Origin of the sequence: Halomonas sp. 25-S5, assembly GCF_029889845.1 — a bacterium.
Lineage (GTDB): Bacteria > Pseudomonadota > Gammaproteobacteria > Pseudomonadales > Halomonadaceae > Halomonas.
The window spans coordinates 1-57,494 of sequence record NZ_JARANV010000010.1 but is presented as its reverse complement, the minus strand read 5'-3'; the positions used below and the strand labels follow the sequence as shown (position 1 = coordinate 57,494).

Sequence of the window (57,494 nt, the reverse complement as noted above, 5' to 3'; positions counted from 1 at the left end):
CCGGGATGCACCAGCTGCTGCATCTGGGCCTTGAGGTCACTGTAGACCAGCGCCAGGGCCAGGTTCAGCCGCCCCTTGAGCGCCTTGGTCACGGCCAGGTGCCCCTTGAGCGCCTGCTCCAGGGTGGCCACCAGGACCTCCGCCCGGGGCAGCAGCGCATCGCGCGTCGCCTCGAGGCGCTGCTCCAGTTCGCCCCGCGAGCGCGGCAGCGCCTCGCTGGCCACCACCTGGCCAAACACCCCGGCCACCACGTCATCGATGAGCTGTCGCTTGCTGCCGACCTTGGCGAACAGCAGCGCACAGGTCTCCAGCCCCTTCAGGCGTTCGATGGCCCGCACTTGGTCGGGCAGGCGTTCCATGGCCGCCCTGACCACGCCCCGGCGATGGGCCTCGCGGGCCTTGTCGGGATGGTCGAAGAGCTCGACCCGGAAGGCCTCCTTGGCGGGCACCAGGGCCGGGTAGGCCTCCACCCGGATGCCCGCCTGGGTGGTGACCCGGGACTCGGGCAGGGGCGTCTCGGGCAGGGCCTCGAGCTCGCCTTCGCTGCTGGCCTGCTCGGCCAGGGCCCGGGCGCCCTCCCCGGCGGCGGCCTCGAAGCGGCGCTCCAGTTCACGAGCGTCTCGGCCCTGGCCCAGGGTCCGGCCCTGGTGATCGACCACCCGCAGGTTCATCACCAGGTGCGGCTCCAGCTGGTCGAGGCGCCAGTCGTCGGGATGGAGCCGTACACCGGTCTTGCGGCGCAGGAATTCACCCAGCGCCTCGGTGAGCGGCACGTCGTCCGGCGTCATGGCCTCGAGGGCGGCGTCGACCCAGTCGGGAATCGGCACCACCTGGCGGCGCACCGCCTTGGGCAGCGACTTCATCAGCGCGATGCCCTTCTCGCGCAGCAGGCCCGGGACCAGCCACTCGAGCCGCGCCAGGGGCAGCTGGGGCAGCATGGCCGCCGGCACGGTCAGCGTCACCCCGTCGTCCGCGGCCCCAGGCTGGAAGTGGTAGGAAAGCGGATAGCGCACGCCACCCAGCACCAGCTCGTCGGGGTAGTCGGCCACGGTGACCTCCCCGGCCTCCCGCGCCAGCAGGGCCGCGCGGTCGAACTTCAGGATGTCGCGGTTCTCGCGCTCGGCCTGCCGACGCCAGGCCTCGAAGCCCTTGCCGTTGACGATCTCCGCGGGGATGCGTTCGTCGTAGAAGGCGAACAGGGTCTCCTCGTCGACCAGAATATCGCGCCTGCGGGCCCGGTCCTCGAGATCCTCGACCTCCTCCACCAGCGCCCGGTTGTGGGCGAAGAAGTCGCCCCTGGTCTTGAACTCGCCCTCCACCAGTGCCCGGCGGATGAAAATCTCCCGGGACTCCTGCGGGGCCATGGCACCATAGTGGACCTTGCGTCCGGCGACGATCGGCAGGCCGAAGAGCGTGACCTGCTCGGTGGCGACCACCTGGGCGCGCTTCATCTCCCAGTGCGGCTCGGCATAGGAGCGCTTCACCAGGTGGCCGGCCAGCGGTTCGATCCACTGGGGCTCGATCCTGGCCACGGTCCGGGCGAAGAGCTTGCTGGTCTCGACCAGTTCGAAGGCCATCAGCCACTTGGGGGACTTCTTGGCAAGGCCCGACCCCGGATGGATCAGGAACTTGCGGTTGCGTGCCCCCAGGTACTCGCGATTCTCGGTGGCGAGGCCCAAGTGCGAGAGCAAGCCGGTGAGCAGTGCCTTGTGTAGGGCCACGGCGCTTTCTCGGCGGGCTTCCACGCGGCTCTTGTCGTCCCAGGCCGGGTCATCGGCGGCAAGCCGTGGGGCCGGCGGCGGTACCTCGATCTGCATGTCGCGCAGCAGCTGGCGCAGCTGGCGAAAGGTGTCATGCCACTCGCGCAGGCGCAGATAGTTGAGATAGTGATCCTTGCACCAGCGCCGCAGCCGATTACCGGAGAGCTCCTCGCGGGCGACTTCGAAGCCGTTCCAGAGGTTGAGCAGGGCCACGAAGTCGGAGTCCGGGTCCTGCCAGCGGCGGTGGGCCTGATCGGCGGCCTGGCGCTTGTCGGCCGGCCGGTCGCGGGGATCCTGCACCGCCAGGCCGGCGACCACGATCAGCACCTCGCGCAAGCCCCCCTGCTCGGCGCCGGCCAGCACCATGCGCGCCAGGCGCGGGTCGATGGGCAGCCGCGACAGTTTGCGCCCCAACGGGGTCAGGCGGTTGTCCGCGTCCACCGCGCCCAGCTCGAACAGCAGCCGGAAGCCATCGGTGACGAAACGCGAATCCGGCGGATCGACGAACGGGAAGGTCGCGATGTCATCGGGGTTCAACGACAGCAGCGACAGCATCGAGAGGATCACCGAGGCCAGATTGGTGCGGCGGATCTCGGGGTCGGTAAATTCGGGCCGGGCGAGGAAGTCCTCCTCGTCGTAAAGCCGGATGCAGACCCCCTCGGCCACGCGCCCGCAGCGCCCCTTGCGCTGGTTGGCGCTGGCCTGGCTGACCGGCTCCACCGGCAGGCGCTGGATCTTGGTCTTGTAGCTGTAGCGGCTGAGACGCACCAGCCCCGGGTCGATGACGTAGCGGATGCCCGGCACGGTGAGCGAGGTCTCCGCCACGTTGGTGGAGAGCACGATGCGCCGCCCCGCATGGGGGGCGAAGACACGGTTCTGCTCGGCATTGGAGAGCCGCGCATAGAGCGGCAGGATCTCGGTGCCCTTGAGGTCGGCACGGCGCAGGGTGTCGGCGGTCTCACGAATCTCGCGCTCACCGGGCAGGAATACCAGGATGTCGCGCGGGCCATGGAACCAGCGCTTGTCGCGCTCGACCCGCTCGATCTCCTCCACGGCGTGGAGGATGCCCTCCTGCAGAGTACGATCCTCCTCGTCGTCATCATCGCGCACCAGCGGCCGATAGCGCACCTCCACCGGGTGGGTGCGCCCGGTGACCTCCACCACCGGCGCCGGCTGGCCCCGTCCCTGGGCGTCGGTGCGCCCGAAGTGCTCGGCGAAGCGGGCCACGTCGATGGTTGCCGAGGTGATGATCACCTTGAGGTCGGGGCGCCGCGCGGTGAGGCGCTTGAGGTAGCCGAGCAGGAAGTCGATATTAAGGCTGCGCTCATGGGCCTCGTCGATGATGATGGCCTCGTAGCGCATCAGATCCGGGTCGTGGCGGGTCTCGGCGAGCAGGATGCCGTCGGTCATCAGCTTGACCAGGGTGTCGTCGCTGCTCTGGTCGGTGAAACGCACCTGGTAGCCCACCTGTTCGCCCAGCGGCACCTGGAGCTCCTCGGCGAGGCGATTGGCCACCGAGCGCGCCGCCAGGCGCCGCGGCTGGGTGTGGCCGATCAGTCCACGGCGCCCCAGGCCCAGTTCCAGGCAGAGCTTGGGCAGCTGGGTGGTCTTGCCCGAGCCGGTCTCGCCGGCCACCACCACCACCGGATGCCCGCGCAGGGCCGCGAGGATGTCCTCCCGACGCTCCGCCACCGGCAGCGATGGCGGATACTCGAGGGCCACCGGCCGCGCCCGACGCCGTTCCACCTGCTGCCGCGAACGCTCGAGCGCGCACCGCACCTCGACGAGGCCGCGGTCCACGGGCTTGCCCTCCCTCAGTCGACGGCGCAGCCCGCGCAGGCGCTTGTCCAGGGTCGGGACGTCGCGCCGCAGGGCATCATCGAGGTCGCGGGTCAGGGCGTCGAGCTCGGCGGCATCCTGGGCGTTCGCGGCGGGGGCCTGGCGGGTCTCGGGGGTCACGGTCTCTACGGTCGTCTCCGGGTCACGGTCATCAAAAAACTGCCCGCCCAGGACTCCCGGAGCGGGCAGTGCATTGTAACGCCGAGGTCACGACGACGCCTAATCGGAACCATCAAGCGTGGCTATCAGGTTGCAAGAAGAAAGCTATCGCTTCTCGCGCTCCTCGTCGCGAAGCTGGCGTCGCAGGACTTTCCCCACATTCGTCTTGGGCAACTCGTCGCGGAACTCCACGAACCTCGGCACCTTGTAGCCGGCGAGATCCTTCTTGCACCAGGCCCGCAGGGTCTCGGCATCGAGGGTCTCGTCCCGGGAGACGACGAACAGCTTGATCGCCTCGCCGCTGGTCTCGTCGGGCACTCCCACGGCCGCGGACTCGATCACCCCGGGATGGGCCGCCACCACGTCCTCGATCTCGTTGGGGTACACGTTGAAGCCAGAGACCAGGATCATGTCCTTCTTGCGATCGACGATGCGGATGTAGCCATCCGGCTGGAGCACGGCAATGTCGCCGGTATGAAACCAGCCCTGGCCGTCGATCGCACAGGCGGTCTCCTCGTCCCGGTTCCAGTAGCCCTTCATCACCTGGGGGCCCCTGACGCAGAGCTCCCCGGCGGCATCGAAGGGCGCATCCTGACCATCGGCATCCACCACCTTCACCTCGGTCCCCGCCACCGGCTTGCCGATGGTGCCAAGCTGGGCGGCATCCACGGGATTGAAGCTGACGATGGGCGAGGTCTCGGTCAGGCCATAGCCCTCGGCCACCGGACAGCCGGTGACCTCCTCCCAGCGCTGCGCCGCGGCCCGGGTCAGGGCCATGCCGCCGGAGATGGTCAGGTGCAGCCGGGAGAAGTCGAGACGGCGAAAGTCCTCGCGGTTGCACAGGGCATTGAAGAGGGTGTTCAGCCCGATGAAACCGGTAAAGGAGAGCCCCTTGAGGGTCTTGACGAAGGCATCCAGGTCGCGGGGGTTGGGGATCAGCACCGAGTGATTGCCGGTCTCCATCATGAACAGGCAGTTCACCGTAAAGGTGTAGATATGGTAGACGGGCAGTGGCGCGATGATGGTCTCGGCGCCGTCGGTCAGCGCCGGGCCGATGGCCTGGCGAGCCTGGAGCATGTTGGCCACCAGGTTGCGATGGGTGAGCATGGCGCCCTTGGCTAGCCCGGTGGTGCCGCCGGTGTACTGCAGCGCGGCGATGTCGTCGGGGCCGCACGTCACTTCCTGATGGCGACGCCCGGCGCCCACCTTCAGGGCCTGACGCAACGGCGTGGCACCGGGCAGCGAGTAGGCCGGCACCATTCGCTTGACGTGCTTGACCACGGCATTGATCAACTGGCGCTTCGGGAAGCCATGCAGATCCCCGAGCTGCGTCACCACCACATGCTGGATATCGGTGCGCTCGAGGATGCGTTCGAGCTTGTCGGCCATGTTGGCCAGGATGACGATGGCCCGGACCCCGGCGTCCTTGAACTGGTGGGCCATCTCCCGCTCGGTATACAGCGGGTTGGTGTTGACCACCACCAGCCCCGCCCGCAGGGCACCAAACACCGCCACCGGGAACTGCAGCACGTTGGGCAGCTGGATGGCGATGCGGTCCCCCGGCTGCAGCGTGGTCTCCTGCTGCAGCCAGGCAGCAAAGTCCCCGGAGAGGCGGTCGAGTTCGGCATAGGTCAGCATTCGTCCCATGCAGCTGAACGCCGGCTTGTCGGCGAAGCGCGCCACGGAGGAGTGGAAGACATCCATCACCGAGGCGTAGGCGTCGAGCCCCTCAAGGGGCTGACCGGTCAGGATGGCGGGCTTGTCGTTCTCGCTCATGGGCAGTCTCCACGCTGCGGCTGATGTCATCAGCCGGCTTGTTGTTCTTTGCGCCTACCTTATACCAGCGCCTTTGCGGCTGTAAAACACCCGATTGAAACCTACGTTTTAAAGCGCGCCTGGATCACGCCGCCCTGCCAGACCAGCAGCTCGCCGGGTACCATGCGCACCCACTCCTCGTTGTCGGTGAGCGGCTCGGTGGCAATCACCGAGACCACGTCGTCGGCCGTGGTGTGCTCGGCGAAGTTGACCGTCAGCTCGGCATCCGAGAGGCTTGCCCGGCCGAAGGGCGCCCGCCGCGTGATATGGGCCAGCTTGGTGGAACAGTAAGTGTAGAGATAGTCGCCATCGGCCAGCAGAAGATTGAAAACCCCCAGGCCTCGCAGTCGCTCACAGAGACCGTGCAGGGTCCCCCAGAGGGCATGACGCTGGGCGTCATCATCCGGCGGTTCAGGAAAGGCGCCGCGCAGCTCACCGAGCAGCCAGCAGAAGGCATGCTCGCTGTCGGTGCTGCCCACCGAGCGATAGAAGGAGTGCGGCAAAGCCTGCCAATCGGCGAGCTGGCCATTGTGGGCATAGCACCAAGGGCGCCCCCACATCTCGCGGACGAAGGGATGGGTGTTGGCCAGGCGCACCTGGCCGACATTGGCCTGCCGGATATGACTGATGACGATGTTCGACTTGATCGGATAATCGCAGATCAGCCGGGCGATGGGGGAGTGCACCGAGGGGTGGGGATCACGGAAGTCCCGATAACCGCCCTCCTCGTAGAAGGCGATACCCCAGCCGTCACGGTGTGGCCCGGTCCCCCCGCCACGGTGCAGAAAGCCGGTGAAGCTGAAGCAGATGTCAGTGGGCACATTGGCGCTCATGCCCAGCAATTCACACATGGGGTTCCTCCCGGCGTACGGGGCGTCGCACGCGGCGACGCCGGATCAGGCCGATCACCAACACCAGCCACAGCACCACCACCAGCGCCACGGCCGCCCACAGAAGCGGATCATGGCGATGCGCCTCCCACTGCCGCTGCAGGCCCGGCACTCCCGCCTGCCAGAGATCACGCGCCTGTCCGGGCAGGCGATTGACCCAGGCGACGAAGCGGTCGGCCGAGGTCTCGGGGGGCGGCAGAGGGGAATCGCTGCGCTCCCCGTTCTCGACGCGTTCGGTCCCGAGGGTCGGCCCGGTTACGTCCGCCAGGTCGATGCCGATGCGGCCTTCGGGGTTGAGTATCAGGCGCGGCAGGGCCAGCTCGCGGGTCTCGCCATCCAGCTCGAGGGTGGCCGTGAGCAGCAGTGGCTGGCTCAGTTCCTCGTCGAGCTCGGGCAGGTCGAGATGCCAGCGCGAGGCCCCGACCGCCCGGGCCTCGAGACGTTCTCCCTGCAGCTCGCCATGGATCTCGGTGTTGTCGCGATTCAGCCGGGGATGCTCGGCGGCCAGCACCACCCGACCCTGCCGGGGCCGATGCACCGCCCCGATGGCCGGCAGCACGTTCACCGCCTGCACCCGCTGGCGGTGAAACCTCTCCCCCTCGGCACGGATCACCAGACGCGCATTGCCGGTCAGCGCCGGCGCCGGCAGGCGGCCAAGGAAGCGCCCCGCCTCGGCCTGCAAGGTGATCCGGGACTGTGCCTTGCCCTCCGCGTCCTGCAGCAAGACCGAGAGGGTGAGTTCCTCGCCTTCCTCGCCGAGGGGGTCACCATCGCGCTCCACCCAGGCCTGGACCGGGACTTCGAAGCCCAGATAGAGGGTGGTCGGCAGATCGGCGAGCCGCAGGTGAAGTGGGGAGGCGACGTTGATGCGACTGCCCTCGCCCACCGGCCCCTCGAGACGCCACTCGCCGACCTGGGGATCGGGCACCCGGATCAGGTCGAAGCGAGGCTCCACCTGCCAGCGAATGTCGTCCGGCGCCTCGTCGGCCCGGTAGCGCGTGCCGTCCGGCGCGACCAAGGTCAGGGGGGCATCGTCGGGCGCGTGGAAGACCAGTGCCGAGAAGTTTTCCACGTCATCGTCGATGACGAAGCGCCTCTCCTCCAGCGGCACCTGGTCGGCGGGGAAGATACGCTCGATGATGTCGAGGAAGGCGCCCAGCAGGCTCTCGGGGTTCTCCGCGAGCGCCGCCAGCCCCCCGGTGGACTGGGCCAGCCGCTCCACCAGGGCCAGGTCGGCCTCGTCGGAGAAGGCGATGGCATGGATGGCCACGCCCTGATCGGCCAGTTCGGCGGCCAGTTCGTCCACCAGGCGCTCGCGCGAGGCTTCGTCGACCTCGGGCTTGGCCCCCCGGGCCGGTGACAGATCGATCACGCCATCGGTGAGCAGCACCAGGTGGCGCCAGCCGTTGGCCTCGGCCCTTGCCGCCTCGCGAAGGGCCACCTCGATATCGGTGTACTGCTGGTAGTCCTGCAGGGCCGGAGGCAGGGCCAGGGCCCGTTCGCGCCAGGCCGCATCCACCTCGCCCAGCGGCAGGGGGTTGTCGACCGTCTCACCGAAGGTCCAGACGCCCGCCGTGGCGCCGTTGGGCAGCAGCGCCACCAGCATGTCCAGGGCACTGAGCGCCAGGCGATCGGGATCGTTTTCCTTCATGCTGCCGGAGACATCGACCACCACCCGGACGTCCGGCCGCTCCTCCTCGCCGACCTGTGCCGGCGCCTGGCTCGCCCACAGCCACAGGGCACCGCCGATTGCCAGCATCCAGGTCAGCCGGCCAACGGGCCTTTCCATGCCATACCCGCCCATCGGGGCTCCTTAGCCGATCATCGGCTCCTGGCGCTGGCCCCGGCCACCGCGGCGGGGGCCGGCGGGCGCCTCGTCATGCATGTCCACGTAGTCATCGTCATCGAGGGTGTCGCGATGACGGCCACGCCACCACAACAGCAGCCCCACCAGGACCCCCAGCCCGGCCCCCACCGCGACCAGCAGGGTAGCCGGCATGAGGGCCGCGCCGTTGCGCTCGAGGAAGGCCACGGCCGCCACCACCACCGCCGGGGCGAAGCCGGAGTAGAACTCGCCTTCCTCCAGCAGCGGCAGGCGGAAATGGGCCGGCGTCCACATCACACCGGCCACCAGCCAGGTGATCACCAGCCGCGGCAACCGCGGCAGGAAGGCCAGTCCCAAGTAGCCAGTCAGCAGCACCACCAGCGACAACACGACATAGACCAGCCATAGTAGGGATATCGAATCCGAAATCAGCATCACCACCTCGCGACCTGTGCGTCCACGACGCACGTTCTTGAAAATACACTGAGTATGGTACATCTCGCGCAATGAAAGCACAGCCGCCACGTGACCAGGCCCCCGAGACGCCTGCCGATGACCCCGTCACCCGCTTGCGCCACGCCGACGACCCGGCATGGCACTGGCTGGAGAACCGCGATGATCCAACGGTCAGCGACTTCCTGGAGGCCGCCAACCAGGAGTCGCGCCGCTGGTTCGCCCCCCTCGACGACCTGGTCGAGCGCCTCTACCACGGCCACCTGGCCCGCCGCGAACTCGCCGTGCACGGGCTGAGGACGCCGCTGGATCACTACACGGTGTGGAGCGAGACGGCGGTAGACGCCGACTATCCGGTCTGGTGGCGCCATCCCAATGGCGACCCCGATGCCACGCAGTGCTTCCTCGACCTGCAGGCCAGGGCCAGCGAGCACGACTTCCTCGAGGTGGGCGACATGGCCCTCTCCCCGGACGAGGCCTGGCTGGCCTGGACCGAGGACACCCGCGGCGATGAGACCTACAGGCTCTATCTCAAGCACCTGCCCGGCGGTGAACCCAGGGTGCTGCTCGAGGAGATCGGCCCCGAGATCGGCTGGGCCGAGGATAACGCCACCCTGCTCTTCACCCGCTATGACGCCACCCAGCGCCCTGAGAGCATCTGGCGCCTGCCGCTGGAGGATGACAGGGCCGGCGAGCCGGTGCTGGTGCTGCGCGAGGAGGACCCGGAGTTCTGGCTGGGACTCGGCATGACCCGCTCCCGCGAGTGGCTGGTCCTGGAGAGCGCCTCCAAGGACACCAGCGAGAGCCACCTGATCCCCGCCCGAGCGCCGGCTACCGCGCCGCACTGCTTCCGCCCCCGGCAAAGCGGAGTGGAGTACGCCCTGGACCACCGCCCGGGCCACTTCTATGTGCTGCACAACCGCGAGGCCACCCATTTCCGGCTGGACGTGATGGCCGAGCAGCGGCTGGGCGAGGCCGACCCCGCGAGCGACTGGCAGCCGCTGATCGCCCAGCGCGACGATGACACCCTGGAGGGGGTCGACGCCTTCGACTGGGGGCTGGTGATCACCGAACGCGACCACCACGAGGCCCAGGTGCACCTGCGCGTCCTCGAGCTGGATGCCGACCACACCATCACCCGCGACGAACGGCTGCCACTGCCGGAGTTGCCCTGCAGCCTGGTACTGGGCGACACACCCCACTTCGATACCCGCCGCCTGCGACTGCGCGAGGAGTCCTTCACTCTGCCGGTGACCTGGCTCGAGCATGACCTCGACAGCGGCCAGCGGCGCCTCCTCAAGCAGCAGCCCATCCACGGCGACCTGAGGCCCGAGCAGCTGGTCTGCGAACGGCTCTGGGCGACCTCGCACGACGGTGAACGGGTCCCCGTTTCGGTGATGATGCGTGCGGACCTGGCCGGCCACCCGCTGCCCACTCTGCTGTATGGCTACGGTGCCTATGGCGAGGTGCTCGATCCCTGGTTCTCGGTCGCCCGGCTGGAACTGCTGGCACGCGGCGCGGCGTTCGCCGTAGCGCATGTGCGCGGCGGCGGCGATCGCGGCGAGCCCTGGTACCTGGCCGGCAAGCTCGAGCACAAGGCAAACAGCTTCCACGACTTCCTCGCCGCCCGCGACGCCCTGGTCGAGAAGGGCTTCAGCGATGGCGAACGCATTGCGGCCTATGGCGCCAGTGCCGGGGGGCTGCTGGTCAGCGCCAGCCTCAACCTGGCTCCGGAGGCCTTCTGTGCCGCCGTCCTCGACGTGCCCTTCGTCGACGTGCTGCGCACCATGGAGAACCCCGACCTGCCTCTCACCACCGCGGAATACACCGAATGGGGCGACCCCCGCGAACCCGAGGCACGACGGCGCATCGGCAACTACTCACCGCTGGACAACCTCTCGGCACAGCCCTGGCCGGCAGTATTCCTGCAGGGCAGTTGGCACGACACCCGGGTGCCGTACTGGGAGCCTGCCAAGCTCTATGCCCGCCTCAAGGAACTGGGCCGCGACCAGGCCGGTAAAGGCCATCCTGCGGCTGACCGCCCCGCGGATCGCCGCCCGACGGAAGGCCGCCCCATCCTCCTGCGTACCGACATGGCCGCCGGCCATGGCGGGGCCTCGGGACGCTTCAAGGCCTGGCACGATAACGCTCGCCAGGATGCCTTCATCCTCTGGGCGCTCGGGCTCGAGGGCAGAGACGCCTGATCTGCTGCTCCTGATCTGCTGATACAAGGGGACCCGGCCGATGCCGGGTCCCTTACGTACTGAATGGATGGAGACGCGTCAGCTACCACCGCCGGCACCACCGCCAGCACCACCACCGGCGCCACCACCAGCACCACCACCGGCGCCACCACCAGCACCACCACCGGCGCCACCACCGGCGCCACCGCCGGAATCACCACCAGCGCCGCCACCGGAATCACCGCCAGCACCGCCGCCGGAATCACCGGAACCACCGCCATCATCGCCGCCGCCATCATCGCCGCCGCCATCATCGCCGCCGCCATCATCGCCGCCGCCATCATCGCCGCCGCCATCATCGCCGCCGCCGTCATCGCCACCGGTCCCGCCACCGGCCACGGGCGCAGAGCCACCATCACCCACGGTGCCGGGGCCACCACTCTCGTCATTACCGGCCCCGGGGGGATAAAGCAGCAACAACTCCTCGGGGCTCTGCCGTGTCGGCAGCCACGCCAACAGTTGCTCCATCTCCTGATCGTCAAGCACCCTGCCCTCGTACAGGAGGTCGTTGAACATCGCGGCCAGTTCGTCGTTGCTGAGCGGATCCGTTCCCCATGGAGACGACTGTGCCGACGCGACGGTTGAGGCCAGGGCCCCCATCGCCACCACCAGCGTAAGCTTCCTGAAGCCTTTCATGATTCTTCCCCTCTGCGTTATCCCATGCTCCCGGGCGTTACCCGTCACATTCGCCGTGACCGTGACCAACATTCTGTTACACACAGCAAAGCATCGTAGCCGCCCATGAACTGCGCCATAGGACGGAGACATGAAACAGCTGTCACAGAAGGGTGAATCGGAATACCTACCTGGGTACGAGGGGTCTCATACGTCGCGAGATCGGCTGACGAGCCGCGTCATATCAGGCATCGATGGGCAGGATGGCGATGATGTGCTCCTCGAGCTCCTCATCGGGAACCTCGCGCTGCGAGACCGCGAAGCTGCGCACACTGATGCCCTTGCGGTGCATGCGCGCCGGGCCGCCGGCGATCAGCGGATGCCAGGCGGCGAGCTTGCGCCCTTCCGCCACCCGTCGGTAGGCACAGGACCTCGGCAGCCAGCGGAAATCGTCGATGCGCTCGGGGGTCAGTTGCGTGCAATCGGGTACTCTCGCGAAGCGATGGGCGTAGTCACTGCAGCGACAGCTGTGGATATCCAGCAGCTCGCAGGCGACGTTGAGCACCGCCAGGTCGCCGGATTCCTCGTCCTGGAACTTGAGCAGGCAGCACTGGCCACAGCCGTCACAGAGCGCTTCCCACTCCTCGTCGGTGAGTTCCTCCAGGTCGAAGCGCTCCCAGAACCGGTCTCTCATGGTCTCTCCTGCGCGGCGTCAGGCGCGATGAACGGGTTGCACGCAGCGTCGGGCGTGATCCAGTGCGTTTCGCGCGGGGCCGGGCGCGATCCGATGCGTTTCGCGCGGGGTCGGGCGCGTTAAACTAGTACCTCGCCTCGGTGGGGGTGCGATAGAGGTCCATCAGGTAGTCCTCCTTGGCCGGCGGCATCTGCAGGTAGTAGCCCTTCTCGAGGATGGCGGCCATGACGTCCGTGGCCCTGGCCAGTCCCAAGGATTTCTCGGGGGTGAGGATCAGCGTCATGGCCGGCAGCGGCTTGCCGAACCGCTCGAGCAGGGCCTGGGGCACCTCCACGAGGCCTTGGCGCTTGTCCACGTAAAGATACATCTGCTCCTGGAGCGAACTCTTGAAGACCTCGCACAGCAGCTTGTCACCGCGCATGCGGTCATCGCTCATCGGATAGCTCCTCGAGGGCCACCGTCAGGCCTGCATTCAGTCGGTCGCCGCGCCAGCTCCCGGGTAGCGGCAACGGCTGGCCCGTGAGGTCGGCGCCCACCAGGGCCTCCAGGTCACGGCGCTTCAGCAGCACCTCCGGCGCCACGCCGAGCGCCTGTGCCTCGGCATTCACCACTTTCTTCAGCGCCTTGAGGCGCTGCTTGAACGCGGGGGCCATCGGCGAGAGCGGTGCCGGCGGCAGCTCGCTCTCGTCGACGTGCAGCGCCTCACGGACCAGCCTGAGCAAGTCGTCACCCTCACGCTTGACCAGCGGCGGCTTGAGGTCTTCGACCCGGGCCAGCTCGAAGCGGTTCTCCGGTAGCTGCTCGGCGATGGCGTAGAGCAGCCGGTCGGGCACCAACCAGCCCCGTGGCACATCGCGGCGCCGGGCCTCTCCCTCGCGCCAGCGGGTCAGGCGTCGATAGGCCTCCACCTGACGCGGCGAGAGCCGCCACAGCTGGCGATGGCGCCGGTACCACTGGCCATCGGCGGCGTCGCTGCGGGCCGACAGGGCAACCAGGTCGGCACAGTCCGCCTCGACCCAGGCCCGTCGCCCCTGATGCTCCAGCGCCTCGCGCTGGTGCTGCCACACCTCCAGCAGGTAGACCACATCAAGGGCGGCATACAGCCGTTGGGTCTCGCTAAGCGGGCGCTTGAGCCAGTCGGAGCGGGTCTCGTCCTTGGGCAGGGTCTCGCCGACCCAGGTCTCCACCAGCTTCTGGTAGCCCATGGAGGGCACCTCGCCGAGCAACGACTGGGCGATCTGGGTATCCACCAGCGGCGCGACCGGCACGCCGGCCCAGTGAGCGAAGACCTCGAGGTCCTCGCTGGAGGCATGCAGCAGCTTGAGCGGTCCCGACGAGAGCAGGCGCCGGAAGGCCTCGGTACAGGCCACCTCCAGGGGGTCCACCAGAAAGGCGGGGCCGCCCGCGGCGAACTGGATCAGCGCCGGCACCGGGTGGAAGGTACTCTCGCGGAAGAACTCGGTATCCAGGGCAATGACGTCGGCCGAGGCCACCTCGGCGCAGGCGGCATCCAGGGCCTGGGGGGTATCGATCCAGCGAATCTCGGGGGTCAGTGGCATGCAGGATTCCGGCAGGGAAAGGGGCGTCACTCGCCCCGGAAGGGCAGGCGACCATTGAAGGCGCGGCTCAGGGTGCCACCGTCGACGTACTCGAGCTCACCGCCCATGGGCACACCGTAGGCCAGCCGCGTGAGCCTCACGCCGAGGGGCGAGAGCTGGGCGGCAATATAGTGGGCGGTCGCCTCGCCCTCCACGGTGGGGTTGGTGGCGAGCACCACCTCCTCCACAGCACCCTCGGCGACACGTGCCTCGAGCTGGTCGAGGCCGATATCCTCGGGGCCGATGCCGTCCAGCGGCGAGAGATGGCCATGCAGCACGAAGTAGCGGCCGCGGTAACCGCCGGCCTCCTCGATGGCCAGCTGGTCGGCGGGGGATTCCACCACGCAGAGCACATCATCGTCGCGCCGCGCACTCGTGCAGATGCTGCAGACGTCTTCCTCGGTGAGGGTCCGGCAGCGTCGGCAGTAGCCGACCTGTTCCAGCGCCACGCCCAGCGCCTCCACCAGGCGCCGGCCGCCGTCGCAGTCACGCTCGAGCAGGTGCATGGCCATGCGCTGGGCCGTCTTGGGCCCGACACCCGGCAGCACGCGCAGCGACTCCATCAGTCTCTCGACCAGCGGGGAAAAGCTCATCGGCGGTCCGTCTCGGCGTCGATCAGAAGGGCATCTTGAAGCCCGGTGGCAGGTTGAGGCCGGCCGTGGCCTCCTCCATCTTGGTCTTGGAGCTGGCCTCGACCTTGCGCACGGCGTCGTTCACGGCCGCGGCCAGCAGGTCCTCGAGCAGCTCCTTCTCCTCCTCCATGACGCTGGGGTCGATGTCGACCTTGATCACGTCATGGCGCCCGTTCATGGTCACCTTGACCATGCCGGCTCCGGCCTCGCCCAAGACCTCTGCCTTGGCGACCTCCTCCTGGACGCGCTGCATCTTCTCCTGCATCTCCTGGGCCTGCTTCATCAGGTCGCCCATTCCACCCTTCATCATGGCGGATTCCTCTCGTGGTTGGTGTGTTCGGTGGCCGCGGCGTGGCTCAACCGCGAGCCTCGGCATCGGCGGGCTTGACCGTGGATTCGATCAGGCGCGCACCGAAGGCCTGCTGCAGTTTCTGTACATGGGGGTCACGGCTCAAGGCTTCAATCGCCCCGGCATGGCGCTGGGCGGCCAGGCGGTCGGCCTGCTGCTTCGGCGTCTCGACCTCCGTAGGCAACGCCCCGGGCTCGAGTGACAGGCGACGCTCGACCCCCATGGCCGCCAGCGCCTCGCGAATGCGCGTCACGTGGACCTCGGCCCTCATGGCCTCCTGGGAGGGGTCAAGACGCAGCGTCAGCTGCTCGCCGTCGTCGGCCTCGACCATGCAGTGGGCAGCCAGGTTGCGGGTCAGCCCGCCCAGCCCCAGCGAATCGAAGCAGGTCAGCCAGTCGGCGTGGCTGAAGTGTCCGTTCGCGGGAGCCGGCGCGGAAACCGGTAGTTCGGGCGCCTGCGCCCCCGCGGTCGGCGATGCTGCTATCGCCTGCTGCCCCGGCGGCTCCGCGCCCTCCTCCTCCCGCTCGACCCAGGGGGGAGGCGCATCGTCCGGCGCCGGTGGGGGAGTGTCGGGAGGCGGGCTGGCCGCCGGACTCTTGTCGGCGGTCTCGGGCGCAGCCTGGGCAGGCCGAGGTGACGAGCTCTCCTCGGGAGCCGATCCGCCCGGTGGGGGCGGCTCCTCTCCGGCCGGTCCAGCGCCGCCGGGCTCGCCCTGGCCGCGCATGGGCAGCGGCGTCTGGGCGGGACGCGGCACACCCTGGGGGCGGAAGGCCAGCATGCGCAGCAGGGTCATCTCCAGGGCGGTGCGCAGGTCCGGAGCATGCTCCATGTCGCCACGGCCCTGGATGCCAATCTGGTAGTAGAGCTGGATGTCCTCGGCGGTGAAGCGCGCGGCCAGCGCAAGCAGCGCCTCGCGGTCGCCGTGGCCGTTGTCCACGGCGTCCGGCACCATCTGGGCGATGGCAAGGCGATGCAGCACGCCGGTGATGTCGTCCAGTACCGCGGCGAAGTCCGGCCCCTGCTCGGCCAAGGCAACCACCTCGGCGAGCAGCCGGGGGGCATCCACCGCGGCCAGGGCCTCGACCAGCGCCAGGACATGGCGATGGTCGAGGGTGCCGAGCATCGCCGCCACGTCGGCATGATGCACCTCACCCTGGCCGAAGGCGATCGCCTGGTCGGTGAGGCTCATGGCATCGCGCATGGAGCCCTCGGCGGCCTTGCCCAGCAGCCACAGGGCACTCTCCTCGAAGGGCACCCCCTCGGCCTCGAGCACCTTGGCCAGGTGGCCGACGATGCGCTCGGGCGGCATGTGCTTGAGGGTGAACTGCAGGCAGCGCGACAGCACCGTGGGCGGCAGCTTCTGCGGGTCGGTGGTCGCCAGCAGGAACTTCACATGGGGGGGCGGCTCCTCCAGGGTCTTCAGCAGGGCATTGAAGCTGCTGGTGGAGAGCATGTGCACCTCGTCGATGAGGTACACCTTGTAGCGCCCCTGGGTCGGCGCGTACTGGACGTTGTCGAGCAGCTCCCGGGTATCCTCCACCTTGGTGCGCGAGGCGGCGTCGACCTCGATCAGGTCGACGAAGCGCCCCTCGTCGATGGAGCGGCAGCTGTCACACTCGCCGCAGGGCGTCGAGGTCACCCCGGCATCGCCCTGGCCGTTCGCCGTGCAGTTCAGGCACTTGGCCAGGATCCGTGCCAGGGTGGTCTTGCCCACCCCGCGGGTCCCGGTGAACAAGTAGGCGTGGTGCAACCGCCCCTGGTCCAGGGCATTGACCAGCGCGCGCTGGACATGCTCCTGGCCGACCAGTTCATGGAAGGTACGCGGTCGCCACTTGCGGGCCAGAACCTGGTAGCTCATGCAGCGCGGGATCCTTGCGGTAAAGCGAACAGCAGCTGTGGGGTGACGGACACCGGGGCCTGCAACGACCAGGCCCGATGCCCGACTTGAACCCATCATTCTAGCGACCGGGGCGCTTCGCGGGAAGCGGCGCCCAGCTCAGGCCTCGCGAACCAGTCCCCCGCCGCCCCAGCGGTGCTCGAACTGCTCGGCGGTGAGCGGCGGACTCAGGTAGTCGCCCTGGTAGGCGGGACAACCCAGGGCCTTCAGGAAGGCCAGCTGTTCGGCAGTCTCCACCCCCTCGGCGATCACGTCCAGCCCCAGGCGCTCGGCGATCGACAGGATAGCGGCGACGATCGTCTCGTCATCGAGGTCACCCGGGACGTCGGCAACGAAGGACTGGTCGATCTTCAGGCACTGCACCGGCAGGCGCTTGAGGTAGGAGAGAGAGGAGTAGCCGGTACCGAAGTCGTCCACGGCCAGCTCGACGCCCAGCAGGCGCAAGCCATGAAGCCGCTCGAGCCCCTCGTCGGCATGGCCGATCACGAAGCCCTCGGTGATCTCGAGCTCCAGTCGCGAGGGCGACAACCCGCTCTGGTGCAGCGCGGCCCGCACGTCACCCACGATGTCCCCCTGCACCACCTGCAGCCCCGAGAGGTTGACCGAGACCCGCAGCGGCAGGCCCCTCAGCTCCCATTGCCGCGCCTGGTGACAGGCCTCCCGCAGCACCCAGCGGCCAATCGCATGGATCAGGCCGGCCTCCTCGGCCAGGGCGATGAAGCGCCCGGGACCGATCAGCTGGCCCTCGGGGGTCGTCCAGCGCACCAGGGCCTCGGCCCCGAACACCTGGTCGCCCGCCACCCTGGCCTGGGGCTGGTAATGCAGCACCAGCTCGTCACGCTCGAGGGCGCGGCGCAGCCCGGTATCCATGGCGAAACGCTCGCGGCTCGCCTCGCCCAGCTCGGGGGTGAAGAACTGCCAGGTGTTGCGCTTGAGTGCCTTGGCACCGTACATGGCGGTGTCGGCGTGCTGGATCAACTCCTCGGCGATGCGCCCGTCGCGGGGATAGAGGCTGATGCCGATGGAGGCACCGATGAAGATCTCGTGCTCGCCGATATCGAAGGGCCGCACCAGGGCATCGATCAGCTTCTGTGCCACCCGGCCGGCATCGGCAGGTTCGTGCAGATGTTCCATCACCAGCAGGAACTCGTCTCCCCCCAGCCGCCCCAGGGAGTCTCCGTCGCGCACCACCCGGCCCAGGCGCTGGCCCACCGCCTGGAGCAGGCGATCTCCCAACGGATGGCCCAGGCTGTCGTTGATGTCCTTGAAGTGGTCCAAATCGAGAAACAGCACCGCCAGCTGCCCCTGGGCCTCGTCGGCACGCTCCAGGGCCCCGTCCAGACGCTGATTGAGATGCGCCCGGTTGGGCAGGCCGGTCAGCGGATCATAGTTGGCCGAGATGCGCAGCCGCCCGGCCTGGTCGGTAATACGCGACAGCAGCGGACTGATGGTGCGTGCCGTGGCGAAGGCGCCCAGGGCCATCAGCACCAGCACCAGGATGGCGGGCCAGAGCAGCTCCTGGTAGACCGAACCGTAGAACGCCCGGGCGGGAATCTGCACCATCAGCCCCCAGCCGGGAGAGGCCAGGGGCACATGCACCAGTACCCGCTCACCCCGCCAGCCGCCCTCGCGGAACAGCCCGGCTCGTCCCCCCTCCAGGGCCTCGCGGACCCGGCCGGGAACCAGGGTCGCCGCTTCTGCCAGCGTCAACGCCCCCGCCGCATCCACCGCCAGCAAGGTCTCGCCGGTCGGACCCAGCAACCACTGCCGGGAGTTGCCAGCGAAGGACGTGGCATCGGCGAGCAGCGCCGCCATACCCGTCGTATTGAAATAGAGCACGTCGGTGCCGATGCGCTCGCTGTCCCGGGAGATGATCGGAGCCGCCACCTCCAGAAGCAGTTCATCGTCATGACGTACCAGCTGCATGCTGCCGAGCCGGGTGGCCTCCGCCAGCTCAGGACCCGGCGACGGCCAGGGCGTGCGGCCGATCGTCACCAGCGGCTGGCCCATCGGGCCCAGCCGCACCAGCCCTACCACGTCGGGGGACTGCAACATGGCATCCACCAGGCGCGGCGTGGTGAAGGCGACCAGCGACTGACGATCCACAGCCTGCTCGGCATAGCGTGCCAAGCGGCGGCGGATCTCGGTGCGGCTGGTGAACTGCCTGGCCAGGTCCCGATAGCGCGCCAGCAGGTGCTCCAGGGATTCCGCCTGGGCCGAGGCGCTGACTAGGGTGTTGGTCTCCAGCGCCTGGCGTTGGGCCTGGAACAGCGGCCAGGCCGTGGCGAGGCCCACCAGGGCCCCGGTGACCAGGATGCCGAGCATGGCCAGCAGCACGATGCGCTGCTGCGACCGTCTCATCACCGTGGATCACCCAGGAGCGGGCCGACTGCGATACCGGCACCGCGCCTCACCCGAACAGCATCGTCATACCACAGATCGTCGTGCATTATGCTTCCCGGTCCCAGGCGCTCTTCAATATTCTAGTAAAATCTCGCCCCGCGCGAACGCCAAACTTGTCGCCGGCCAGAGTGCACGGTCATCACGCTGGCAGGGTATCTCAGCGAGGAAAGGCACAGCGGTGGTCGTCAACCGGGATAGTCCCGCAGCAGGTCGCGACCACAGGCGCGGATGAAGTCCAGGGCCCGAGCATGCTTCCAGTCCTCGCGATAGACCAGCCCGAAACTGAAGTCGATCTCGGGGGTGAAAGGCAGCATCACCACCCCATCTCGCTGGGAGAGCTGGTCGGTTGCGGTGATCGGGTTCATCACGCTGATACCGACGCCATTGGCCACCAACGCGGTGATAGCCCCGATATTGGCCTCGGTCTTGCCGGCGATATGGATGCCGTGAGTGGTGGCCAGGTTGAGCAGCGGGTCGGCGCCGACATTGGGCTGGTTGCTGATCACCAGATACTGGTCCTTGAGATCGCCGATGGTCACCGCTACGCGGGTCCCCAGGGGATGGCCCTTGGGGACCAGACAACGGGCCTGGGTGGTCAGCCACTCCTCTACCCGCAGCACGCGCGAGGTGACCGGCAGCGTCACGAAGCCGATGTCGGCATGGCCAGACTCCACCTCCCGGAGCACGTCATGACTCGACATCATGTCGAAACTGATGCTGAACCCGCGGTTATCCTCGAGCAGGGCGGCCACCAGACGCGGCACGAAACCGAAGGCCAGGCCGGGGATCGCGGCAATCCGCAGCCGCGAGGTGCCGAATTCCTTGAGGGCCAGCACGCTGTGGCGAAGCTCATCGATATTGCCCATCAGGCGCAGGATCTCCTCATAGAGCTCCCGCGCTTCGGGGGTGGCCACCAGGCGGTTCTTCTCGCGCAGGAACAGCTCGAGCCCCAGATTCTGTTCCAGCTGGGACAGGGAGCGGCTGACCCCCGACTGAGTGATGCCCAGCGTCCTGGCCGCCTGCGAGGCGCTCCCGGCCTCGAACAAGGTCTTGAAGATCGCCAGCGCCTTGAGCGAGTGAATGTTGATGTCAGCCATGACTTAAACTCATCGTATTCGATAAAAACATCATATATTGAAATATCTTGTCGATGCTACCTAGACTGAGGTTATCCGACTTACACAACGACAACGGATCGACAAGATGACGGTTTCTCCCCTGTTCTACCAGGCCGGGCCCCCGCTGCCGGAAATCAGCCACGGGCGTGGCGTCTTCCTGTGGGACCATCATGGCAAGGAGTACCTCGATGGCTGCTCGGGCGCCATCTCCTGCAACCTCGGCCATGGCCGTGAGGACATCCGGGACGCCATGCTGGCCCAGCTTGACCGGGTCGCCTTCACCTACCGCACCCAGTTCGAGAATGCCCCGGCCGTGGCACTGGCCCATGCGCTGGTCAACATGACAGACGGCATGCTGGAGAAGGTCTTCTTCGTCTCCAGCGGCTCGGAGGCGGTGGAATCGGCCCTCAAGCTGGCCCGCCAGTACTTCGTTGCCCGAGGCGAATCCCGGCGCCGCCACTTCGTATCGCTGCGTCCCTCCTATCACGGCAGCACCCTGGGCGCGCTGGGTGTCACCGGCTACCAGCCCCTCGAGGCCCCGTTCACCGCCATCACTTCCAGCTCCATCAAGGTGCCGGGGCCGGATTTCTATCGCCAGAAGGACGGTGATCGTGACGCCCACATCCGCCGCGTCCTCGACGACACGCGCGCGGCGATCGAGGCAGCCGGCGGCGATACCCTCATCGCCATCGTGCTCGAGCCGGTGGGTGGGGCCAGCACCGGGGCGCGACTGGTCGACAAGGCCTACCTGGAAGGGATTCGTCGCTTGTGCGACGAGTTCGGCTGCCTGCTGATCTTCGATGAGGTTCTGAGTGGCGTCGGCCGAACGGGAACCTGGTTCGCCTACCAGCAGTGGGGCGTGACCCCGGACCTGCTCACCACTGCCAAGGGGCTGGGGGCCGGCTACTATCCGGTGGGGGCGCTGCTCGCCCGCGAGGATATCGTCGACACGGTCATGGCCAGCGGCGGCTTCCAGCACGGCCACACCTATGCCGGCAACCCGCTGGCCTGCGCGACCGCCCTGGCGGCCCTCCGCGCCATCCAGCGCGAGCACCTCCTGGACAACGTCGCTGCGCGGGGCCGGCAGCTGCAGCAGGGTCTGAATGTCCTGCAGGGGCGCCACCCCTGGATCGGCGACGTGCGCGGCCTTGGCCTTCTGTGGGGCGTCGAACTGGTCATGGACCCCGTGGCGAAGCTGCCCTTCCCCGCCGAGGCCAACCTCTTCGCCCGCATCACGGCCCTGGCCAAGGAGGAAGGCCTGCTGATCTACCCACGCCGGTCCCTCAACGGCCTGGCCGGCGACCACTTCCTGGTCAGTCCGCCCTTCACCATCAGCGAAAGCGAGACCGAGCTGCTGCTCGAACGACTCGGGATCGCGTTGGACCGCCTCGACAAGGAGGTCGTGTCGCCACTGCTCGTGAAGCTCGCCACTTCCACCGCCAACGGCATCACAGGCTGATACTCCATGACCCTGCTCAACCAGAAACTCACGGCAATCGAGACGGCCATCGCCACCATCCCGGATGGCGCCTCGATCATGGTCGGCGGCTTCGGCTCACCGGGCACCCCGTTCGCCCTGCTCGACGAGCTGCTGGCCCAGGGCCAGAGGCGCCTGACGCTGATCAAGAACGACGCCAATGAACCCGACATCGGCATCGGACGGCTGATCCGCGCCGGCCGCGTCGAGCGGCTGATCACCTCGCATATTGGTCTCAACCGGATTGCCATCGAGGAGATGAACCAGGGGCGGCTGGCCGTGGAGATGCACCCCCAGGGGCTGCTCGCCGAGAAGATCCGCTGTGCCGGTGCCGGCCACTACGGCTTTCTCACCGACATCGGCCTGGGCACCGAGATCGCAGGAAAGCGCCGCGAGATCGAGTGTGACGGCCAGACCTGGGCGATTGAACCGGCCATCCGCGCCGACGTCGCCCTGGTTCATGCCGACCTGGCCGATGCCTACGGCAATCTCGTCTACCGCGGCACCGCCATCAACTTCAATCCGCTGATGGCCATGGCGGCCGACAGGACCATCGCCCAGGCCTTCAAGGTCCAGGCCCCCGGCAGCCTGGTGCCGGAAGCCATCCACACCCCCTGCGCCTTCATCAACCAGGTCGTGCAAGTGGCTACCGCCAGCAGTGAACAGGGGAGGAGTGTCCATGCCGTCTGATCAGGACAGGATTCTCGCCCGCGCCGCCCGTGAGGTGGTCTCCGGCCAGATCGTCAACCTCGGCATCGGCCTGCCCACCCGGCTGTTTCATTACCTGCCCACGGAGATGGAGGTCCTGATCCACTCGGAGAACGGCGTGCTGGGCTGCCAGCCCCTGGCCCCGGGCAGCGAAGCCGACCTCGAGATGATCGACTCGGGAGGGGCCTATATCGGCACCCGGCCAGGGGCCAGCGTGTTCGACAGCGCCCTCTCCTTCGCCATGATCCGGCGCAGCCGGGTGGACATCACCTTCATGGGCGCCTTCGAGGTCGACCAGTTGGGCAACCTGGCCAACTGGAAGATTCCCGGCAAGTTCTCCCCGGGCATCGGCGGGGCCATGGAGCTGGCTCAGAAGGTCGATCGGCTGGTGGTGCTCTGCTCGCACAACGACAAGCACGGCAATCCCAAGATCCTCCGGCAATGCCGGCTACCGCTGACGGCGCCGCGCTGCGTGTCGCGGATCATCACCGACAAGGCCGTGATGGAAGTGACCGATGCCGGGCTCGAGGTGATCGATATCGCCGAGGGGCTGGAGGTGGCGGCATTGCGCGCCGCCACCGAGGCCGAACTGATCATCGACGAACAGCGACTGGGGAGATTCTGATGCTGGATGCCACCGAGAAGCGCATCGTCGCCGCCTGCGAGGCGCTCATGGACGACACCCTGGCGCTGACCCGGGACCTGGTCCGCGGCTACAGCGTGCTGGGTCAGGAACAGGACGCCCTGACCACCATGGAAGGCTGGTTCGAGCGCCTGGACCTGTCGACGGAGCGCGTCCCCCTGGATGCCCCGGACTTCGCCGACCATCCCCACCGGGCGCCGACCGAGTGGTCGAGCGCGGGCCGCTACAACCTGGTCTCGCGCCTCAACCCCGGGGCCGACCACCCCCACCTGGTGCTCAACGGGCACCTGGACGTGGTGCCCGCCGAGCCCACCGCCATGTGGACGCGGCCCCCGTGGGAGCCCTGGGAGCAAGACGGCTGGCTCTATGGCCGCGGCGCCGGCGACATGAAGGCCGGCATCGCCGCCATGGTCATGGCGGTGCAGGCCGTGCGCGAGGCCGGCGTGGCGATCGACTTCCCGCTGACGCTGCAGACGGTGATCGAGGAGGAGTGCACCGGCAACGGCGCCCTGGCCTGTCTCCACCAGGGCTACCACGGCGACTTTGTGCTGATTCCCGAGCCCTTCGGTGCCCGAATCTACAGTGGGCAGGTCGGCGTGCTGTGGTTCCGCCTGCGTATCGAGGGCGTACCGGCCCACGTGCTGGACACCCGCGCCGGCAGCAACGCCATCGAAACGCTGCAGGGCTACCTGCCGGCCTTCAAGGCACTGGAGGAGGAGATCAATGCCCTGCCCCGCCCGGCGCCGTATGACGCCCTGGATCATCCCTTCAACCTGAGCATCGGCCGGATCGAAGGCGGGAACTGGGCCTCCAGCGTGCCGGCCCATGCCGTCCTCGAGGGGCGGGTCGGCTTCCCGCCGGGCATGACCGCGGACGAGATCATGGCGCGCGTTCGCCAGGTCGTCATCGGCCGCCATGCCGAACTCGACGACGGCAGCCCGGCACCCCAGGTGGCGTTCCACGGCTTTCGCTCCGAGGGCCACCTGGTCGACCTGGAGACGCCGGAGATCCGCCTGCTGGCGCGCTGTCACGAGGATCTGGTCGGCGAGCCGCCCGCCCACTACCTCTCGACCTGCACCACCGATCTACGTGCCTTCCAGGTGTCGGGTGGCATCAACGGTACCTGCTATGGCCCGGTCGCCCAGCGCATCCATGGGGTCGACGAGTGCGTCGAGATCGATTCCATCCGCCGGGTGCTGACCACCTACGCGCTGTTCATTCATCGCTGGGCTCGCCTGGCGGACACCGGGAGGAACGACGCATGAGCGATGCCTATCTGGTCGACTATGCCCGCACTGCCTTCACCCGCGCTCACCCCCGCAAGCCAGAGGTCGACGCCTGGTCGGGACAGCGCGGCGATGCCCTGCTGGGCCTGGTCATCGATGCCCTGCTGACCCGCAGCAACCTCGAAGGTGACGCCATCGAGGATCTGAGCGTCGGCTGTGCGCTACCCGTCAAGGAGCAGTGGAGCTTCGGCGGGCGCTATCCCCAGTGGCTCTCCCGGCTGGGCCTGGGCTGTGCCTCGCGCCAGATCGACCAGCAGTGCGGTTCAAGCCTGGCGGCCCTGCGCGGCACGGTCCGCGAGGTCCAGGCCGGCACCATCCAGGCCGGGCTGGCAGGCGGCTTCGAGAACATGTCGAGAGTGCCGATGGGCCCAAGCCTGTTCCAGGAAGGCATCCTGACGGTGCCGGAGACCCTGCAGAAGGCCGAGGGACTCGACCTCGGCGTGGCCATGAACATGGGCCTGACCGCCGAACGGCTGGCCCGGGAGAGCGGCATCTCCCGGGAGGCCATGGATGCCTTCGCCCTGCGCTCCCATCAGCGGGCCGCCCAGGCCGAGCAGGCCGGATGGTTCGACGGCGAGCGGCTGGCGCTGACTAACCCGGCCGGCGAAGTCGTTGAACGCGACGCCAACATCCGCCCCGACACCACCCTCGAACGCCTGGCCGGTCTCGACCCGGCGTTCGTCGAGGGCGGCCAGGTCACCGCCGGCAACAGCTCACCGTTGACCTCCGGGGCTGGCGCGGCCCTGGTGATGAGCGAATCCGCCATGGGTCGGCACGGCCTCACACCCCTGGCCAGGGTCGTCGAGGTGGTGGACTGCGGCGTGATGCCGGAGCGTATGGGTGCCGGGGCAGCCAAGGCCATCGAGCGAGCGCTGACCGCTACCGGCCTACGAGTCGACGATATCGATGCCTGGGAGATCAACGAGGCCTTCAGCGTCGTGCCGCTCTACGCCATGGATTCGCTGGGCCTCGACCCCGAGCGCGTCAACGTCTTCGGCGGGGCGCTCGCGCTGGGCCATCCCCTGGGCGCCACCGGCATCCGGCTGGCCGGCACCCTGGCGCGCACCCTGCAGCACCGACAGGGACGCTTCGGCTGTGCCGCCGCCTGCATCGGCGGCGGCCAGGGCATCGCCCTGCTGCTCGAGCGGATGTGACAGCCACAGACAAAGCTTGCTAGTTTCAAACTGTAACGTTCATTAACGACCGGGAGGTGGCACCACCAACGACGAGAGTTCGAAGCTCCACAACACAACTTCAACAACGAGCAGGCATTGATATGAAAATCGACAAATCATCATTCTACCGTCCCTTCGTCGGCGCCCTGGCGCTGCTGGGCGCCCTTTCCGTGGTCAGCTTGCCGGCCCAGGCCCGGGATCTTGCCGAGATCCAGGACGACGTCTTCCAGGTCGCCAATTCCGGCGCCTATCCTCCCTTCAGCTTCGTGGATACGCAAGGCAACCTCGTCGGATTCGACGTGGACATCGCCGAGGCCCTGGCCGACAAGATGGGCGTCGAAGTCAACATCCAGACCTCGCCCTGGAACGGCATCGTCGCCGCCCTGGCCGGCGGTCGCTTCGATGCCTGTATCTGCAGCATGAGTGCCACCGAAGAGCGCCGAAAGGCCGTCGACTTTACCAACTCCTACTATCGCTCGGGACTCTCCATCTGGGTGCGGGAAGAGACCGATGACGTCTCGAGCATCGCTGACTTCGAAGGCAAGCGAGTGGGCTCGACACTCGGCGAGACCGGCAATCAGTGGGCTACCGAGAAAGCCGAGGGAAGGTGGCGCAACCAGACCTTCCAGGGGCTGCCCGACATGCTCAATGCCCTCACCACCGGGCGCATCGATGTCATGGTGGCCGATGACATCCCCGTCTACGTGGCACTCAACGAGAAGGACCTGCCCATCAAGCAGGTCGATGTGGGCGAGCTGCCCCGCTTCCCGGCCGCCATCGCCGTCCAGAAAGGCTCTCCGCAGCTCAAGGAGGCGCTCAACACGGCGCTGGCCGAGATCCGGACGGATGGCACCTACCAGGAGATCGTCGATAGATGGATCGGCCCGGGGGTCGAATTCAACTGATGGAATCGACACAGCAGGGCTTGCGCCCTGCTGTCCCCGCACCTTCCTGACAACACGACAACAAGATAGAAGGGATCATGGACATCAATCTGATGATCGAGATCGCGCCGCTGTTGGTGAAGGCGGCCTGGGTCACCGTCGACATTTCCGCGCGCGCCCTGTTTTTCGGTTTCTTTATCGCCTCGGCACTGGTGGCACTGCGCACCTCGCGAATCCCGCCCGTTCGCTGGCTGGCCCGCGCCTATATCAGCGTGGTGCGCGGCACGCCCTATTTCGTGCAGCTGCTGCTGATCTTCTACGGCGGGCCCGCCATCGGCCTGCGCCTGGACCCCTTCACCTGCGGTGTAGTGGTCGGCGCCTTCAACATCGGGGCCTACATGAGCGAAGCCATGCGCGGCGCCATCGAGTCAGTGGACAGTGGCCAGAACGAGGCATCGAGATCGCTGGGCTTCGGTCGCCTGGCAACCCTGCAGCACATCATCCTGCCCCAGGCGGCCCCCCTGATGATCCGCTCGGTCGGGGTGCTGGCCATCATCCTGGTCAAGAACTCCTCGCTGGTATCGATCATCTCGGTGGTCGAGCTGACCTATCAGGCCCAGCGGCTGATCGGCTCCACCTACAAGCCCCTGGAAGTCTTCACGCTCAGCGCCCTGATGTACATCGTCATCATCTATGCGGTCATGGGCATCGTGGAGTTCCTCTACCGCCGGGCCACGCGCTACACCTTCCTGTAACACTTGCCGGGCGCCTTGCCGGGCCACAACAACCAGGATAGCCCCATGGAATTCGACTTCAGTCCCGTCATTGACTACTGGCCCACCCTGCTCCAGGGCGTCGGCGTCACCCTGCTGATCGGCCTGGCAGTCGCTGTCATGTCGATAATCGGCGGCCAGATCGTGGCAGTCATCACGCTGTATACCCGCAAGATGGTGAACTGGCCGCTACGCTTCTTCATCTGGCTGTTCATGACCACACCGCTGCTGCTGCAACTGTATTTCCTTTATTTCGGGATTGGTGAGTGGATACTCATACCGGCGATCGTGGTGGGGGTTCTGGGCCTGGGCTTTCACTACATGGCCTATAACGCCGATATCTTCATCGCTACCATCAAGTCAGTCTCGAGCGGCCAGTACGAGGCATCTCGCTCGCTGGGTTTCGGCCACATCAGGACGCTCCTCTACATCATTCTTCCCCAAGCCTTCTATCGTGCCCTGCCCCAGCTGAGCAACAACATGATCATCATGGTCAAGGATATCTCGGTGCTGTCGGCCATCGGCATCGGCGAGATGGTATATGCCTCGCAGTACGCCATCAGCGTGACCTTCCGCCCCTTCGAGTTCTACATCACCATCGCCGTCATCTACTACCTGATCAATCTGATGATGGAAGCCGGCCAGACGTGGATCGAGCGTCGTGCCGCCTATCGCAGCTAACGAGGACGTCACATGACACAGACAACAGAGACCCCGATGGTCGAACTCAAGGGGATCAAGAAACGCTTCGGTGACCTGGAAGTGCTCAAGGGCATCGACCTCAGCGTAGATCGCGGCAAGATCATCTCCATCATCGGCCCATCAGGCTCGGGCAAGAGCACCCTGCTGCGCTCTGTCAACAACCTGGAAGTGATCGACGAGGGCAGCATCATGCTGGATGGCGTTCAGGTCAATCGGCCCGACCTGAAGGGCCTTGCCTACGAGAAGCACATCAACCATATCCGCCAGAACATGGGCATGGTGTTCCAGCACTTCAATCTGTTTCCCCACCTTTCGACACTGGAAAACGTGACGTTGGCGCCCAGGAAGCTCAAGGGAATGAGCGCCAATGAGGCTCGGGAGCTGGGTATGGAGCTGCTTGAGCGCGTGGGCCTGGCGGACAAGGCACAGGCCTACCCGAGTGCGCTCTCCGGGGGCCAGAAACAGCGGGTGGCCATCGCCCGGGCGCTGGCCATGCGGCCCAAAGTCATGCTCTTCGACGAGGCCACCTCGGCGCTCGACCCCGAACTGGTCGAGGAGGTAAACCTCGTCATGAAGGGGCTGGCCGAGGAGCATATGACCATGCTGATCGTCACCCACGAGATGACCTTCGCTCGCGACGTTTCCGACTGGGCGATGTTCATGGATGGTGGCGTGGTGGTCGAGGCCAACACCCCCGATCACCTGTTCAGCCATCCCGACCAGGAACGCACCCAACACTTCCTGCGCAAGCACCTGGGGGCACAGGCTTGAGTGGAACGATGCTGACCATCAAGCGCCTGGTGCATGCCGTCGGTGACCATACGGCGTGGGCGCATGAGGCAACTTCTGCGCCCTTGCTGTGTGTGGGTCTACTTCAAGCCCCCAGCGCCTGGCGTTCAATTTCCTGCCTCACGCCTTCATCCAGGCCCAGCGCGCCGCCCAGCTGGTCGAGCCAGGCCCGCTCCATGGGATTCTGGTCGTCGGCCACTGCCACGCTGATCAGGTACATCTCGCGGGCGGCCTGGGGCGAGTCCGCATGCCGGGCCAGCCCCTCGGCGTCCAGCGGCGCCTCGAGCTGGCGCTGCACCCAGTCGTGCAGCTCGGCATCCGCGCCCAGGTCATCGATCTGCTCACTGATCAGGGCACGCTCGCGGTCGTCGATGTGGCCATCGGCCCGCGCCGCCATGATCACCGCCTGCAGCAGCTCCAGGCTGCGCTGATCCTGCGCCTTGCCCCCCAACTGCTCAATGGCATGGCCCTCCCGGGCAGTATCGGCCTGAGCATCGCTGCGCGAGTTCTGCCAGGCCTTCCAGGCCAGCGCACCGACGCCGGCAATGGCACCATACTTGAGGGCCTTGCCACCCAGCTTGCGACCACGCTTCGAGCCGACCAGCAGCCCCAGGGCGCCGCCGCCGAGCAGGCTCTTCACATCGACACCGTCCCCTTTTCTCTTTCCAGTCTCTCGGGCGCCGCCACCGCCGAGCTGCGAGGAGAGGCTATCGATCATCCCCTGGACATCCAGGCCGCTACCCGATTGGCCGTTGCCCTGCCGACCACCGCCGGCCTGCTTCATGATCTGTTCGAGGATACGGCTCGCGTTCATGCTGGTTCGCTCCCGGTAACATGCTGGAAAGTGCCCGTGGGCGGCACCGCTCTTGATATGGGGAACGAGAACAGCACCCCTCGTCGTCGCTGAGCAGTATGCCGCGCGACAGGCGTCACAGAACGGACTTCAGGGGAAGGCGAGGGTCGTGCATGACCAAACCCGATGCCTGCCTGGAACCGATCATTCTAGCGGCCGGGGCGCCCTGCGCAAGCCAGCCAGTAGCATGTCGACCCGCTCCGGGCACTCCCAGGATATCACCAGCTGGCCGCCGTCGAGCACCGCCCGGGTGCGCCGGGCCTTGGTGGTCTCGGAGTGAACGCTACGCATGGCGTGTCTGCTCAGCCCAGCAGCAGCGAGTCGTCGTCGACCTGCCCGCCCCGGGCGCGCTCGAAGAGCTTGAGCAGGTCCGGCACGTCGAGGCCGGCGCGCTGCTCGCCCCTGACGTCGAAAGCCACCTCGCCCTGGTCCATCATGATGGTGCGGTGCCCAACATCTAGCGCCTGACGCATGCTGTGGGTCACCATCAGGGCGGTGAGGCGCTGCTCGCGGATGATGTCGGCGGAGAGCTCCAGCACGAAACTGGCGATGCGCGGATCCAGCGCCGCAGTGTGCTCATCGAGGAGCAGGATCTCCATGGGCTGCAGCGCCGCCATCAGCAGGCTGACCGCCTGGCGCTGGCCGCCGGAGAGCAGGCCGATGCTGTCGTCGAGGCGATCCTCCAGCCCCAGCCCCAGCCTGGCCAGGTTGTCGCGCAGGCGGCGGCGCAGCGCGCCGTCCAGCGCCCGCCCCAGGCGCCGACGTCGCCCGCGGGCGAAAGCCAGGGCCATGTTCTCCTCGAGGGTGAGGGTGCCGCAGGTACCGGCCAGCGGGTCCTGGTAGACCCGCGCCACCAGGTCGGAGCGCCGGAAGGCGGGCAGGCGGGTGACATCGCGGCCGCCGATCAACACCCGTCCGGGCTGGGCGATGATCTCGCCGGCCAGCACGTTGAGCAGGGTCGACTTGCCGGCGCCGTTGCCGCCGATCACGGTGACGAACTCGCCCTCGTCGATGGTCAGGTCGATCCCCTTGAGGACATGGTTCTCCAGCGGCGTGCCGGGGTTGAAGGTGACGTGGATGTCGTGGAGCTCGATCATGCGGCGCGCCTCCTGCGTTTGAACCGCGGCAGCACCAGGGCGAAACCGACCAGCAGCGCGGTGACCAGGTTGAGGTCCTGGGCCTGCAGGCCGATGAAGTCGGCATTGAGGGCCACCGCCACCATCAGGCGATAGAGAATGGAACCGAAGATGCAGGCCAGGGTGGCCACCAGGATGGTGCGCCCGGGAATCAGCGACTGGCCGCCGATCACCGCCGCCAGCCCCACCACGATGGTACCCACGCCCATGGTCACGTCGGCGCTGCCCTGGCTCTGGGCGAACAGCGCACCGCCCAGCGCCACCAGGGCGTTGGAGAGGGCCATGCCGGCCAGCACCATCACCGAGGTGTTGATGCCGTTGCCTGAGGCCATGCGCGGGTTCTCGCCGGTGGCGCGCATCGCCAGGCCCACCTCGCTGGTGAGGAAACGGTTGAGCAGCACGGTCACCACGGCGAGCCACGCCAGGATCGCCAGCGGATAGACGATGTAGCGGCTCAGCGGCAGCGTCTCCAGCGGGGTGAAGATGGTGCTCTCGGTGAGCAGGGCGATGTTGGGCCGCCCCATCACCCGCAGGTTGATGGAGTAGAGCGCGATCATCGACAGGATCGACGCCAGCAGGTTGAGGATCTTGAGCTTCACCGCCATCCAGGCGGTGACGATGCCGGCCATGCCACCGGCGATCACGGCCAGGGCCGTGCCCACCCAGGGGTTGCCGCCGCCCACGATCCATACCGCCGCCACGGCGGCACCCAGCGGGAAGCTGCCATCGACGGTGAGGTCGGGGAAGTCGAGGACGCGGAAGGAGAGATAGACGCCGAGGGCGACAAAACCGAAGATGAGGCCAAGCTCGATGGCCCCGAGAAACGCGATAAGACTCATGAATGCTTTCCATAACGGGGAGAGTCGCCCCTCCCCGGTGACATGCCTCAGTCGAAGATCTCGACCGCCTGCTCTTCGAACTCGGCCGGGATCCCGTAGCCGATCTGATCGGCGGCGCCGCGGTTGAGGATCAGCTCCAGCTTCTCCACGGTGCCCACCGGCAGATCGCCGGCCTTCTCGCCGCCCAGGATGCGGGCCATCATCGCGCCGGTCTGGCGGCCCATGTCGTAGTAGCTGAAGCCCAGGGAGGCCAGGGCGCCGCGCTCCACCGAGGAGTTGTCGCCGGTGAACACCGGGATGTCGGCGTCGTAACTCACCTTGAGCACGCTCTCCAGGGCGGAGACCACAGTGTTGTCCACCGGCACATAGATGGCGTCCACGCGACCGGCCAGGCTGCGCGCCGCGCCCATCACCTCGGAGGTGCGCGAGGCGGTCACCTCGACCAGCTCGAAGCCGAGCTCGGGGGCCATCGCCTGGAGCTTCTCGGCCTGGGAGACGGAGTTCGCCTCGCCGGGGTTATAGAGGATGCCGAGACGCTCGGCCTCGGGGAACATATCGCGGATCAGCTGCAGCTGCGCCTGCAGCGGCGGCGCGTCGACCACGCCAGTGATATGGCCGCCGGGCGCGTCCATGTCGTTCACCAGCTTGGCCAGCAGCGGGTCGGTGACCGCGGTAAAGACGATGGGGATGTCGTCCTGCAGCGCCGAGGCCGCGGCCTGGGCCGAAGGGGTGCTGATCGCCAGCACCAGGTCGGGGCGGTCGCCGGCGAACTTGCGGGCGATCTGGGCGGCGATGGTGGGATTACCCTGGGCGTTCTGGAAGTCGATCTCGAGATTCTCCCCCTCGACATAACCGCGCTCGGCCAGCTCGTCCAAGGCCCCCTGGCGACTGGCGTCCAGCGCCGGGTGCTCGACGATCTGGGTGATGCCAAGGTTGACGGTCTCGGCCTGAGCCACCCCGGCCATCAGCATGGAGCACAGTACCGCGGAGAGGATTGGACGCCGCATCATGGTGTTCCCTCTTTTTTGTGGAGTTGAAAAACCGTGCCTACACATTTGCACCTTAGCGTGCTTCCCCACCGTGGCCAATAGGAGCATACAACGAACGTCAGTCTCCTGGGCCTTTGCCGCCCTCGTTACAGGATGGCAGGAAACGCATCGCCCGACGCGCCATGAGCAAACGCAGCGGATGATAGCGAGCTGCAATAACCCCTGGCGGATTTTACTATCACAAGCAGGCACAAGCAGGAGGGGTTGCCGCACCGAATCATGCTGTCGACCAAGCCGGTGGCGATAAACGCAGCCGGTAGCGAGAAGCGCCCTTGAATCGATGACACGTCCAGAAATGGAGGCGGCCCCGACAGCCACATCCCGGCACACGCGTCCACCACTACCGTTGCTCCCTTCCGGGCCTGGCGGGGTTTGCGGTCTAGCGTTGCGGGAGGACCGACGGGGCCACCACAGCAGGATGCCGAAGCATCGCTCGCTCGATGTCGATTCGTGCCGTCATCGAGCGGGGCGCACTATATCAATGCCCGGCCCCGGCCACAAGGGCAGAAGCGTTCAGTCCGGTCGGGCGACGCCACAAGAATGAGGAAATCGCTTTGCTCGTGTATGGTAAAAGAACCATTGACGTCCAATGCTCATCACGGAGGCGCACCATGAAGAAGGATCCGAACAAGGGCTATATCGCCCTGCTGGGCTGGAGCCTGAACGCCATCGAAGCCGCCGAGAACTTCGACCGACGCTATGTCGTGGTCGCCCCTGACTGGGCGGAGGAATACTGCCAGAAGCACGACATCCCCTATGTGCCCTGGAACTTCGAGCGCCTGAACGACCGCTCGATGGAGATCGCCCACACCCTGCAGGAGATGGGTGTCGACGTGGCGATACCGCTGTTCGAGGAGACCGTGGAGTGGGCCGGCGCCGTCAACTCGGTGCTGCTCGACCATCCGCGCCTCTATGGCCAGTCGCTGCTGCTGCGCGACAAGGCGCTGATGAAGCGTCGCGCGCAGCTCGGCGGCATCCGCGTGGGCATCTTCGAGGAGGCCCACGACAAGGAGGACGTCGTGCGCTTCCTCAAGCGGGTCAACCAGACCCTGCTCAAGCTCGATGGCGACCCCAACGACCCCATCCACCTCAAGGCGTTCGACAAGGCCGGCTGCCTGGGCCACCGGGTGATCCGCACCCCGGACGAGGTCGATACCATCCCCGACGAGGAGTTCCCGGTGCTGATGGAGTCGCACCTCGACGGCTGGGAATTCGCCGTGGAGGCCTGGATCCATAACGGCAAGATCGTCTTCCTCAATATCTCCGAATACGTGACCCTGGGTTACTCGGTGTTCGTGCCGGCCTCGCCGGAGCTCGAGAAGTACCGCCCCCAGATCACCGCCCAGATCGAGAAGCTGATCAAGGCCTTCGACATCGAGTTCGGGCTGATCCATCCCGAGTACTTCGTCACCAACGACGGCGAGATGTATTTCGGCGAGGTGGCCTACCGTCCGCCGGGCTTCAAGGTCTTCGAACTGCTCGAGCGGGTCTACGGTTTCAATGCCTACCAGGCCTCCATGCTGGTCTTCGACCCCAAGTCCACCGAGGAGGAGGTCAAGGCCTTCTTCCCCAAGGAGGTGGTGGATGCCGACGGCTATGCCGGCTGCTTCGGGGTCTATCCGCGCCGCCGTGTGGTCAACAAGCTGGAGATTCCCGAAGAGGTCGAGGACGACCCCTACTTCGAGTCCCACGAGCTGACGCCGCCCACGGAAGAAACCGTCACCAAGCGAACCGCCTTCGGTACCCACTGGGGCCTGGTCTACTTCAAGGGCGACGATGCGGCCCGCATGAAGGAACTGCTCAAGCACATGGAAGAGCTTGATTTCTATGTCTGACACAGGCGTCATGGAAAACGTGACAGCCTGACGACAAGGAGTCGGCGTGACCACGCCTCGACATATGCAAGACGCCAGTACGCCGCCACAGGCCAGCGACAAGCTCGCTGGCCTGCTCAAGAAACTCGATGAAGCCATCATCCTGCTGGCCGAGTCACGCGCGTTCGCCAAGCCGGGCAAGCTGCCCAGGGTGCTCGATACCGCCCGGCGGGTCATGTTGCAGGAAGGGGGTTGCGAAGCCATCGAGCGGCGTGCCCGTAGCCTAGAGGAGGCGGGGGTCTTTCTCGGCTCCGACTGGGAGACCCCTCAGTACCTGGTGCCGTCCCTCACCACCCAAGCGCTGAAGAGCGCCGACCCCAATGTCGTGGTGATCGAGGCGATCAGCGAGCTACGCATCCTCGCCGTGGCCAAGGGGGAGTATCTTCATCCCCTCCTCTCCGAGGAGCAGGCCCACCATTACCTGACCCAGGTAATGGCGCTCAATCTCTGGCTGCTGTTCGGCGCACCCACCGAGGCCGAACGGGAGACCCAGGGGCGTCTGGCACAGCTTCCCCGCCACCTCTTCCACCACCTGGCCGAGCGCATCGGCTATGAACACGTGATCGACCGGCTGATCGCCGAGATCTGGCGGATCCTGCAGCAGCGGCCGATCCAGGTGGACACCATCAAGCAGATGATTACCCAGATCGCCATCTGCCAGGCCAACCCCGATATCGACCTGGGCTCCAGCGGCCAGGGCGCCGACCGCCTGGTCAGCTCGCTGTTCGGCCCCACGCATGCGTGCCGCGAGGATCCCGGCATCGACACCTACCGCGAGCGCCTGTCGAGCATGGACAGCGGCGCCCTGCAGTACGAGGCCACCGGCTTCGCCCGGGCCATGCACGATACCAGCCTGGTCTCGCCCTACCACGCCGTGCTGCTTCGCTACCTGCTCGACCATAGTGACCACCTCCTTACCGAGGCCTTGGGGCTGTCGTCCACCGGAAGGGACTGCCTGCTCTGCTATCGCGAGCTGGTCCATGCGCTGATCCGCGGCGCGGTCTACCCGACCACGCCCCAGGCGGTCTACGGGCTGGCCCTGATACTCGAGCGCGGTATCCTCTACCAGCCTCCGGTGGCCCCGGCCATGTGGCGACAGCTGGGGCTGAGGCTGTCGGACTGGTCCGAGGCGAGGCTCAACCTGGCCTTCGGCGACAGCGCCTCGCCACGTGCCCGCCTGCTGGAAGGGGTGCTGTGCATGCTCGGGCTGCCACTGGGCGTCGGGCAGGGCAACAACCCGACCTGCCAGTCCGCCCGGGCGCTCTCCATGTGGGCCTACAACGACCCGGACTACCTGCTGCAGATGGTCACCTGGGCCGCGCGTGACGATGAGATCATCATGCACTTCGAAGGCATGCCCCTCTCCTCCATGGCCAGCCTCTCCGGGGTGGCCAAGGAGCTGCCGATGGACCTGGACCCAGTCTCGCTGCTGGTCGTACCGCACCTGGACCGCATCTATGCCGAGATGGGACGACGCTGCCTCGGGCGCGAGGGCGACCCGCACCGCTGGGTCAACCCGGAGTTCCACGGCTGGTGGTCGGGCCGCGGCTTTCGCATCAACGTCGACGTGGCCACCGGTAAGCTGCACGAACTTGACGACTTCCTGCGCCACTTCTATGCCAGCTATCACCCCTACTACAACGGCAACCAGCCGTTGATTCACCCCCAGCCGGCCGGCATTGCCGTGACCGACAGCGCGGCCCGCTTCATCGGCTGGCACGCCATCACCCTGCTGCGCGTCACGCTCGATCCCAGCGATACCATGCGGGTCTACTTCTACAACCCCAACAACGACAGCGGCCAGGACTGGGGCGATGGCATCGAGGTCAGCACCGCCGGCAACGGCGAGCGCTTCGGCGAATCCTCGCTGCCCTTCGAGCAGTTCGCCTCGCGCCTATACATCTTCCACTACGACCCGCTGGAACGTGGCGAGCTGGCCAAGATCACCCAGGAGGAAATCGACCGGGTGATCGGCTACATCCACCGCAGCTGGGGGGCCGACCGGATTCCCCCGGGCGAGCTGCAGGCCGACGAGGGGCCGTGAGGCCCCACTGACCCGCCCATGCCGCGTCTCGACCAGTTGCTCCTCTCCCAGGGCCTGGCCCGTTCCCGTACCCGCGCCCAGCGATTGATCCGCCATGGCCGGGTACGGCGGGCCGACGACGGCACGCCACTCAGCAAACCCGGCGAGAAGCTGCCCGACGATACCCGGCTGATCGTCGAGGCGGATCCCGAGGAGCGCTATGTCTCCCGGGCGGGGCTTAAGCTGGAGGCGCTGATCGAGGCGCTCGGCCTGACGCTCTCGGGCCGCCTGGTGCTCGACGTGGGCCAGTCCACCGGTGGCTTTACCGACTGTGCCCTGCGCTCTGGTGCGCGCCACGTGATCGGCGTGGAGGTCGGCCATGGCCAGCTCGACCCGTCGCTGCGCGATGATCCCCGCGTGACCTGCCTCGAGGGGCTCAACGCGCGCGCCATGGCCGGCGAGCCGCGGCTGAGGGCGGCCTTCGATGCACTGGCAGTTGCAGGCCCCGACCTGGCCGTGATGGATGTCTCCTTCATCTCCCAGACGCTGATCTTGCACGAGCTCGCCGCCCTCCTGCCGGCAGGCGGCGAGCTGCTGAGCCTGGTCAAGCCGCAGTTCGAGCTGGGGCCGGGCGGCGTCAACGCGCGTGGCCTGGTAAGTGACCCGGGGCGCTACGCCGAGGTAGAGGCACGCGTGCGTGACAGCTGCGAGGGGCTCGGTCTCGAGGTGGTTCACTGGCAGCAAAGCCCGCTTCTCGGCGGTGACGGCAACCGGGAATTCCTGCTCCACGCCGTGAGGCGCTGACGGCCCCTTCGCGCAGCCCCGTTCGTACCCACGGCTTAACGACCGGCGTCGTCCCCACCGCCATCGAAATTCCCCGGATCGCCGCGGGTCCCGGGTGGCGGATGCTCGGGGGGAATCACCGGGCCGGCGGCAACGCGCTGAACCCGGTTCGCCTCGCCGCCGGCACGGTGCAGCCAGACATCGAGCTGATTGAAGGCGATGTCAAGGCCGTATTCGGCGAACAACTCGCCGACCCGGCAGTTGATCTCGTCGGTGGCGAAGAGCCGGTCGCCGAGGCTGTTGACGAAGATGCGCAGCTCAAAGTCCAGGGTGCTCTCGCCGTAGCTCATGAAGAAGACCTGGGGCTCGGGATCCGCCAGGACCCGCGGGTTCTCGTCGGCGGCCTCCCTCAGCAGGCGATGCACCAGGCGATGATCCGAGCCATAGGCGACCCCATAGCTGAGCACGACCCGCGTGACCGTGTCGGAGAGCGACCAGTTGATCAACTGGTCGGTGATGAAGGTCTTGTTGGGGATGATGATCTCCTTGCGGTCGAAATCGATCACCGTGGTGGCACGGATGCGGATCTTGCTCACCGTGCCGGTGAGGTTGCCCAGGGTAATGGTGTCGCCGATGCGCACCGGCCGCTCGAAGAGGATGATCAGCCCGGAGACGAAGTTGGCGAAGATCTCCTGGAGCCCGAACCCCAGGCCCACGCCCAGCGCCGCCACCAGCCATTGCAGCTTGCTCCAGGAGACCCCCAGGGTCCCCAGAGCTGACACCACTCCCACACCGACGATGGTGTAGGCGAGCAGCGAGCTGATGGCATAGGCGCTGCCCTGCTTGAGCTCAAGGCGGGAGAGCACGCTCACCTCGAGCAGGCCCGGCAGGTTGCTCGACATCATCAGGGTCAGCACCACCACCAGCAATGCGGTGATGATGTCGGCCACCGAGACCGTGCTGGCCACCACCTCGCCCTCCGCCGGCTCGATGAAGGAGACCTGCTCCAGATAACTGAAGACGGAGAGCAGATCGGACCACACCAGGTAGAGCACCAGGAGGAAGCCGATCAGCAGGATCAGCTTGGAGAGACGCAGCGACTGCTGATTGACCTGCTGCATGTCCAGGGGCGGCTCCTCGACCACCTCCAGACCGCCCTCGGCGCCCTCCTGGGCCTGGGCACGCCGCCGCGCCAGGGCCCGGCGATAGGCCAGGCGGCGGGCCGCCACGGCCAGGCCACGGATCACCGTGGACTCCACCAGGATCCACAGCCCCAGCAGGTAGAGGGTGATCACGAAGCGCCCCAGCAGGCTGAGTGCGGTGTATTCGAAGCCGTAGACGATCAACCCGACCAGCACCAGCGGCACCAGCGCGATGACAAGCCCCAGCCCGAGCCGGAGCAGCTTCACACCGAAGAAGGGCACATGGGCCAGGATCAGCTTGGTCAGCACCAGGCTCATGGCCAGCAGGCCGCTGAGCAGCAGGCCCAGGGCCAGCGGCCGCTGGTTGAGCTCGATGCCTGCATCGCGGGCCAGGGGGCCGATCAGCAGCACCGGCACCAGCGCCACCCCCAGCCACAGCAGCCACCAGCGCAGGGCCGCCGCATAGCCGGGAGGCCAGTAGAAGTGTCGAGTCGCCACCCCGCCCTGGAACAGCAGGTTGCGCGCCCAGCCAATCACGGCCCAGGCTAGGGCCAGGTGGAGCAGGGCGAGCCCAAGGCCTCTGGCCACTCCCTCGGTGCCCATCAGCAGCGCCAGGCCGACAGCCAGCACGCATAGCGGGCCGGGCAGAGCAAGCAGGGCATTGAGGGCCACCGCCTGGGGGGTATGCTCCTGGGAGTCACGCTTGAGATGACCGACCTCCTGATGCAGGCGTGCCAGGCGCGCGCGGATTCGCCGTCGACCAACGACCAGCCCCAGCGCCACCAGCAGTACCGGCAGGCCGAGCAGGGCTCGGGCATCCGGTAGCCGCCAGTTCATCGGCAGTGCCGCGCGCCACTCCCCCTCGCGCCATTCCTTGGCGAGGTTCTCCGGCAGGTTGCCCAGCCAGACCAGCCCCAGGGGACGGCTGTTGGGGATCCAGAACAGCTGCTCGTCGATGGTGGCACGCAGCTCCTGACTGGTGGCCAGCAGCTGCTGTTGATTGAGCTGGAGATCGATGGCCGCGCCGAGCATCTCGCCATAGGCCTGTTCCAGCTGGTCGACCAGCTCGCGACGCGCCTGGTAGAGCGCGAGCAGGGAATCGACCAGCGCCGGGGAGGCCTCGGCGTCGGCCTCCTCGATCCGCTGGCGCGCCAGCTGCTCGCCCTCACGCAGCTGGTCACGCCGCCGGCCGAGCTCGAACTGCTTGAGGCGAAGATCGGCGATCTCGTCCTGCAGGCCGCGCCGTTCCTCCACCCGGGGCAACGTCTGGCGCTGCTCGCGCAGGATGCGCGCCAGCAGTATGCTTCCGCGAATGGCGTCGATCTGTTCGTTGAGGCTGCGCTGCAACTGGCGTACCCGGTCGAACTGGCGACGCACCTCGACGCCTTCCCGGACCAGGCGACTGGCCCGGTCGGTGGCGCGCAGCAGCTCCAGACTCATGGTGCGGTTGATCTCCCGGGCCTTGCGTACCACGGGATGTCCGATGACGCCCGGTCCCTCGTCGCTGACCGCCTCGGCGATGGCCTGCTCGGACTCCTCACGACGGCGCCGGTCGATGATGCTCTGGAGCATGGCCAGCCGAGCCTCCTGGCTGGCCACCTGACGCTCGAGAAGGTCGCGATGCTCCTGGTCCAGCTCTCGCAAGCGGGTGTTGGTGGCCAATTCACGCTGATGGAGCTGCAGGGTCTGCTCGGCCAGCTCGCGTTCGATCCGCAGCTGCCAGCGCCTCGGATCATCCTCGGCGACCTGGCTGGCATTCAACTCCTCCAGCCGACGCCGACTCTCCTCGGCCCGCTGCATCGCCTCGCCAATGGCCTGCTGGGCCCGCTCCGGCAGGGTCTGAGCACTCAGCAGCCGGGTCGAGACCTCGGCAAGACGATCCTGGAAGGTCGACAGGGCTTCCTCGGCCTCCTGGCGGCGCGCCTCCAGCGCCTCGAGGGAGAGAGCGTCCAGCTCGTCGAAGGTCTGCTCCTGGTCCGCCTGTTCCATCTGGCGAAGCTCCCGCTGCAGACGCTCGATCTCCTGGGGCGCCTCCTGGACGCGCGTCTCGAGACGGGTCAGCTCTTCCCCAACCGCCGCCAGCCGCTGAATGGCCTCGAGGGCCGCATTCAGTGCCTCGATGTCACGCTGCGCGCCCTCACCGGCGGTCTCGCCTTCGGCCGGCTGGCGCTCCTCCAGGCGGGCCTCGATCTCCTCACGCGAAGGCAGCTCCCGGGGCGTCTCTTCCTGCGGTGCGTCGACCTGGGCCAACGTGGGGGTGGCGATCGCCTGCCACCCCAACCAGCACAGCAGCACGAGCATCGAGACGCGCCGGAAGACAACTTTTCGGTGGCAGTGATGTCGAACGGCGTTCAATGGGCGGCCTCGGTTATAATGAACCCGATCCTGATTCTCGACCCGCCGGGCCGGCATGGCAATGGTGCCCTGTCGCCCGGGGGCACAGTTGACTTGCCGCACTGGCGTGATAGAAACAGCCTTTTGACCTTGTACCAGGTGCCTGACCATGATGTCTGCCCGATTTCCCCTGCTCGCTGCCATCCTGATGATGGCGGGCCTGAACGCAACCGCCCTGGCCGCCGAGCCGATGAGCGAGGCCGAGCGAAAGGCCATCGAGGCCCGTATCGCCACCCTGCAGGAGGAGATGGGGGAATTGCGTCGGCAACTGGCCGATGGCAAGAACACCCAGGCCGCCGCCCTCATCGAGAAGGATGCCGACCAGGAGCTCGAGGAATCGGTGGACGAGCGACGCCAGCTCGAACGCGAATCGGCACGCAACCCCTTCGCCATTACCACCCACCGGCGTAACTACTGGTTCCCGTTGAGCTACAACGCCAGCCCGAACAATGAGGTCTTCCGCGACATCAGCGACCCCAGCTCGCCTGACCGGGCGGAGATGAAATTCCAGTTCAGTGCCAAATTCAACCTGGTGGAGGACCTGTTCGGCGACTACGGCGGCGACCTGAACTTCGCCTACACCCAGCGCAGCTGGTGGCAGGCCTTCAACGCAGATGCCTCCTCGCCCTTTCGCGAGACCAACTACGAGCCGGAAGTCTTCATCGACTTCGAGAACCGCATGTCACTGCTGGGCTGGACCAACATCAACAACCGCCTGGCATTCAACCATCAGTCCAACGGCCGCTCCGCCCCGCTGTCACGCAGCTGGAACCGGCTGATCCTCGAGTCCACCTTCGTCAAGGATGACTGGGCCCTGACCCTGGCGCCCCACTGGCGCGTCCCGGAGTCGGAGGCGCAAGACGACAATCCCGATATCCACAAGTACCTCGGCTACGGCGACGTTACCCTGGCCCACCGGCTCAATGGCGACAACGAACTCAGCCTGATGCTGCGTGGCAACCCCAGCGACGGCAACATGGGCACCCAGATGGACTACTCCTGGCCCCTGTTCAGCAGCATCCGCGGCCATGTACAGTATTATTACGGCTACGGGGAAAGCCTGATCGACTACGACCAGCGCAGCCACCGCTTGAGCCTGGGGTTCAGCCTCAACCCGCTGTTTTCCGCCAGCAGCCTTGAGCGCCAACCCTGACCCGGATCAAGGTCAGATGCATTGAAGTCGCCCCGCCGGCTGCTATGCTAGGCCTGTCATTCACCGTCAGAGGAAGACCCCGATGGCCAATAGAACTCCCCGTACCAGCGAATCCACCCAGCAGCTCAAGGAAGATCTGCACCACCTCACCCAGACCATCGAGGAGCTGGTCAACGCCACCGCCGATGACTCCCGCGGCAACATCAAGGAGCTGCGCGAGCGCGCCGAGAAGCGCATAAAGGATACCCGCGAGCGTCTCGAGAGCCGCGGAGAGCGCCTCTACGGCGAAGCCCGCGACAATGTCACCCAGCAGGCCGAGACCTGTGACCGCTATGTCCACGACAATCCCTGGACCAGCATCGGCATCGGCGCTGGCGTCGGGGTGGTCGTCGGCATGCTCATCGGGCGGCGCTGATGTCGGCGAGCCAAGGACCGGCTCAACGCTTGTTCGCTGCCGGCAAGCGACTGCTCGGCAGCCTGCTCGCCATCGGCGAGACACGCCTGCGCCTCGCCGTGCTCGAGCTCGAGGAGGAACGCGCCCGGCTGATGGGCCTGCTGATGCTGGCCGGTCTGAGCCTGATCCTGCTGATGCTGGGCATTGGCGTGCTCACCACGCTTGTTATCGTTGCCTTCTGGGAGACCCACCGCCTGGCGGCCATAGGGGTAAGCGCTCTGGTGCTGCTGGGCAGCGGGGGCTTGCTCGCCCTTAGGGTGATACAGCTGGCACGTCGCCGCACCTTGCTGGCCGGCACCCTGCGCCACTTGGCCAGTGACCGCGAGCTGGTGGAGGCCTCTCGTGAATCGCGCTGACCGCCGGGCCCGCAAGGCCGAGCTCGAACACGCCATCGAGCAGCAACGCATTGACCTGCTGGTAGCGGCCAGCCGCTGGCAGTCGGCAAGCCGTTCCATCGACCGGGGCTGGCACACATTGGTGCGCTTCAGGGCGCCGCTGCTGGCCGTGGGCGCGATGCTGCTCTACCGCGGCGTGCGACGCCCCGGCGGCGTTGTGCGCCTGGCGGGCCGCCTGACCACCGGGGCACTGCTGGTCAAGAGGGCCCGCCGACTGCTGCACTGACCCGCTGGTCCCTGGTCCACCGTTCGACGACACGGCTCCGCTGCTCACCTGCCGTGTCCCTCACCGCCCGCAGGAGCCCTGCCATGTCCCTCGCCATCACCCTGCATGTCCTGGCTGCCGTGATCTGGGTCGGCGGCATGTTCTTCGCCTGGATGATCCTGCGGCCGGTGGCCGGGGAACTGCTGGAACCTCCCCAGCGCCTGACCCTCTGGTACCGCGCTTTCCAGCGCTTCTTTCCATGGGTCTGGGCCGCCGTGGTGGTGCTGCTGGCGACGGGGCTATGGATGCTCTTCGGGGTCTTCGGTGGCATGGGCAGCGCCGGCGTCCATGTCCACCTGATGCTGGTGTCGGGGCTGGCGATGATGGCGATCTTCCTGCACATCTGGTTCGCCCCCTATCCGCGCCTGGGTCGGGCCGTGGCCGGCGAGAACTGGTCCGCGGGCGGCCAGCAACTGGGGCAGATCCGCCGGCTGATCGGCATCAACCTAATCCTGGGCCTGGCCACCGTGGCCATCGCTTCCGGTGGGCGCCTCCTCTGATCGCGGGCGGCCTGATGGCAAACTCACCGCCTCGGCCGCGCCCCGCATTCGCTGGTGACGAGGGAGGCTATAGCGAATTACCGCAGGCCACCCCCGAGGCCCAAGCCCACTGGAAGTTGTGGCCACCGAGCTCGCCGGTGACGTCAAGCACCTCGCCAATGAAGCGCAGCTGGGGCAGTTCCTTGACCGAAAAGTCCTGCGACGAAATCGCTGAGGTATCCACGCCCCCCATCGTCACCTCGGCGGTCCGCCAGCCCTCCGTGCCGGCGGGCTTGACCCGCCAGGCGTGGAGGACCTCGGCCCAGGCCTGAAAGCGAGCGTTACCATACTCGGCGAGCACCCGGTCGTCGTCATGCCACTCGACCAGCGCCTGAGCCAGGCGCTTCGGCAGATGCTCCCCCAGCCAGGTGGAAAGCCGCCGCTTGGGCGTCTCGCGCCGGGCGCGGCACAGCGCCTCGAAGGCATCGAACCCCGGCAACAGGTCGATGGACAGGGTGTCCCCGGGCTGCCAGACACTGGAGATCTGCAGCATGGCAGGCCCCGAGAGCCCGCGATGGGTGAAGAGCAGCGGCTCGCGGTAGGTTTTCCCGCGGCAAGTCGCCGCCACCTCGCAGCTGACCCCGGCCAGTGCCTCGGCCCGCGCCTTCCACTGCGAGGTCAGGGTGAAGGGCACCAGGGCGGCCCGGGTCTCGGTGACCGCCAGTCCGAACTGGCGGGCGATGTCATAGCCGAAGCCACTGGCCCCCATGGTGGGGATCGACAGCCCCCCGGTCGCCACCACCAGGGCCCCGCAGTCGATGGGCCCCAGCGAGGTCGCCAGCCGCATGCCCTCCCCGCGCCGTTCGACGCCCTCGACGGCGGTCTTCAGGCGCACATCGACACCGGCCCAGTCGCATTCGGTGAGCAGCACCCGGAGAATCTCCTTCGAGGAGTCGGCGCAGAACAGCTGCCCCGGGGTCTTTTCCACGTACGCCACGCCGTGGCGATCCACCAGTTCGACGAAATGCTCGGGGCGGTAGCGCTTGAGCGCCGAAATGCAGAAAGAGGGATTCTCGGAATAGAAGTTCGCCGGCCCCGAGGCCAGGTGGGTGAAGTTGCAGCGCCCCCCGCCGGACATCAGGATCTTCTTGCCCGCCTTGTTGGCATGGTCGACCACCAGCACCCGCCGTCCGGCGTAGCCGGCGGTCAGCGCACACATCAGCCCGGCGGCACCGGCGCCGATCACTACCACATCGTATGTCACGACCTTGCTCTCCCGCGGGGAATCGATCCAGGCCGCGCATTCTAGCAGTCCGTCGCCGCGTCGCCGACCGGTGTCGCGGCGGCGCCAGGCCGCCTTCCAGACTTCCCAAAACTGTACATGTCTTGTACATTCAAAAGGCCCTCGAACGCTTGTGCAATATTGTCACACTCTTCCCCTCCCAGGCGTTTAGGCTTCAGGGAAGCGACCCGACGGACCGGACGCCCGCTCACCGCTCACCGACAAGAACGACCCCTCCATGATTCCATCGCGACCTCGCCTGCTCCTGCTGCTCGGCCTGGCAGCCTTGATGCTTTCGCCGATGCTGGCTGCCCAGCAGCCCACCGCGGTGATCGCCGCCCGTGCCAGCCTGGCGGCCTGGTCCGATCCCCTCGAGGCCCTGGGCACCCTGCACGCCGACGAGAGCGTGACGCTCTCGGCCACCGTCACCGACACCATCCGCGAGCTGAACTTCCGCGATGGCGAGACCGTCGAGGCCGGCCAGCTGCTGGTGCGACTGACCGATGACGAGGCCCAGGCCGACCTGCGGGCCGCCCAGGCGCTGCGTGACGAGCGCCGCAATGCGGTGAACCGCCTGGCACAGCTGCAGAGTCGCAACCTGGCGCCGCGGGCCGACGTGGAGGATGCCCGGGCGCGGTTGCGCCAGGCCGAGGCGCAGATCCAGGCCCTGGAGGCCCGGCTGGCCGACTATCGCATCGAGGCCCCCTTCGACGGCGTGGTGGGCTTTCGCAATGTCAGCGTCGGTGCCCTCGTCTCCCCGGGCACGGAGCTGGTCACCCTGGACAAGCTGGACATCATGAAGCTCGACTTCACCCTGCCCGAGCTCGCCCTGGGCCAGGTGGCGCCCGGCCTGCCATTGACCGCCACCAGCGGAGCCTATCCCGACACCACCTTCGCGGGCGAGATCGCCACCATCGGCGCGCGCGTCGACCCGGTCAGCCGCAGCGTCACGGTGCGCGCCGCGCTCGACAATCCCGATCACCGCCTGCGGCCCGGCATGCTGATGCGGGTCGTGGTCGAGCGCGCCCCGCGGGAGACCCTGGTGATGCCCGAGTCGGCGTTGATCCCCCAGGGCGAACGTCAGTTCGTGCTGGTGCTGGACGAGACGGACCAGTACCGGGTCGAACGGCGCCAGGTGGTGATCGGTGCCCGCCGTGAGGGCCAGGTGGAGGTGCTCGAGGGACTCGCGGCCGGTGAGCTGGTAGTCGCCCATGGCACCGAGCGGGTCCGCGACGGCCAGCCCACCCGCCTGCTGGGGGTCCTCGATGACGACACCAGCATCCCTGAGCTGCTGCGCCGCGGGCGTGACGATGCAGAGGCCAACGGCTGATGCGCCTCTCCGACGTTTCCGTCCAGCGACCGGTGTTGGCGGTGGTGCTGGCCGCGCTGATCGTGGCCTTCGGGCTGCTCGCCCTGCAGCGCCTGCCGCTGCAGGAATACCCCTCCATCGACCCGCCGGTGGTCGGTATCGACACCCGCTACCCCGGTGCCTCGGCCAGCGTGGTCGAGACACGCATCACCCAGGTGCTGGAAGATCGCATCTCCGGCGTCTCCGGCATCGAGGTGATCTCCTCCTCCAGCGAGGACGGCCGCTCCAGCATCCGCGTGGAGTTCGGCCTGGACATGGACATCGACGCAGCCGCCAACGACATCCGCGACCGCATCTCGGGCTCGCTGGACAACCTGCCCGAGGAAGCGGACCCGCCGGAGGTGCAGAAGGCTGATTCCAGCTCCGATGTGGTGATCTGGCTGTCGCTGTCCGGTGCGGGCTTCTCCATGGCCGAACTCACCGACTATGCCAACCGCTACCTGGTGGACCGCTTCTCGGTGCTCCCCGGGGTCTCCCAGGTCCGCGTCGGCGGGGGACGCGAGTACGCCATGCGGGTGTGGCTGAATGCCGATGCCCTGGCGGCCCGCGACCTGACCGCCGGCGACGTGGAGGATACCCTGCGCGCCGAGAACGTCGAGCTGCCCGGCGGGGCCATCGAGTCGCGCGAGCGCCAGTTCATCGTGCGCCTGCCGCGCAACTTCGCCACCCCCGCGGATTTCCGCCGCCTGGTCCTCGACCAGGGCCGCGACGGCTACCTGGTGCGCCTGGGCGATGTGGCCCGGGTGGAGATCGGTGCCGTGGAGGAGCGCACCATCTTCCGCGGCAACGGGACGCCCATGGTGGGGCTGGGCATGATGAAGCAGTCCACCGCCAATGTGCTGGAGATCTCCGAGGGGGTCCAGGCCGAGATGGCGCGCGTGCAGGACAGCCTGCCCGAGGGCATGTCGCTCTCGCTGAACTTCGACTCCTCGGTGTTCGTGCAGGGCGCCATCACCCAGGTGGTGCAGACCCTGTTCATCGCCATGGGCCTGGTGGTGGTGGCGATCTTCCTGTTCCTCGGCAACCTGCGCACCACCCTGATCCCCGGGGTCACGGTACCCATCGCCCTGATCGGCACCTTCGCCGCCCTGGCAGTGATGGGCTTCACCCTCAACCTGCTGACCCTGCTGGCGCTGGTGCTGGCCATCGGGCTGATCGTCGACGATGCTATCGTGGTGCTGGAGAATATCCACCGGCGCATGCACGACCACGGCGAGACGCCGCTGGTGGCGGCCTTCCGCGGCACCCGCCAGATCGCCTTCGCGGTGATCGCCACCACCCTGGTGCTGATCGCGGTGTTCGTGCCGCTGAGCTTCCTGCAGGGCGACATCGGCCGGCTCTTCTCGGAGTTCGCCCTGACGCTCGCCGCGGCCGTGGCCATCTCCAGCCTGCTGGCGCTGACCCTGACGCCGATGATGGCCTCCAAGATCCTCAAGGCCGACATGCACGAGGGTCGCCTGGCCCACGCCGTGCAGTGGGTGCTGGAACACTCGCGCTGCGTCTACCGCCGGCTGCTCGAGCGGGTCCTCAGGCTGCGCCTGCTGGTACTGGCGCTGTTTCTCGGCATCATCGGCGGCATGGTATGGCTGAATGGCGAGCTGCCCAACGAGTACACCCCCCGGGAGGATCGCGGCAACTTCTGGGTGCTGGTCAACGGACCGCCCGGCGCCACCTACGACTACATGCTCGACTACATGGACGAGATCGAGGCCCGGCTGCTGCCCATGGTCGACACCGGGGAGATCGAGCGCGTGGTGGTCCGCGCGCCGCGCGGCTGGGGCAACATCGAGAACTTCAACGGCGGCTTCGTGATCGTCAACCTGGCCGACTGGGGCAGCCGGCGATCGGCCTGGGCGATCATGGACGAGGTCCGCCAGACGCTCGGCGACCTGCCCGGCGTGCGTGCCTTCCCGGTCATGCGCCAGGGCTTCGGGGCAAGCGTCGAGAAGCCCGTGCAGTTCGTGCTGGGCGGCGGCACCTATGAGCAACTGGCCGAGTGGCGCGATACCCTGATGGCGCACATCCGCGCGGACAATCCGCGCCTGACCGGCCTGGACAGCGACTACGAGGAGAACCAGCCCCAGCTGCGCGTGGACATCGACTACCCCCGCGCCGCCGCTCTGGGGGTCACCGTCACGGAGATCGGCCGAACCCTGGAGACACTGCTGGGCGGGCGCAGCGTGACCCGTTACGTGGACGACGGCGAAGAGTACGACGTGATCCTCGAGGGGGAACCCGGTGCCCGACCCAGCCCTTCCGCCCTGGAGAACATCCGGGTCCGCTCGCAGCGCACCGGCGAGCTGATTCCCCTGGGCAACCTGGTGACACTGCGCGACTTCGCCGGACCCAGCACCCTCAACCGTTTCAACCGCCTGCGCGCCATCACCCTGCAGGCCGACCTGGAAAGCGGCTATCCGCTCGGCGAGGCACTGGCGTACCTGGAGGCCACGGTGGACGAGATCCTGCCGCCCGAGGCCCAGACCGACCTCAAGGGCGCCTCCCGGGACTACCAGGAGGCCAGCGGCGCCACCGGCTTCCTGCTGGGGCTGGGCATCCTGGTGGTCTTCCTGGTACTGGCCGGGCAGTTCGAGAGCTTCGTGCACCCCTTCGTGATCATGCTCACCGTGCCCCTGGCGATCTGCGGTGCCCTGCTGGGGCTCTACCTCACCGGACAGTCGCTGAACATCTACAGCCAGGTGGGGCTGGTGATGCTGGTCGGGCTCGCCGCCAAGAACGGCATCCTGATCGTGGAGTTCGCCAACCAGCTACGCGACCAGGGCATGGACTTCCACGAGGCGCTGGTGGAGGCCGCCGTGACGCGGCTGCGCCCCATCGTGATGACCGCGGTGACCACCATGGCCGGCGCCGTGCCGCTGATCGTCTCCAGCGGCGCCGGCGCCGAGACCCGGCTGGTGATCGGCACCGTGATCCTCTGCGGCCTGGCCGCCGCCACCCTCTTCACCCTCGTCGTCGTCCCGGTGGCCTACGACCTGCTGGCGCGGCGCACCGGCTCACCGGGCGACGTGGCCCGCCGCCTGGAGCGGGAGATGGGTGAGACGCCCGCCGGCTACTGACCAGGCGAGCACTCAGACGACGAAAGCCACCCCGGGGGTGGCCTTCGTCGTTGATGCCGGAATGACGGTTCAGCAGTCGCCGATGCGCCGCCCCTCCATGCTCGTGGTCATGTTGATCTCGCCCGCGGGCGAGTCGACCAGGATATCGACGTTGCCCTCGACGCGCTCGCCGAGGAAGTCCATGCGGCCGACGATGTTGGCCTCACCGCCCTCGGCACGGCAGACCATGCGGTAATCCAGGCCGTCGACCGTGACCTGGTGCGCGAGCAGCTCGCAGCCCTCTTCCTCCTCGATGAAGCTGAACTCCTCATCGTCGATATCGCCCTGGGCGATGCACTCCTGGTGGGTCTCGGTCTGGTCGGGGATCGGCAGGTCACCCCGCACCGAGGTGGTGCTGGTGAACTCCCACTGGCCCGGCTCGATGTTGGGGGATTCGGCAACGGCCGCCAGCGGCAGCGCCAGCAGCAGGCCGGCAAGAAGGGGACGGAATGACATGCGGGAACTCTCCCTGATGATGGGTGGTATGCCACGCCCTCGGCATGGCGCCCAGCATAGCCCAATCGACGCCCGTCCCCCAATCCGGCCCCGCTCGGGACAGACGATGGCGTGGGACCGATACTTAATGCCGGAGCGGAACCTGCCGGCGGCCGAGTAGCCTCACAGCATCTGCGGCAGGAACTGGCTGCGCCGGTCGATGATCTCGCCGGCGACCATGAAGACGCCGTCACCGGTGTAGTGCAGCGTCTCGGGATAGGCGGGCGTCGCCCGGGCACGAGCCGCCACCACCTCCCAGATGAAGAAGTCATGGCGGTCGACCAGGCTGTCGTCGACGAGCCGGCACTCGAAATGGGCATGGCACTCCTCGATCAGCGGCGCCTCCACGGCCCTCGCCGGCGACGCCGTCAGGCCGAAATGATCGAACTTGTCGATCTCGGCGCCGCTGCTGTTGCCGCAGCCGATCACCTCGTCGGTCAAGGCCGTGGTCGGCAGGTTGATGACGCAGGTCCCGCTGCGGCGCACCAGGTCGAAGCTGTGATTGCCGGAGGAGATGACGCAGCCGACCAGGGAAGGCGAGAAGGCCATCACGGTATGCCAGCCCAGGGTCATGATGTTGCGCTCACCCTGCCAGGCCGAGGAGACTAGCACGATGGGGCCCGGCTCGAGGTAGCGGCGCACCCGGTCCAGCGGCACATCGACCATATCGACATCGTCACGCATCGGTTTCTCTCCCTGGTTTGGAAACGAGAACACCCGCCCCGGCGCCCTTCTCCGTCGGCCCTCCCCCGCTACAGTCTGGCCACCAAGGCACGACCCTGCCAGTGGTCAACTCGATGCCCACGTCCTGCAGCAGGCCATCAATGCCATCGAGCAGGCCAAGCAGGCCCACCCCGGGGTCGGTCTCTATGCGAGCCGGTATTGACACCCCATGGCCTGGCTGGCTATCGTTTTCAAAGCGCCGATTTGAGACTCAGCTTGCGGGCGCTCTACAAATGCCGCTAAAGCGACGCCAGAGGCCCGCTTTAGCACATGCAAAGCGGGTTTTTTGTTGTCTGGCCTTCGGGTCTCCGCCGAGTAAGTATCCCCCGGCAAAGCCGGGGGCTTTATTTTGTTAGCCCCTCAAAGGGGCAAGAACCTGAGCCGCCTGAAGGCGGCTATCTTCACATGCCGAACTTAAGCTGATCATAATACTCATCTACCTTTCTTGGTTACGGATGTAATCCCGGACCACATCCTCATCAAGCCCGACAGTGGAAACGAAATAACCTCTTTCCCAGAAGCTATCGCCAGTAAAGTTATTCGCTCTTCCCGTAAAATTCCTGGATATTGAAATCGAACTTTTCTCCTTGATGTAACCGAGTGTGACACAGAATGCATTGATGGGATGCTGATACACTCTCTCATTGGTAAATTCCTATCACTTGGCCGAGATTGGAGGTTCCCAGTGACCGCACCACACGGTCAAACCTCGGGTAGTCCCCCGGAAAAGCCGGGGGATTACCTTATTTATTTATAAGACGCTATAAGACGCGTCCAATTACGAGCTGATCGTCAGAGCACGCTCGACGCGAACACGACCAAAATGGCGAGCGGCGTGATGTACTTGGTAGTTGCCACCAGAAAGCTGCCCACTGTACCACTGCCGAAGCTGTTATCACGGCCAACCTTTTTGGTGATGACCCACCCAACAAAAATGGCCGAAATTAAGCCACTCAGCGGAAGCATGATATTAGACGAAACAAACTCCAATACTCCCATGATTGTCTTATCTTCAAATGCGGTGATGAAAGTCATCGGATGGAAGTCAGAAAGAAGATTTAACGAGAAGGCAGAAAACACCCCCACAGCCCAGCACGCGCCTCCAGCAATGAGCGTGGCTCTGCGTCTAGCCAGCTCATATTTTTCTTCAAGATATTGAACCACAGGCTCCAGCACAGATATAGAGGAGGTCAGCGCGGCCATGGTTAACAGCAAGAAGAAGAGGATTCCGAAGTAACTGCCAAACGGCATGTTAGAAAACGCCAGGGGCAATGCCTGAAAAATCAATCCTGTCCCAGACTCAGGCGGCATGTTGTTGGAAAAAATAACCGGAAATATTGCCAGGCCAGCAAGTAGCGCCACGATAGTATCAAGCAGCGCCACCAAGCAAGAGACCCTTACTATAGAAACATCTTTATCCAGGTAGGCACCGTAAGCAATCATGGTACCCATGCCTAGCCCCAAGGTGAAGAAGGCATGACCTAACGCTACGATCACTCCTTCGGAAGTCAGCTCTTCGAAATCAGGATTGAAAAGGTAGGAAATGGCTTCACGAAAGCCATCGGTAGTTGCTGAATATACTGCCAAGATAACCAGAATAGCAAAAAGAGTCGGCATACAAAAAGTGACGACTTTTTCAATACCCCCTTTTATTCCCCTTGACACAATCATCATGGTTGCTCCCATGAAAACAAAGTGCCAAAAAAGGAGTAGTGAAGGGCTGCTTACGAGATCTGAAAACGCACCTTCGACGCCAGCCTGATCAAGGCCAGAAAAGCTTTGACTCATTGTCAGGACCACGTAGTGCAGCACCCAGCCACCGACAACGGAGTAAAAGGAAAGTATCGTAAAGGATGCCAGAACACAGACAAACCCAAGAACCTTCCAGTTCTTTGAGATACCATAATTCTTACAGATATTGGAAATGCTTTTTACCGGATTCTGCCGACCCATCCGACCTATTGTGATTTCTGCTATCATCACAGGAATGCCGACAATGGCGATGCAGACAAGATAAACCGCGATAAACGCCGCCCCCCCGTTCTCTCCGACAATATATGGAAACTTCCAGATATTTCCTAGCCCAACGGCGGCACCTCCCGCAGCAAGAATGAATGTTACCCGAGAGGACCAGTTAGCACTCCTACCGTTACTCTCTACGTTAACGTTTACTTGTTCTTGTATTGCCATTTCTTACACCTCATCTTCTATAGTAAGTATCTCCCGGCAAAGCCGGGGCTTTATTTTGTTAGCCCCTCAAAGGGGCAAGAACCTGAGCCGCCTGAAGGCGGCTATCTTCACATGCCGAACTTAAGCTGATCATAATGCTCATCTATCTTTCTTGGTTACGGATGTAATCCCGGACCACATCCTCATCAAGCCCGACAGTGGAAACGAAATAACCTCTTTCCCAGAAGCTATCGCCAGTAAAGTTATTCGCTCTTCCCGTAAAATTCCTGGCTATTGAAATCGAACTTTTCCCCTTGATGTAACCGAGTGTGACACAGAATGCATTGATGGGATGCTGATACACTCTCTCATTGGTAAATTCCTATCACTTGGCCGAGATTGGAGGTTCCCTGTGACCGCATCATACGGTCAAACCTCGGGTAGTCCCCCCGGCAAAGCCGGGGATTACCTTATTTATTTATAGTTAGTTAAAGTAAATTAGCTTACAGACGCTATCGCTTTGGCCAAATATGGAATATTATCTTGAGACATCCCCGCCATGTTAACCCTGCCAGTATTTACCATGTAAACACTGAAATTATCTCTTAGCATTCTGACCTGAGCAGGGCTCAACCCTGTATAGGAAAACATTCCACGCTGCTCTATCACACTGCGAAACTTGTTCTCCAACCCATGGCCTGACATGGCTTCCAGAAACAGCTGACGAAGGTACTGGATGCGAGAACGCATGCTATCCAACTCCTCGCGCCATAGCGAGGAAAGTTCTGAGGACTTAAGAATCTCGCTGACAACCAAGGATCCGTGCGAAGGTGGATTAGAGTAAATTTGACGCACAATAAGCGCCACTTGTGAGCGCACACTATTAGCCTGAAGACTATTGCCGGCAACGACCATCAAAGAGCCCGTTCTTTCACGATATATACCAAAGCTCTTTGAGCATGAGTGTGTAATTATCACCTCGCTGAGGTTCTCCGCCATTAGACGCACACAGTAGGCATCGTCGTCCAGCCCCGAGCCAAATCCCTGATAAGCAAAGTCGATCAGAGGCAGAAGGCGGCGCGCTTTGACGACTTCGAAGACTTCGCGCCACTGACTTCGACTCAGATCGAAGCCCGTCGGATTATGGCAGCAAGCATGCAGAAGCAGAACATCCCCCTCAGGCATATGCTTGATCGAATCGATCATGCCTTCGAAGTCCATACGACCATCGACGCCAACATAGGGATAGCGCCCAAGCTCCAAGCCGGCTGCCGGAAAAATATCTGGATGATTCGCCCAAGTGGGATCTGGCACCCAAACCTTCTTACTATGAAGTTTTCTGGCAATCAACTCCGCCGCCACTCTGAGGGCACCGGTTCCGCCGGGTGTCTGAGTGATACTGACACGAGACGGCTTAATCAACGACGCTTCCCCCCCCAGCACTAGCCTCATGACGGCATAGCAATAGTCGGTGTTTCCATGGGCACTGATATAAGCCTTGGTTGACTCACTATGGATCAGCCACGTTTCCGCCTTTTTCACGGCATGCATAACCGGAGAGTTGCCTTGCTCATCCTTATAGATACCCACACCCAAGTCTATCTTTCTGGAGTTACAGTCTTTTTTAAAAGATTCCACCAAGCCTAATATGGAATCCTCAGGCGCCCATTCAATATTTTCAAACATGTCACTATTTCCCTAAAGTCGATAAACTTAAATGAACAGTAGAGTGCCAGACATCGAAAGGTCTGATGGCGCAAACTCACCCTAGAAGTCATAGCATCTATCACCTCATCCACCCATATTTGCCTAACGAGACTTCAGTAAGTCCAGTGCCACATCGACAATCATATCCTCTTGGCCGCCCACCATACGCCGCCTCCCAAGTTCTTTTAAAATATCAACCGTCTTCAGACCATATTTATTCGCAGCCACTTCTGCATGACGCAAAAAGCTGGAATACACCCCGGCATAGCCTAACGCCAGGGTTTCGCGATCCACCCGCACAGGACGATCCTGCAGCGGCCGCACGATGTCATCCGCAGCATCCATTAGCGCATACAGGTCGGTACCGTGCTGCCAACCAAGCCGCTCCGCCACTGCGATGAAGGCCTCCAACGGCGCATTACCCGCTCCTGCTCCCATCCCTGCCAGGCTGGCGTCCACGCGATCACAGCCCTCCTCGACGGCCACAACCGAGTTGGCAACTCCGAGGCTAAGGTTGTGATGAGCATGAATACCAATTTCGGTGCTGGGGTCTAAGCGTTCCTTGAACGCCCCGACACGCTCTCTGACCTGCTGCATGGTCATGGCGCCCCCCGAGTCGACGATATACAGACAGGTAGCGCCATAATCTTCCATGAGGCTCGCTTGCTCGGCGAGCTGTTCCGGTGACGCCATATGGCTCATCATCAGGAAGCCTACGGTATCCATGCCCAATTTTCGGGCGTGCTCGATATGCTGTCGCGAGACATCTGCCTCCGTGCAGTGCGTCGCCACGCGCACGACACGAACGCCCGCCGCATAGGCCGCATCCAGATCGTGGGTCGTGCCGATCCCTGGCACCAGCAGAGTCGCTATCCTGGCGCGTTCCACCACATTGGCCACGGCTTCGATCCACTCAAGATCGGTGCAGGCCCCGAATCCATAGTTGAAGCTGGACCCTTGCAGGCCATCACCGTGAGCTACCTCAATGGAGTCAACACCAGCCTGGTCAAGGGCGGCCGCAATATCTTGAACGTTACGAATCGAATAGCGATGACGAATCGCATGGCTGCCATCGCGCAGGGTCACGTCGGAGATATATAGCTTCTTATTGATATCAATCATCACTTGACTCCTTGTTCAGTTTCCAAACAAGTCATACGCTCCGCCGTGGCCAAGGCAGCGGACGTCATGATATCCAGGTTTCCCGCATAGGCAGGCAGGTAGTGTGCAGCCCCCTCAACTTCCAGCATCACGGTAATCTTGAGACCACCCACGCGACCTGCATCGGGGACTCTGGCACCATCGCCGTCGGCGATCGAGTCGAATTGCACCTTCTGCTTCAGCTTGTAACCGGGTACATACTTTCTGACTTCTGCTACGGTGGCCTCGATTGACGCCTCGATAGCCTGCTGATCGGCCATGTCAGATAGCACGTAGACTGTGTCACGCATCATCACAGGTGGTTCGGCCGGATTAAGAATCACGATCGCCTTGCCTACCGTGGCGCCACCGATGTCCTGTATTGCATGGGAGGTCGTTTCAGTGAACTCGTCGATATTCGCTCGAGTGCCGGGCCCGGCCGAGCGACTGCTGATAGATGCGATAATCTCCGCATAGTGAACACGAGCCACGCGCGACACCGCAGCCACGATGGGAATGGTCGCCTGCCCTCCGCAGGTCACCATATTGACATTGCGCTCGTTGGCATGCTGATCAAGGTTAACCACTGGAACACAGTAGGGACCGATCGCGGCAGGCGTCATATCGATGAAGCAGACTTTCGAGTTCCGCTCCATCACATGCGCATAGTTTTTCTTGTGCGCGCTGGCCGATGTCGCATCGAAGATGAAGTCGAGATCAGGGAAACAAGGCATCTCCACCAGCCCTTCCACCCCCTTATCGGTCGTTGCTACCCCTATTCTTCTGGCACGTGAGAGCCCATCCGACTGGGGGTCGATGCCTACCATAGCCACAACTTCGATATGCTCTGTGTTTCTTAGTGCTTTGATCAGAAGATCGGTACCAATATTACCTGATCCGATAATAGCGACTTTCTTTTTTTCAGCCATTACAGTATCCCTTTGTTGCACGCCGATCGAACCCCCAACATTTAACACCCTGGAGAAATTGATCCAGGCCGATTGGGGAAAAGTTTGATTAATAACGATACCACGACACCTGCCAACAGTGTGGCCTTTCCTGTCCGCTTGCACGCTGCTTGCTCATCTCGATTTGCATTTCGGCACTCCTGTCTATTCTCTTTGCGACTGCTGTCAGCTGTGCCCAGCGAGCTGCGTTTCACCTCTGGCATCGACAAGGTTCGAGGTTAGGTGAAGCGATTAACATTGTCAAATTGTAAAATCATTTCTTACATAGTGAGAGATATAACAGAACTCCTGAATCCATGAACCTTCCTAATTAGTACTACAGCCGTAACTACTGCTGTGATCGTTCATGCATTGCCATTCGGGCTTGCTGCTGACGACAGAGGCACTGCCAAGCCCGGTACTGGTGCTTTCGTCGCCAGTCCGACCAATGAAGCACATGGGAGAAGGCCTGATGTCCTTGCCATAGACATCTTCCCATTAGCCCGCCTCTTTCACGAGGCCCGGGTCGGGCGGTCTGAAGCTGCTGATCGGCGGCATCGCTCATCAGCGATCCGAATCTCTGGCGTCAGATCCTGATGAAAAATGCCTGAATGCTGATTTTGTTTCGGTCTTTTATAACGATCTAAAATCAATCCTGGCCATCAAAGCAGCCGTGATCGCCGGCCGCCGCTGCGGTCGCCTTGCCTGCTGCCTGGATCGTGGTGTTGCCGGATATCAAACCAAGGCCGTCAGCCGAGGCAGCCCCTTCAGCAAGGTCGGCCTGTAGCGCGTCAATCTGTATGAGAAGCCAGCGACAATCTGGATGAGAAATCGGTGTCGCGGCCCTGCTCCTTTTTTATGCTCCCTCCCCTTATAGTGGACCCTGAAATCCAGACACTGGTTTAAGCTATCGCCTGGCCGATTTCGAAGGGATCGATGATGTCGAATCAGAAACGCAACACCCACTCCCCGGAGCTCAAGGC

At 65.4% G+C, this 57,494-nt stretch carries 47 protein-coding genes, 1 other RNA gene and 2 pseudogenes (1 of these 50 running past the window's edge); 21 read left to right on the top strand and 29 right to left on the bottom strand.

Features of this window, described 5'->3' with window-relative positions; translation table 11 throughout:
• The 5 genes from hrpA to OP498_RS09135 all read right to left on the bottom strand — a co-directional run.
• On the bottom strand, positions 1-3,719 hold the 5' portion of the coding sequence (hrpA, locus tag OP498_RS09155) for an ATP-dependent RNA helicase HrpA (RefSeq protein ID WP_280553300.1). The gene continues 322 nt to the left of window position 1, outside the view; only the first 3,719 of its 4,041 coding nucleotides appear in the window; it begins with the start codon at positions 3,717-3,719; its stop codon lies beyond the left edge, outside the window.
• Positions 3,720-3,863: 144 nt separating this feature from the next.
• Positions 3,864-5,534, bottom strand: coding sequence for an AMP-binding protein (locus OP498_RS09150; protein ID WP_280553299.1), 1,671 nt, complete (start codon positions 5,532-5,534; stop codon positions 3,864-3,866).
• A 101-nt stretch (positions 5,535-5,635) separates the two neighbouring features.
• A complete protein-coding gene (locus OP498_RS09145; RefSeq protein ID WP_280553297.1) occupies positions 5,636-6,424 on the bottom strand; it encodes a class II glutamine amidotransferase in 789 nt (262 codons plus the stop codon).
• The gene (locus OP498_RS09140; RefSeq protein WP_280553296.1) at positions 6,417-8,252 is read right to left on the bottom strand and encodes a vWA domain-containing protein; all 1,836 of its coding nucleotides are present in this window, start codon (positions 8,250-8,252) and stop codon (positions 6,417-6,419) included. The genes OP498_RS09145 and OP498_RS09140 overlap by 8 nt, the downstream gene beginning before the upstream one ends.
• A gap of 24 nt (positions 8,253-8,276) precedes the next feature.
• Positions 8,277-8,723: a hypothetical protein gene (locus tag OP498_RS09135; protein ID WP_280549629.1), complete on the bottom strand. Its 447-nt coding sequence runs from the start codon at positions 8,721-8,723 to the stop codon at positions 8,277-8,279.
• A 71-nt stretch (positions 8,724-8,794) separates the two neighbouring features.
• Between OP498_RS09135 and OP498_RS09130 the strand changes: the two genes are divergently transcribed.
• Together OP498_RS09130 and OP498_RS09125 are read left to right on the top strand one after the other, a co-directional pair.
• Positions 8,795-10,945, top strand: a complete 2,151-nt coding sequence (locus OP498_RS09130) for a prolyl oligopeptidase family serine peptidase (RefSeq protein ID WP_280553295.1) — start codon at positions 8,795-8,797, stop codon at positions 10,943-10,945.
• 63 nt (positions 10,946-11,008) lie between these two features.
• Positions 11,009-11,569: a hypothetical protein gene (locus OP498_RS09125; RefSeq protein ID WP_280553294.1), complete on the top strand. Its 561-nt coding sequence runs from the start codon at positions 11,009-11,011 to the stop codon at positions 11,567-11,569.
• Between the two features lie 274 nt (positions 11,570-11,843).
• On the opposite strand, the gene OP498_RS09120 is transcribed toward OP498_RS09125, so the two are convergent.
• The 8 genes from OP498_RS09120 to OP498_RS09085 all read right to left on the bottom strand — a co-directional run bounded on the left by OP498_RS09120 (position 11,844) and on the right by OP498_RS09085 (position 20,269).
• On the bottom strand, positions 11,844-12,293 hold the full coding sequence (locus OP498_RS09120; protein ID WP_280547661.1) for a YcgN family cysteine cluster protein: 450 nt from the start codon (positions 12,291-12,293) through the stop codon (positions 11,844-11,846).
• A gap of 124 nt (positions 12,294-12,417) precedes the next feature.
• On the bottom strand, positions 12,418-12,729 hold the full coding sequence (locus tag OP498_RS09115) for a YcgL domain-containing protein (protein ID WP_280553293.1): 312 nt from the start codon (positions 12,727-12,729) through the stop codon (positions 12,418-12,420).
• Positions 12,719-13,852 (bottom strand): ribonuclease D, encoded by a 1,134-nt coding sequence (rnd, locus tag OP498_RS09110; RefSeq protein WP_280553292.1) that lies wholly within the window; start codon positions 13,850-13,852, stop codon positions 12,719-12,721. Before rnd ends, OP498_RS09115 begins: the two co-directional genes overlap by 11 nt.
• A 26-nt stretch (positions 13,853-13,878) precedes the next feature.
• The gene (gene recR, locus OP498_RS09105) at positions 13,879-14,484 is read right to left on the bottom strand and encodes a recombination mediator RecR (RefSeq protein WP_280553290.1); all 606 of its coding nucleotides are present in this window, start codon (positions 14,482-14,484) and stop codon (positions 13,879-13,881) included.
• Between the two features lie 22 nt (positions 14,485-14,506).
• Positions 14,507-14,833 (bottom strand): YbaB/EbfC family nucleoid-associated protein, encoded by a 327-nt coding sequence (locus OP498_RS09100; protein ID WP_280547657.1) that lies wholly within the window; start codon positions 14,831-14,833, stop codon positions 14,507-14,509.
• Between the two features lie 46 nt (positions 14,834-14,879).
• Positions 14,880-16,730, bottom strand: coding sequence for a DNA polymerase III subunit gamma/tau (dnaX, locus tag OP498_RS09095; protein WP_280547656.1), 1,851 nt, complete (start codon positions 16,728-16,730; stop codon positions 14,880-14,882).
• A gap of 138 nt (positions 16,731-16,868) precedes the next feature.
• A complete protein-coding gene (locus tag OP498_RS09090) occupies positions 16,869-19,130 on the bottom strand; it encodes an EAL domain-containing protein (RefSeq protein WP_280553289.1) in 2,262 nt (753 codons plus the stop codon).
• Between the two features lie 227 nt (positions 19,131-19,357).
• Positions 19,358-20,269 (bottom strand): LysR family transcriptional regulator, encoded by a 912-nt coding sequence (locus OP498_RS09085; protein ID WP_280547654.1) that lies wholly within the window; start codon positions 20,267-20,269, stop codon positions 19,358-19,360.
• Between the two features lie 106 nt (positions 20,270-20,375).
• Here OP498_RS09085 and OP498_RS09080 point away from each other — a divergent pair, with 106 nt between their 5' ends.
• The 9 genes from OP498_RS09080 to OP498_RS09040 all read left to right on the top strand — a co-directional run bounded on the left by OP498_RS09080 (position 20,376) and on the right by OP498_RS09040 (position 28,709).
• The gene (locus OP498_RS09080) at positions 20,376-21,749 is read left to right on the top strand and encodes an aspartate aminotransferase family protein (RefSeq protein ID WP_280547653.1); all 1,374 of its coding nucleotides are present in this window, start codon (positions 20,376-20,378) and stop codon (positions 21,747-21,749) included.
• Positions 21,750-21,755: 6 nt separating this feature from the next.
• Positions 21,756-22,457, top strand: a complete 702-nt coding sequence (locus OP498_RS09075; protein ID WP_280547652.1) for a CoA transferase subunit A — start codon at positions 21,756-21,758, stop codon at positions 22,455-22,457.
• The gene (locus OP498_RS09070; RefSeq protein WP_280547651.1) at positions 22,447-23,100 is read left to right on the top strand and encodes a 3-oxoacid CoA-transferase subunit B; all 654 of its coding nucleotides are present in this window, start codon (positions 22,447-22,449) and stop codon (positions 23,098-23,100) included. The genes OP498_RS09075 and OP498_RS09070 overlap by 11 nt, the downstream gene beginning before the upstream one ends.
• Positions 23,100-24,383 (top strand): ArgE/DapE family deacylase, encoded by a 1,284-nt coding sequence (locus OP498_RS09065; protein WP_280547650.1) that lies wholly within the window; start codon positions 23,100-23,102, stop codon positions 24,381-24,383. Before OP498_RS09070 ends, OP498_RS09065 begins: the two co-directional genes overlap by 1 nt.
• The gene (locus tag OP498_RS09060; RefSeq protein WP_280547649.1) at positions 24,380-25,558 is read left to right on the top strand and encodes an acetyl-CoA C-acyltransferase; all 1,179 of its coding nucleotides are present in this window, start codon (positions 24,380-24,382) and stop codon (positions 25,556-25,558) included. The genes OP498_RS09065 and OP498_RS09060 overlap by 4 nt, the downstream gene beginning before the upstream one ends.
• Positions 25,559-25,680: 122 nt before the next feature.
• A complete protein-coding gene (locus OP498_RS09055) occupies positions 25,681-26,484 on the top strand; it encodes a transporter substrate-binding domain-containing protein (protein ID WP_280547648.1) in 804 nt (267 codons plus the stop codon).
• A 77-nt stretch (positions 26,485-26,561) separates the two neighbouring features.
• Complete coding sequence (locus OP498_RS09050; protein ID WP_280547647.1) at positions 26,562-27,218, top strand: amino acid ABC transporter permease; 657 nt, start codon at positions 26,562-26,564, stop codon at positions 27,216-27,218.
• Positions 27,219-27,263: 45 nt separating this feature from the next.
• Positions 27,264-27,917, top strand: coding sequence for an amino acid ABC transporter permease (locus tag OP498_RS09045; protein ID WP_280547646.1), 654 nt, complete (start codon positions 27,264-27,266; stop codon positions 27,915-27,917).
• 36 nt (positions 27,918-27,953) lie between these two features.
• Entirely contained in the window at positions 27,954-28,709 is a 756-nt protein-coding gene (locus OP498_RS09040; protein WP_280547670.1) for an amino acid ABC transporter ATP-binding protein, read from the top strand.
• Positions 28,710-28,812: 103 nt separating this feature from the next.
• On the opposite strand, the gene OP498_RS09035 is transcribed toward OP498_RS09040, so the two are convergent.
• The 6 genes from OP498_RS09035 to ffs form a co-directional block, all read right to left on the bottom strand.
• Positions 28,813-29,541, bottom strand: coding sequence for a tellurite resistance TerB family protein (locus tag OP498_RS09035; protein WP_280553288.1), 729 nt, complete (start codon positions 29,539-29,541; stop codon positions 28,813-28,815).
• 183 nt (positions 29,542-29,724) lie between these two features.
• Complete coding sequence (locus OP498_RS09030; protein ID WP_280553287.1) at positions 29,725-29,871, bottom strand: hypothetical protein; 147 nt, start codon at positions 29,869-29,871, stop codon at positions 29,725-29,727.
• 11 nt (positions 29,872-29,882) lie between these two features.
• Positions 29,883-30,677 (bottom strand): ATP-binding cassette domain-containing protein, encoded by a 795-nt coding sequence (locus OP498_RS09025; protein WP_280547643.1) that lies wholly within the window; start codon positions 30,675-30,677, stop codon positions 29,883-29,885.
• Positions 30,674-31,555 carry an ABC transporter permease gene (locus OP498_RS09020; RefSeq protein WP_280547642.1) on the bottom strand — a complete coding sequence of 294 codons (882 nt, stop codon included), beginning with the start codon at positions 31,553-31,555 and terminating at the stop codon, positions 30,674-30,676. Before OP498_RS09020 ends, OP498_RS09025 begins: the two co-directional genes overlap by 4 nt.
• A 47-nt stretch (positions 31,556-31,602) precedes the next feature.
• A complete protein-coding gene (locus OP498_RS09015) occupies positions 31,603-32,565 on the bottom strand; it encodes an ABC transporter substrate-binding protein (RefSeq protein WP_280553286.1) in 963 nt (320 codons plus the stop codon).
• Positions 32,566-32,909: 344 nt separating this feature from the next.
• An RNA gene (ffs, locus tag OP498_RS09010) (signal recognition particle sRNA small type) lies at positions 32,910-33,006 on the bottom strand.
• Between the two features lie 209 nt (positions 33,007-33,215).
• Between ffs and OP498_RS09005 the strand changes: the two genes are divergently transcribed.
• The 3 genes from OP498_RS09005 (at position 33,216) to OP498_RS08995 (ending at position 37,305) form a co-directional block, all read left to right on the top strand.
• Positions 33,216-34,439: an ATP-grasp domain-containing protein gene (locus OP498_RS09005; protein WP_280553285.1), complete on the top strand. Its 1,224-nt coding sequence runs from the start codon at positions 33,216-33,218 to the stop codon at positions 34,437-34,439.
• Between the two features lie 64 nt (positions 34,440-34,503).
• A complete protein-coding gene (locus tag OP498_RS09000; RefSeq protein WP_280553332.1) occupies positions 34,504-36,522 on the top strand; it encodes a hypothetical protein in 2,019 nt (672 codons plus the stop codon).
• A gap of 18 nt (positions 36,523-36,540) precedes the next feature.
• Complete coding sequence (locus OP498_RS08995; protein ID WP_280547639.1) at positions 36,541-37,305, top strand: TlyA family RNA methyltransferase; 765 nt, start codon at positions 36,541-36,543, stop codon at positions 37,303-37,305.
• Between the two features lie 35 nt (positions 37,306-37,340).
• Here OP498_RS08995 and mscK read toward each other — a convergent pair whose 3' ends face one another.
• On the bottom strand, positions 37,341-40,727 hold the full coding sequence (gene mscK, locus OP498_RS08990) for a mechanosensitive channel MscK (protein WP_280553284.1): 3,387 nt from the start codon (positions 40,725-40,727) through the stop codon (positions 37,341-37,343).
• A gap of 205 nt (positions 40,728-40,932) precedes the next feature.
• Between mscK and OP498_RS08985 the strand changes: the two genes are divergently transcribed.
• The 5 genes from OP498_RS08985 to OP498_RS08965 all read left to right on the top strand — a co-directional run bounded on the left by OP498_RS08985 (position 40,933) and on the right by OP498_RS08965 (position 43,587).
• Positions 40,933-41,973 (top strand): phospholipase A, encoded by a 1,041-nt coding sequence (locus OP498_RS08985; protein ID WP_280547668.1) that lies wholly within the window; start codon positions 40,933-40,935, stop codon positions 41,971-41,973.
• Positions 41,974-42,055: 82 nt separating this feature from the next.
• Entirely contained in the window at positions 42,056-42,388 is a 333-nt protein-coding gene (locus OP498_RS08980; protein ID WP_280547637.1) for a DUF883 family protein, read from the top strand.
• Positions 42,388-42,783, top strand: a complete 396-nt coding sequence (locus OP498_RS08975) for a phage holin family protein (protein WP_280547636.1) — start codon at positions 42,388-42,390, stop codon at positions 42,781-42,783. Before OP498_RS08980 ends, OP498_RS08975 begins: the two co-directional genes overlap by 1 nt.
• On the top strand, positions 42,770-43,048 hold the full coding sequence (locus OP498_RS08970) for a YqjK family protein (RefSeq protein ID WP_280547635.1): 279 nt from the start codon (positions 42,770-42,772) through the stop codon (positions 43,046-43,048). Before OP498_RS08975 ends, OP498_RS08970 begins: the two co-directional genes overlap by 14 nt.
• 83 nt (positions 43,049-43,131) lie before the next feature.
• Positions 43,132-43,587, top strand: coding sequence for a CopD family protein (locus tag OP498_RS08965; protein ID WP_280547634.1), 456 nt, complete (start codon positions 43,132-43,134; stop codon positions 43,585-43,587).
• A 67-nt stretch (positions 43,588-43,654) separates the two neighbouring features.
• On the opposite strand, the gene OP498_RS08960 is transcribed toward OP498_RS08965, so the two are convergent.
• Positions 43,655-44,830, bottom strand: a complete 1,176-nt coding sequence (locus tag OP498_RS08960; RefSeq protein WP_280547633.1) for an NAD(P)/FAD-dependent oxidoreductase — start codon at positions 44,828-44,830, stop codon at positions 43,655-43,657.
• Between the two features lie 256 nt (positions 44,831-45,086).
• Between OP498_RS08960 and OP498_RS08955 the strand changes: the two genes are divergently transcribed.
• Positions 45,087-46,178, top strand: a complete 1,092-nt coding sequence (locus OP498_RS08955) for an efflux RND transporter periplasmic adaptor subunit (RefSeq protein WP_280547632.1) — start codon at positions 45,087-45,089, stop codon at positions 46,176-46,178.
• On the top strand, positions 46,178-49,291 hold the full coding sequence (locus tag OP498_RS08950; protein ID WP_280547631.1) for an efflux RND transporter permease subunit: 3,114 nt from the start codon (positions 46,178-46,180) through the stop codon (positions 49,289-49,291). The genes OP498_RS08955 and OP498_RS08950 overlap by 1 nt, the downstream gene beginning before the upstream one ends.
• Positions 49,292-49,360: 69 nt before the next feature.
• Here OP498_RS08950 and OP498_RS08945 read toward each other — a convergent pair whose 3' ends face one another.
• From OP498_RS08945 to OP498_RS08910, 8 genes and pseudogenes are all read right to left on the bottom strand, one after another.
• Positions 49,361-49,786, bottom strand: coding sequence for a DUF3617 family protein (locus tag OP498_RS08945; protein ID WP_280547630.1), 426 nt, complete (start codon positions 49,784-49,786; stop codon positions 49,361-49,363).
• Positions 49,787-49,948: 162 nt separating this feature from the next.
• Positions 49,949-50,509, bottom strand: coding sequence for a flavin reductase family protein (locus OP498_RS08940; protein WP_280547629.1), 561 nt, complete (start codon positions 50,507-50,509; stop codon positions 49,949-49,951).
• Positions 50,510-50,949: 440 nt separating this feature from the next.
• Positions 50,950-51,184 (bottom strand): annotated as a pseudogene (locus OP498_RS08935) (transposase); the annotation flags it as partial.
• A gap of 156 nt (positions 51,185-51,340) precedes the next feature.
• Positions 51,341-52,738 carry a sodium-dependent transporter gene (locus OP498_RS08930; protein ID WP_280553283.1) on the bottom strand — a complete coding sequence of 466 codons (1,398 nt, stop codon included), beginning with the start codon at positions 52,736-52,738 and terminating at the stop codon, positions 51,341-51,343.
• Between the two features lie 107 nt (positions 52,739-52,845).
• Positions 52,846-53,080, bottom strand: a pseudogene (locus tag OP498_RS08925) (transposase); the annotation flags it as partial.
• A 135-nt stretch (positions 53,081-53,215) separates the two neighbouring features.
• Positions 53,216-54,403: an amino acid aminotransferase gene (locus OP498_RS08920; protein ID WP_280553281.1), complete on the bottom strand. Its 1,188-nt coding sequence runs from the start codon at positions 54,401-54,403 to the stop codon at positions 53,216-53,218.
• A 123-nt stretch (positions 54,404-54,526) separates the two neighbouring features.
• Positions 54,527-55,546 (bottom strand): 4-hydroxy-2-oxovalerate aldolase, encoded by a 1,020-nt coding sequence (gene dmpG / locus OP498_RS08915; protein ID WP_280553280.1) that lies wholly within the window; start codon positions 55,544-55,546, stop codon positions 54,527-54,529.
• Positions 55,546-56,493 carry an acetaldehyde dehydrogenase (acetylating) gene (locus tag OP498_RS08910; RefSeq protein ID WP_280553279.1) on the bottom strand — a complete coding sequence of 316 codons (948 nt, stop codon included), beginning with the start codon at positions 56,491-56,493 and terminating at the stop codon, positions 55,546-55,548. Before OP498_RS08910 ends, dmpG begins: the two co-directional genes overlap by 1 nt.
• Positions 56,494-57,494: the final 1,001 nt, after the last annotated feature.

What these genes read in the sequence shown, in the direction of transcription:
- dmpG (WP_280553280.1), bottom strand. Translation starts at nt 55,546, where the DNA reads ATGATTGATATCAATAAGAAGCTATATATCTCCGACGTGACCCTGCGC.
- OP498_RS09050 (WP_280547647.1), top strand. Translation starts at nt 26,562, where the DNA reads ATGGACATCAATCTGATGATCGAGATCGCGCCGCTGTTGGTGAAGGCG.
- rnd (WP_280553292.1), bottom strand. Translation starts at nt 13,852, where the DNA reads ATGCCACTGACCCCCGAGATTCGCTGGATCGATACCCCCCAGGCCCTG.
- OP498_RS09130 (WP_280553295.1), top strand. Translation starts at nt 8,795, where the DNA reads ATGAAAGCACAGCCGCCACGTGACCAGGCCCCCGAGACGCCTGCCGAT.
- OP498_RS08950 (WP_280547631.1), top strand. Translation starts at nt 46,178, where the DNA reads ATGCGCCTCTCCGACGTTTCCGTCCAGCGACCGGTGTTGGCGGTGGTG.
- OP498_RS09000 (WP_280553332.1), top strand. Translation starts at nt 34,504, where the DNA reads ATGCAAGACGCCAGTACGCCGCCACAGGCCAGCGACAAGCTCGCTGGC.
- OP498_RS09030 (WP_280553287.1), bottom strand. Translation starts at nt 29,871, where the DNA reads ATGCGTAGCGTTCACTCCGAGACCACCAAGGCCCGGCGCACCCGGGCG.
- OP498_RS09060 (WP_280547649.1), top strand. Translation starts at nt 24,380, where the DNA reads ATGAGCGATGCCTATCTGGTCGACTATGCCCGCACTGCCTTCACCCGC.
- OP498_RS09125 (WP_280553294.1), top strand. Translation starts at nt 11,009, where the DNA reads ATGGATGGAGACGCGTCAGCTACCACCGCCGGCACCACCGCCAGCACC.
- OP498_RS09120 (WP_280547661.1), bottom strand. Translation starts at nt 12,293, where the DNA reads ATGAGAGACCGGTTCTGGGAGCGCTTCGACCTGGAGGAACTCACCGAC.
- OP498_RS09140 (WP_280553296.1), bottom strand. Translation starts at nt 8,252, where the DNA reads ATGGAAAGGCCCGTTGGCCGGCTGACCTGGATGCTGGCAATCGGCGGT.
- OP498_RS09080 (WP_280547653.1), top strand. Translation starts at nt 20,376, where the DNA reads ATGACGGTTTCTCCCCTGTTCTACCAGGCCGGGCCCCCGCTGCCGGAA.
- OP498_RS08945 (WP_280547630.1), bottom strand. Translation starts at nt 49,786, where the DNA reads ATGTCATTCCGTCCCCTTCTTGCCGGCCTGCTGCTGGCGCTGCCGCTG.
- mscK (WP_280553284.1), bottom strand. Translation starts at nt 40,727, where the DNA reads ATGCTCGTGCTGCTGTGCTGGTTGGGGTGGCAGGCGATCGCCACCCCC.
- OP498_RS09090 (WP_280553289.1), bottom strand. Translation starts at nt 19,130, where the DNA reads ATGAGACGGTCGCAGCAGCGCATCGTGCTGCTGGCCATGCTCGGCATC.
- recR (WP_280553290.1), bottom strand. Translation starts at nt 14,484, where the DNA reads ATGAGCTTTTCCCCGCTGGTCGAGAGACTGATGGAGTCGCTGCGCGTG.
- OP498_RS09045 (WP_280547646.1), top strand. Translation starts at nt 27,264, where the DNA reads ATGGAATTCGACTTCAGTCCCGTCATTGACTACTGGCCCACCCTGCTC.
- OP498_RS09005 (WP_280553285.1), top strand. Translation starts at nt 33,216, where the DNA reads ATGAAGAAGGATCCGAACAAGGGCTATATCGCCCTGCTGGGCTGGAGC.
- OP498_RS08910 (WP_280553279.1), bottom strand. Translation starts at nt 56,493, where the DNA reads ATGGCTGAAAAAAAGAAAGTCGCTATTATCGGATCAGGTAATATTGGT.
- OP498_RS09035 (WP_280553288.1), bottom strand. Translation starts at nt 29,541, where the DNA reads ATGAACGCGAGCCGTATCCTCGAACAGATCATGAAGCAGGCCGGCGGT.
- OP498_RS09115 (WP_280553293.1), bottom strand. Translation starts at nt 12,729, where the DNA reads ATGAGCGATGACCGCATGCGCGGTGACAAGCTGCTGTGCGAGGTCTTC.
- OP498_RS09020 (WP_280547642.1), bottom strand. Translation starts at nt 31,555, where the DNA reads ATGAGTCTTATCGCGTTTCTCGGGGCCATCGAGCTTGGCCTCATCTTC.
- OP498_RS09145 (WP_280553297.1), bottom strand. Translation starts at nt 6,424, where the DNA reads ATGTGTGAATTGCTGGGCATGAGCGCCAATGTGCCCACTGACATCTGC.
- OP498_RS09055 (WP_280547648.1), top strand. Translation starts at nt 25,681, where the DNA reads ATGAAAATCGACAAATCATCATTCTACCGTCCCTTCGTCGGCGCCCTG.
- OP498_RS09070 (WP_280547651.1), top strand. Translation starts at nt 22,447, where the DNA reads ATGCCGTCTGATCAGGACAGGATTCTCGCCCGCGCCGCCCGTGAGGTG.
- OP498_RS08975 (WP_280547636.1), top strand. Translation starts at nt 42,388, where the DNA reads ATGTCGGCGAGCCAAGGACCGGCTCAACGCTTGTTCGCTGCCGGCAAG.
- OP498_RS08955 (WP_280547632.1), top strand. Translation starts at nt 45,087, where the DNA reads ATGATTCCATCGCGACCTCGCCTGCTCCTGCTGCTCGGCCTGGCAGCC.
- dnaX (WP_280547656.1), bottom strand. Translation starts at nt 16,730, where the DNA reads ATGAGCTACCAGGTTCTGGCCCGCAAGTGGCGACCGCGTACCTTCCAT.
- OP498_RS08930 (WP_280553283.1), bottom strand. Translation starts at nt 52,738, where the DNA reads ATGGCAATACAAGAACAAGTAAACGTTAACGTAGAGAGTAACGGTAGG.
- OP498_RS08940 (WP_280547629.1), bottom strand. Translation starts at nt 50,509, where the DNA reads ATGCGTGACGATGTCGATATGGTCGATGTGCCGCTGGACCGGGTGCGC.
- OP498_RS08985 (WP_280547668.1), top strand. Translation starts at nt 40,933, where the DNA reads ATGTCTGCCCGATTTCCCCTGCTCGCTGCCATCCTGATGATGGCGGGC.
- OP498_RS09015 (WP_280553286.1), bottom strand. Translation starts at nt 32,565, where the DNA reads ATGATGCGGCGTCCAATCCTCTCCGCGGTACTGTGCTCCATGCTGATG.
- OP498_RS08980 (WP_280547637.1), top strand. Translation starts at nt 42,056, where the DNA reads ATGGCCAATAGAACTCCCCGTACCAGCGAATCCACCCAGCAGCTCAAG.
- OP498_RS08995 (WP_280547639.1), top strand. Translation starts at nt 36,541, where the DNA reads ATGCCGCGTCTCGACCAGTTGCTCCTCTCCCAGGGCCTGGCCCGTTCC.
- OP498_RS09100 (WP_280547657.1), bottom strand. Translation starts at nt 14,833, where the DNA reads ATGATGAAGGGTGGAATGGGCGACCTGATGAAGCAGGCCCAGGAGATG.
- OP498_RS08920 (WP_280553281.1), bottom strand. Translation starts at nt 54,403, where the DNA reads ATGTTTGAAAATATTGAATGGGCGCCTGAGGATTCCATATTAGGCTTG.
- OP498_RS09150 (WP_280553299.1), bottom strand. Translation starts at nt 5,534, where the DNA reads ATGAGCGAGAACGACAAGCCCGCCATCCTGACCGGTCAGCCCCTTGAG.
- OP498_RS09075 (WP_280547652.1), top strand. Translation starts at nt 21,756, where the DNA reads ATGACCCTGCTCAACCAGAAACTCACGGCAATCGAGACGGCCATCGCC.
- OP498_RS09065 (WP_280547650.1), top strand. Translation starts at nt 23,100, where the DNA reads ATGCTGGATGCCACCGAGAAGCGCATCGTCGCCGCCTGCGAGGCGCTC.
- OP498_RS08965 (WP_280547634.1), top strand. Translation starts at nt 43,132, where the DNA reads ATGTCCCTCGCCATCACCCTGCATGTCCTGGCTGCCGTGATCTGGGTC.
- OP498_RS09025 (WP_280547643.1), bottom strand. Translation starts at nt 30,677, where the DNA reads ATGATCGAGCTCCACGACATCCACGTCACCTTCAACCCCGGCACGCCG.
- OP498_RS09085 (WP_280547654.1), bottom strand. Translation starts at nt 20,269, where the DNA reads ATGGCTGACATCAACATTCACTCGCTCAAGGCGCTGGCGATCTTCAAG.
- OP498_RS09040 (WP_280547670.1), top strand. Translation starts at nt 27,954, where the DNA reads ATGGTCGAACTCAAGGGGATCAAGAAACGCTTCGGTGACCTGGAAGTG.
- OP498_RS09135 (WP_280549629.1), bottom strand. Translation starts at nt 8,723, where the DNA reads ATGCTGATTTCGGATTCGATATCCCTACTATGGCTGGTCTATGTCGTG.